The 57,671-nt window shown below is 45.0% G+C and carries 54 protein-coding genes, 1 tRNA gene and 1 rRNA gene (1 of these 56 running past the window's edge); 27 read left to right on the forward strand and 29 right to left on the reverse strand.

The features are described 5' to 3' along the window. The 8 genes from R7P35_RS16335 to R7P35_RS16370 form a co-directional block, all read right to left on the reverse strand. Window positions 1-66, reverse strand: a 16S ribosomal RNA gene (locus R7P35_RS16335); the annotation flags it as partial. A gap of 487 nt (window positions 67-553) precedes the next feature. Further along, window positions 554-1,807, reverse strand: coding sequence for an HD-GYP domain-containing protein (locus tag R7P35_RS16340; RefSeq protein ID WP_005381029.1), 1,254 nt, complete (start codon window positions 1,805-1,807; stop codon window positions 554-556). A 130-nt stretch (window positions 1,808-1,937) separates the two neighbouring features. Beyond that, window positions 1,938-2,936, reverse strand: coding sequence for a LacI family DNA-binding transcriptional regulator (locus R7P35_RS16345; protein ID WP_005381031.1), 999 nt, complete (start codon window positions 2,934-2,936; stop codon window positions 1,938-1,940). Between the two features lie 104 nt (window positions 2,937-3,040). Beyond that, window positions 3,041-3,796, reverse strand: a complete 756-nt coding sequence (gene chbG, locus R7P35_RS16350) for a chitin disaccharide deacetylase (RefSeq protein ID WP_025767647.1) — start codon at window positions 3,794-3,796, stop codon at window positions 3,041-3,043. A gap of 18 nt (window positions 3,797-3,814) precedes the next feature. Then, the gene (locus R7P35_RS16355; RefSeq protein ID WP_064354316.1) at window positions 3,815-5,137 is read right to left on the reverse strand and encodes a 6-phospho-beta-glucosidase; all 1,323 of its coding nucleotides are present in this window, start codon (window positions 5,135-5,137) and stop codon (window positions 3,815-3,817) included. Between the two features lie 12 nt (window positions 5,138-5,149). After that, the gene (locus tag R7P35_RS16360) at window positions 5,150-5,461 is read right to left on the reverse strand and encodes a PTS lactose/cellobiose transporter subunit IIA (RefSeq protein WP_031777269.1); all 312 of its coding nucleotides are present in this window, start codon (window positions 5,459-5,461) and stop codon (window positions 5,150-5,152) included. A 51-nt stretch (window positions 5,462-5,512) separates the two neighbouring features. Next, window positions 5,513-6,847 carry a PTS sugar transporter subunit IIC gene (locus R7P35_RS16365; RefSeq protein WP_005381064.1) on the reverse strand — a complete coding sequence of 445 codons (1,335 nt, stop codon included), beginning with the start codon at window positions 6,845-6,847 and terminating at the stop codon, window positions 5,513-5,515. A gap of 87 nt (window positions 6,848-6,934) precedes the next feature. Then, window positions 6,935-7,240 carry a PTS sugar transporter subunit IIB gene (locus R7P35_RS16370; RefSeq protein WP_025767645.1) on the reverse strand — a complete coding sequence of 102 codons (306 nt, stop codon included), beginning with the start codon at window positions 7,238-7,240 and terminating at the stop codon, window positions 6,935-6,937. A gap of 247 nt (window positions 7,241-7,487) precedes the next feature. Here R7P35_RS16370 and R7P35_RS16375 point away from each other — a divergent pair, with 247 nt between their 5' ends. After that, window positions 7,488-8,771, forward strand: a complete 1,284-nt coding sequence (locus tag R7P35_RS16375; RefSeq protein ID WP_005381066.1) for a carbohydrate-binding protein — start codon at window positions 7,488-7,490, stop codon at window positions 8,769-8,771. Window positions 8,772-9,015: 244 nt separating this feature from the next. Here the strand turns inward: R7P35_RS16375 and R7P35_RS16380 are convergent. Both R7P35_RS16380 and R7P35_RS16385 read right to left on the reverse strand, forming a co-directional pair. Continuing rightward, window positions 9,016-9,100 (reverse strand) — tRNA-Leu (locus R7P35_RS16380). A 190-nt stretch (window positions 9,101-9,290) separates the two neighbouring features. After that, a complete protein-coding gene (locus tag R7P35_RS16385; protein ID WP_213904993.1) occupies window positions 9,291-9,956 on the reverse strand; it encodes an SDR family NAD(P)-dependent oxidoreductase in 666 nt (221 codons plus the stop codon). A gap of 227 nt (window positions 9,957-10,183) precedes the next feature. On the opposite strand from R7P35_RS16385, the gene R7P35_RS16390 reads away from it, so the two are divergent. Together R7P35_RS16390 and R7P35_RS16395 are read left to right on the forward strand one after the other, a co-directional pair. Next, complete coding sequence (locus tag R7P35_RS16390; protein WP_053303445.1) at window positions 10,184-11,452, forward strand: DUF2254 domain-containing protein; 1,269 nt, start codon at window positions 10,184-10,186, stop codon at window positions 11,450-11,452. Window positions 11,453-11,636: 184 nt separating this feature from the next. After that, window positions 11,637-12,116: an RDD family protein gene (locus R7P35_RS16395; RefSeq protein WP_005381070.1), complete on the forward strand. Its 480-nt coding sequence runs from the start codon at window positions 11,637-11,639 to the stop codon at window positions 12,114-12,116. Window positions 12,117-12,203: 87 nt separating this feature from the next. On the opposite strand, the gene lptG is transcribed toward R7P35_RS16395, so the two are convergent. Next, on the reverse strand, window positions 12,204-13,274 hold the full coding sequence (lptG, locus tag R7P35_RS16400; RefSeq protein ID WP_005381071.1) for an LPS export ABC transporter permease LptG: 1,071 nt from the start codon (window positions 13,272-13,274) through the stop codon (window positions 12,204-12,206). 3 nt (window positions 13,275-13,277) lie between these two features. After that, window positions 13,278-14,378, reverse strand: coding sequence for an LPS export ABC transporter permease LptF (gene lptF, locus R7P35_RS16405; RefSeq protein WP_005381072.1), 1,101 nt, complete (start codon window positions 14,376-14,378; stop codon window positions 13,278-13,280). 200 nt (window positions 14,379-14,578) lie between these two features. On the opposite strand from lptF, the gene pepA reads away from it, so the two are divergent. The 5 genes from pepA (at window position 14,579) to R7P35_RS16430 (ending at window position 21,258) form a co-directional block, all read left to right on the forward strand. Continuing rightward, entirely contained in the window at window positions 14,579-16,087 is a 1,509-nt protein-coding gene (gene pepA, locus R7P35_RS16410; protein WP_005381073.1) for a leucyl aminopeptidase, read from the forward strand. A gap of 115 nt (window positions 16,088-16,202) precedes the next feature. Beyond that, complete coding sequence (locus tag R7P35_RS16415) at window positions 16,203-16,652, forward strand: DNA polymerase III subunit chi (RefSeq protein WP_031777270.1); 450 nt, start codon at window positions 16,203-16,205, stop codon at window positions 16,650-16,652. 96 nt (window positions 16,653-16,748) lie between these two features. Next, window positions 16,749-19,607 carry a valine--tRNA ligase gene (locus R7P35_RS16420; RefSeq protein WP_213904995.1) on the forward strand — a complete coding sequence of 953 codons (2,859 nt, stop codon included), beginning with the start codon at window positions 16,749-16,751 and terminating at the stop codon, window positions 19,605-19,607. Between the two features lie 225 nt (window positions 19,608-19,832). Further along, on the forward strand, window positions 19,833-20,237 hold the full coding sequence (locus R7P35_RS16425; RefSeq protein WP_005381078.1) for a DUF2061 domain-containing protein: 405 nt from the start codon (window positions 19,833-19,835) through the stop codon (window positions 20,235-20,237). 115 nt (window positions 20,238-20,352) lie between these two features. Beyond that, window positions 20,353-21,258: a bifunctional helix-turn-helix transcriptional regulator/GNAT family N-acetyltransferase gene (locus R7P35_RS16430; protein ID WP_136976377.1), complete on the forward strand. Its 906-nt coding sequence runs from the start codon at window positions 20,353-20,355 to the stop codon at window positions 21,256-21,258. 19 nt (window positions 21,259-21,277) lie between these two features. On the opposite strand, the gene R7P35_RS16435 is transcribed toward R7P35_RS16430, so the two are convergent. Beyond that, the gene (locus R7P35_RS16435) at window positions 21,278-22,078 is read right to left on the reverse strand and encodes a glycosyl hydrolase 2 galactose-binding domain-containing protein (protein ID WP_005381080.1); all 801 of its coding nucleotides are present in this window, start codon (window positions 22,076-22,078) and stop codon (window positions 21,278-21,280) included. Between the two features lie 154 nt (window positions 22,079-22,232). Beyond that, window positions 22,233-22,646: a ribonuclease E inhibitor RraB gene (gene rraB, locus R7P35_RS16440; protein ID WP_005381081.1), complete on the reverse strand. Its 414-nt coding sequence runs from the start codon at window positions 22,644-22,646 to the stop codon at window positions 22,233-22,235. A gap of 583 nt (window positions 22,647-23,229) precedes the next feature. Here rraB and arcA point away from each other — a divergent pair. The 5 genes from arcA to R7P35_RS16465 all read left to right on the forward strand — a co-directional run bounded on the left by arcA (window position 23,230) and on the right by R7P35_RS16465 (window position 27,819). Further along, complete coding sequence (gene arcA / locus R7P35_RS16445) at window positions 23,230-24,450, forward strand: arginine deiminase (protein ID WP_005381082.1); 1,221 nt, start codon at window positions 23,230-23,232, stop codon at window positions 24,448-24,450. Between the two features lie 156 nt (window positions 24,451-24,606). After that, complete coding sequence (locus R7P35_RS16450) at window positions 24,607-25,611, forward strand: ornithine carbamoyltransferase (RefSeq protein WP_318092360.1); 1,005 nt, start codon at window positions 24,607-24,609, stop codon at window positions 25,609-25,611. A gap of 281 nt (window positions 25,612-25,892) precedes the next feature. Then, window positions 25,893-26,822 (forward strand): aspartate carbamoyltransferase, encoded by a 930-nt coding sequence (gene pyrB, locus R7P35_RS16455; RefSeq protein WP_005381085.1) that lies wholly within the window; start codon window positions 25,893-25,895, stop codon window positions 26,820-26,822. 15 nt (window positions 26,823-26,837) lie between these two features. Next, window positions 26,838-27,299 carry an aspartate carbamoyltransferase regulatory subunit gene (gene pyrI, locus R7P35_RS16460; RefSeq protein WP_005381086.1) on the forward strand — a complete coding sequence of 154 codons (462 nt, stop codon included), beginning with the start codon at window positions 26,838-26,840 and terminating at the stop codon, window positions 27,297-27,299. A gap of 130 nt (window positions 27,300-27,429) precedes the next feature. Then, window positions 27,430-27,819, forward strand: coding sequence for a RidA family protein (locus tag R7P35_RS16465; protein WP_005381087.1), 390 nt, complete (start codon window positions 27,430-27,432; stop codon window positions 27,817-27,819). A gap of 85 nt (window positions 27,820-27,904) precedes the next feature. Here R7P35_RS16465 and R7P35_RS16470 read toward each other — a convergent pair whose 3' ends face one another. The 8 genes from R7P35_RS16470 to mlaF all read right to left on the reverse strand — a co-directional run bounded on the left by R7P35_RS16470 (window position 27,905) and on the right by mlaF (window position 33,346). Continuing rightward, window positions 27,905-28,630 (reverse strand): 1-acylglycerol-3-phosphate O-acyltransferase, encoded by a 726-nt coding sequence (locus R7P35_RS16470; RefSeq protein ID WP_005381088.1) that lies wholly within the window; start codon window positions 28,628-28,630, stop codon window positions 27,905-27,907. A 155-nt stretch (window positions 28,631-28,785) separates the two neighbouring features. Next, window positions 28,786-30,042, reverse strand: a complete 1,257-nt coding sequence (gene murA, locus R7P35_RS16475) for a UDP-N-acetylglucosamine 1-carboxyvinyltransferase (RefSeq protein ID WP_005388419.1) — start codon at window positions 30,040-30,042, stop codon at window positions 28,786-28,788. A gap of 9 nt (window positions 30,043-30,051) precedes the next feature. Next, window positions 30,052-30,306 (reverse strand): BolA family protein, encoded by a 255-nt coding sequence (gene ibaG / locus R7P35_RS16480; protein ID WP_213987826.1) that lies wholly within the window; start codon window positions 30,304-30,306, stop codon window positions 30,052-30,054. 3 nt (window positions 30,307-30,309) lie between these two features. Next, window positions 30,310-30,630 (reverse strand): lipid asymmetry maintenance protein MlaB, encoded by a 321-nt coding sequence (locus tag R7P35_RS16485; RefSeq protein ID WP_005381093.1) that lies wholly within the window; start codon window positions 30,628-30,630, stop codon window positions 30,310-30,312. Then, entirely contained in the window at window positions 30,630-31,268 is a 639-nt protein-coding gene (gene mlaC, locus R7P35_RS16490) for a phospholipid-binding protein MlaC (protein WP_005381098.1), read from the reverse strand. The genes R7P35_RS16485 and mlaC overlap by 1 nt, the downstream gene beginning before the upstream one ends. 2 nt (window positions 31,269-31,270) lie before the next feature. Continuing rightward, window positions 31,271-31,759, reverse strand: a complete 489-nt coding sequence (gene mlaD / locus R7P35_RS16495; protein ID WP_005381099.1) for an outer membrane lipid asymmetry maintenance protein MlaD — start codon at window positions 31,757-31,759, stop codon at window positions 31,271-31,273. A 2-nt stretch (window positions 31,760-31,761) separates the two neighbouring features. After that, window positions 31,762-32,553: a lipid asymmetry maintenance ABC transporter permease subunit MlaE gene (gene mlaE / locus R7P35_RS16500; protein WP_005381100.1), complete on the reverse strand. Its 792-nt coding sequence runs from the start codon at window positions 32,551-32,553 to the stop codon at window positions 31,762-31,764. Further along, window positions 32,543-33,346 carry a phospholipid ABC transporter ATP-binding protein MlaF gene (gene mlaF, locus R7P35_RS16505; protein WP_005388422.1) on the reverse strand — a complete coding sequence of 268 codons (804 nt, stop codon included), beginning with the start codon at window positions 33,344-33,346 and terminating at the stop codon, window positions 32,543-32,545. The genes mlaE and mlaF overlap by 11 nt, the downstream gene beginning before the upstream one ends. 374 nt (window positions 33,347-33,720) lie before the next feature. On the opposite strand from mlaF, the gene R7P35_RS16510 reads away from it, so the two are divergent. The 11 genes from R7P35_RS16510 (at window position 33,721) to mgtE (ending at window position 42,483) form a co-directional block, all read left to right on the forward strand. Beyond that, the gene (locus R7P35_RS16510; RefSeq protein ID WP_005381102.1) at window positions 33,721-34,686 is read left to right on the forward strand and encodes a calcium/sodium antiporter; all 966 of its coding nucleotides are present in this window, start codon (window positions 33,721-33,723) and stop codon (window positions 34,684-34,686) included. A 29-nt stretch (window positions 34,687-34,715) separates the two neighbouring features. Continuing rightward, window positions 34,716-35,687, forward strand: a complete 972-nt coding sequence (kdsD, locus tag R7P35_RS16515; RefSeq protein ID WP_005381104.1) for an arabinose-5-phosphate isomerase KdsD — start codon at window positions 34,716-34,718, stop codon at window positions 35,685-35,687. Between the two features lie 86 nt (window positions 35,688-35,773). Continuing rightward, window positions 35,774-36,337, forward strand: coding sequence for an LPS export ABC transporter periplasmic protein LptC (gene lptC / locus R7P35_RS16520; RefSeq protein WP_005381106.1), 564 nt, complete (start codon window positions 35,774-35,776; stop codon window positions 36,335-36,337). After that, window positions 36,318-36,812 (forward strand): lipopolysaccharide transport periplasmic protein LptA, encoded by a 495-nt coding sequence (gene lptA / locus R7P35_RS16525; protein ID WP_005381109.1) that lies wholly within the window; start codon window positions 36,318-36,320, stop codon window positions 36,810-36,812. Before lptC ends, lptA begins: the two co-directional genes overlap by 20 nt. 1 nt (window position 36,813) lies before the next feature. Next, on the forward strand, window positions 36,814-37,539 hold the full coding sequence (gene lptB / locus R7P35_RS16530; RefSeq protein WP_005381111.1) for an LPS export ABC transporter ATP-binding protein: 726 nt from the start codon (window positions 36,814-36,816) through the stop codon (window positions 37,537-37,539). Window positions 37,540-37,589: 50 nt separating this feature from the next. Continuing rightward, window positions 37,590-39,059, forward strand: coding sequence for an RNA polymerase factor sigma-54 (locus R7P35_RS16535; protein WP_005381112.1), 1,470 nt, complete (start codon window positions 37,590-37,592; stop codon window positions 39,057-39,059). A 24-nt stretch (window positions 39,060-39,083) separates the two neighbouring features. Beyond that, window positions 39,084-39,371 (forward strand): ribosome hibernation promoting factor, encoded by a 288-nt coding sequence (hpf, locus tag R7P35_RS16540; protein ID WP_005381114.1) that lies wholly within the window; start codon window positions 39,084-39,086, stop codon window positions 39,369-39,371. Window positions 39,372-39,373: 2 nt separating this feature from the next. Next, entirely contained in the window at window positions 39,374-39,820 is a 447-nt protein-coding gene (gene ptsN / locus R7P35_RS16545; protein ID WP_005381116.1) for a PTS IIA-like nitrogen regulatory protein PtsN, read from the forward strand. 14 nt (window positions 39,821-39,834) lie between these two features. Next, window positions 39,835-40,698 carry an RNase adapter RapZ gene (gene rapZ, locus R7P35_RS16550; RefSeq protein WP_149191738.1) on the forward strand — a complete coding sequence of 288 codons (864 nt, stop codon included), beginning with the start codon at window positions 39,835-39,837 and terminating at the stop codon, window positions 40,696-40,698. Between the two features lie 2 nt (window positions 40,699-40,700). After that, window positions 40,701-40,976 carry an HPr family phosphocarrier protein gene (locus R7P35_RS16555; protein ID WP_005381120.1) on the forward strand — a complete coding sequence of 92 codons (276 nt, stop codon included), beginning with the start codon at window positions 40,701-40,703 and terminating at the stop codon, window positions 40,974-40,976. Between the two features lie 148 nt (window positions 40,977-41,124). Beyond that, entirely contained in the window at window positions 41,125-42,483 is a 1,359-nt protein-coding gene (mgtE, locus tag R7P35_RS16560; protein ID WP_005381121.1) for a magnesium transporter, read from the forward strand. Between the two features lie 64 nt (window positions 42,484-42,547). Here mgtE and pmbA read toward each other — a convergent pair whose 3' ends face one another. After that, on the reverse strand, window positions 42,548-43,891 hold the full coding sequence (gene pmbA / locus R7P35_RS16565; RefSeq protein WP_005381122.1) for a metalloprotease PmbA: 1,344 nt from the start codon (window positions 43,889-43,891) through the stop codon (window positions 42,548-42,550). Between the two features lie 110 nt (window positions 43,892-44,001). Between pmbA and yjgA the strand changes: the two genes are divergently transcribed. Further along, window positions 44,002-44,529, forward strand: coding sequence for a ribosome biogenesis factor YjgA (gene yjgA, locus R7P35_RS16570; RefSeq protein ID WP_005381124.1), 528 nt, complete (start codon window positions 44,002-44,004; stop codon window positions 44,527-44,529). A gap of 89 nt (window positions 44,530-44,618) precedes the next feature. Here yjgA and R7P35_RS16575 read toward each other — a convergent pair whose 3' ends face one another. Beyond that, on the reverse strand, window positions 44,619-45,581 hold the full coding sequence (locus R7P35_RS16575; RefSeq protein WP_318092362.1) for a D-2-hydroxyacid dehydrogenase: 963 nt from the start codon (window positions 45,579-45,581) through the stop codon (window positions 44,619-44,621). Window positions 45,582-45,683: 102 nt separating this feature from the next. Continuing rightward, the gene (locus tag R7P35_RS16580; RefSeq protein WP_053303451.1) at window positions 45,684-46,436 is read right to left on the reverse strand and encodes a pseudouridine synthase; all 753 of its coding nucleotides are present in this window, start codon (window positions 46,434-46,436) and stop codon (window positions 45,684-45,686) included. A gap of 342 nt (window positions 46,437-46,778) precedes the next feature. Here R7P35_RS16580 and R7P35_RS16585 point away from each other — a divergent pair, with 342 nt between their 5' ends. Continuing rightward, entirely contained in the window at window positions 46,779-48,044 is a 1,266-nt protein-coding gene (locus tag R7P35_RS16585) for an NRAMP family divalent metal transporter (protein ID WP_064377045.1), read from the forward strand. Window positions 48,045-48,152: 108 nt separating this feature from the next. Here R7P35_RS16585 and rapA read toward each other — a convergent pair whose 3' ends face one another. Next, entirely contained in the window at window positions 48,153-51,062 is a 2,910-nt protein-coding gene (gene rapA / locus R7P35_RS16590; RefSeq protein WP_064377046.1) for an RNA polymerase-associated protein RapA, read from the reverse strand. Window positions 51,063-51,623: 561 nt separating this feature from the next. Between rapA and R7P35_RS16595 the strand changes: the two genes are divergently transcribed. Next, a complete protein-coding gene (locus tag R7P35_RS16595; protein WP_318092365.1) occupies window positions 51,624-53,000 on the forward strand; it encodes a PhoH family protein in 1,377 nt (458 codons plus the stop codon). A 67-nt stretch (window positions 53,001-53,067) separates the two neighbouring features. Here the strand turns inward: R7P35_RS16595 and tldD are convergent, their stop codons facing one another. The 3 genes in view from tldD to R7P35_RS16610 are tightly spaced (at most 33 nt apart) and all read right to left on the reverse strand, a layout consistent with a single transcriptional unit that may run on beyond the window. Beyond that, window positions 53,068-54,513 carry a metalloprotease TldD gene (gene tldD, locus R7P35_RS16600; RefSeq protein ID WP_006742345.1) on the reverse strand — a complete coding sequence of 482 codons (1,446 nt, stop codon included), beginning with the start codon at window positions 54,511-54,513 and terminating at the stop codon, window positions 53,068-53,070. A gap of 11 nt (window positions 54,514-54,524) precedes the next feature. Further along, window positions 54,525-55,346 carry a carbon-nitrogen hydrolase family protein gene (locus R7P35_RS16605; RefSeq protein WP_048626849.1) on the reverse strand — a complete coding sequence of 274 codons (822 nt, stop codon included), beginning with the start codon at window positions 55,344-55,346 and terminating at the stop codon, window positions 54,525-54,527. Window positions 55,347-55,379: 33 nt separating this feature from the next. Next, window positions 55,380-57,671, reverse strand: partial view of a YhdP family protein gene (locus tag R7P35_RS16610; protein ID WP_318092368.1) — the 3' portion only. 1,590 nt of this gene lie beyond the right edge of the window; the window shows 2,292 of its 3,882 coding nt (coding positions 1,591-3,882); its start codon lies off the right edge, out of view; its stop codon occupies window positions 55,380-55,382.

Here is a 57,671-nt window from a genome sequence, read left to right on the forward strand (position 1 = left end):
CTCGACTTGCATGTGTTAGGCCTGCCGCCAGCGTTCAATCTGAGCCATGATCAAACTCTTCAATTTAAGATTTTGTTCGGCTCAATGAATACTGAACATTACATAAAGTAATGTTTGAATTGACTGTGCTGAATCTTTCGATTCAATGGTCACTTCGTTTCATTGAAACCTAATTTGATACCGAAGTATCGAATTGGATCATCATCAACGAGTGCCCACACAGATTGATAGGTCTATATTGTTAAAGAGCTTGCTTTGCGAGAAGTTTTTCTCTCAAAGCGGAGGTGCATTCTAGCGATTTAGTCGTTAGTGTCAAACACTTTTTTAAACTAATTTTTTGTAGAAGCTTTTTACCTCTTCGACCCTGCTAAAGCCTTGTGGCGTCTGCCGTGTCGATGGATGCGCATTATAGGGAGAAGATTTTCTTTGGCAATACTAAAAATGCATTTTTTCTAAAAAAACATGCCAAATGGATACTTTCCATCCAACCCTAAAATTACCCAGAAATAACACTCAGGATTTATACAATTTACCCACAAAAAGCTGTGGATAACTACTCATCACTATCAAAGAAATAAGAAATACGCGAACGCGGATTTAGATACTCTTTTACTTTATCCGGTAATTTTGACGGATGAATCGCGTTAACTATCTTTATATCTTTTGAGGCAAGATCAATGATTGGCGCTTGCGTCCTTGGTACTGATGGATCGTAAACCAAGACATTCGGGAATAATAAATGCGATGCATTCACTGAGATAACCAGGCCGACCATATTATTAGAAAGCTGAACTACGGTACCCGGAGGAAACACGCCCATAAACTTAATTAGGATGTTCAGGTTCTCTTCTTTATATAGGTGTTTACAGTTCTTATATAAATGAGAGAGTGCGGTATAAGGAATCTTTTGATCTGAGACTATCGGTGTATGACACAAGTTATCAAACGCATTGGCTACAGCAATAATTTGAGCAAACTCGTTGATCTCATCTCCTTTCAGGCCTTTAGGATAACCAGACCCATCTCTTAGCTCATGGTGCTGCGCGATCACAATTCTCGCGACTTCGGGAAAAGCCTCGATTTGACTCGCAAGATCGACGCCATATTTAGTGTGCAACTTTAAGTAGTTGGTTTCTGGCTCTGTTAGAGGTAGTTGCTTTCTTAATATTGCAGTCGGGATTTTTATTTTCCCGATATCATGGAATAGTGCGGAGAAGGAAAGCTCTTTCAACTGTGCTGCTGAGTACCCTTTAGCACGGCCAATCATCATCGAGATAACAGCCACGTTCAATGAGTGGAAATAAATATCTTCAAACTCATTTTTTCCGTTCATCAGATGTAACGTAACATTATCATCGCACATTAACTTCTCGACGATATCTTCAATAAGAAGCTTTGCTTCATCAACTGCTGCTGTCGGACGGTTACGGATTTTAGTCATGACTGAACGCATACGTGCCAGAGAGCGCTCAAACTCTTTTTCACACTGAATCACGCGTCGACGGTATGCACTTAACTTTTCTATGCGGTTCTGTTTTTCTTGCCACATTTTTTGAGTTTCATGATCTAACGACGCTTCATTTGTTACTCTGTCAGCTTGTCTTTGATCAACAGGGAGTGGAACGGCATCGCTTTGCTCTGGATTAAAGTAAACGAACTTTACGCCGAGGTGGCGGATCATCTCGACTTGCTCTTGGTCTTTAATCTTAAAGCTATTGAGTAGAAAGGGGTGATCGTTCCACTTTAGCGGAAGACGGATATGTAATCCGGGTTGAATACGATCGACCGTTAGTTTAATGGCTGCCACTTATTCACTACTGATTTATATTTCTTAAGAGAGTTAGAATACTAGTAAATTTTGTGAATAAATTCATCAGTAACTATCAAAACATCAAACCGTTATTTCTAAGCGACTCACTTAATTAGATAGAAGTAAGCTACTTTAAGGAGCGATCTGCTTTGCGTATTTTAAGCTTGGCCTCGAACACTGGCTTGTCTATTACTTCTTGATCTTTGACTAGCCCCATTAACGTTTGTACCGCTACACGGGCCATGTCACTGATAGGAAAGTGCACTGCTGATACTGTAGGGTAAAGACTTTCACAAAGATCAACACTGTCAAAGCTAGTTAATGAGATTTGCTCTGGTACAGAAATACTGTGCTCGTGTAAGTACTGCATTGCGCCAACCGTCATTTCTTCACTGCACGAAAAGACAGCCGTCACATCAGGGTGTCGTTGTAAAATTGCAGCCATTGCATCATAACCACTTTGCCGACCATAATTCCCTTCTTCACACCAGCTTTCATCAATATCTATACCAGCATCCTTCATTGCATCAATATACCCAAGCTTTCTCAATACACTGTTATGACGTTGGGATGGACCGGCAATACAAGCAATCTTTCGATGACCACCAGCTAAAAGGTGCTCAACGGCAATACGGCTTGCATGATGATGGTTAAAGGTAACACAACGCTCTTCTATTCCTTCCACGTAGCGATCCAGAAGAACGAAAGGTGTTGGCTGTTTAGCTAATTCACGTAAGTCATCATCTGACAAATAACGACTATGAAGTACATAGCCGTCACAACGTAAATCATTAAAACGCTGAATTGCCTCTTTTTCACCTTGTGCAGAATGATGGCCTTGAGCTGTAATCAAAAACTTCTTATGAATATCCAGCTCGGTCTGAACCTGCTCCATCATCTCGCCAAAGAAGCCCCCCGTATAGTAAGTCACCAATAACCCAACCATATTACTGGATGAGGTTGCGAGTGAACGAGCAATTGCACTAGGACGATAATTCAATTGCGCCATAGCTTGCTCTACTTTTTTTCGAGTTTCCTCGCGAAATTTCCCCTCTCCATTAATAATTCGAGAAACGGTAGAGCGATTTACACCGGCGAGTTCGGCTACATCTTTAATCCTTGCCATAATGCTATTGGGTCCAACTGCAATTGTTATTAAATATTCGTTTGTGTAGAACGGCTGCCAGCAATTCGTAAGGTGCTATAGGGGGCGAAGCTGGCAGCCTTTAATCATACACCGACCATTTGATTGGTAGAAACAAGCTCAGAGTAATCCGTAACAGTTATACCATGATGAGCTAACTGTTCTTTTAAAATGGGAGAGGTAAGAACTTGTAACTCTAGCTCTCGCTGAAGCGCATAGCCACTCTTTAAGATAAGCGCCTGATCGGCCTCTGCCGGGTGGCACATCACCTCAACCAAGTCATAGTCAGCTTTTAAGCTCAATAGATGTGCCATTAAGCCATCCAAGCTCACTTTTTGATCATAAAACTCATCAGTAAAGATATACCTGATTGTCATCGATTCTTGACACAAGCCACTGCCCCGCAGTGGCACTCGGTATTCATTCGCTACTTCTTTAATAACGGGCAAAATTTGAGGGTGAGTATGCGCGTGATGATGGCTATCTAAGTGGCTTAGCTCCAACCCAAGCGATAGAAAATGTTCCACCTGAGCTTTTGCTTCATCATAAACGACCTGAGTTTCGAAGTCCTGCTTACTCCAAAGTTCGTCATAATTGATAAAGTGCGCTCGGCCGTTGGTCAAGTTAGGATGCTTCGTTATAGGCACACCTGCTGTAAACCTAAGATGAACGCCAATTTTCAAGTCTGGATTATGGCGAGCTAGTTCTAAGGCATGTTGCTCAGCATCCATACCCACCATCATGGTGGTTGAATGAACCACACCTTGCTGATGAGCTTTAACGATGCCGCTATTTACACCTCTCGTTAAACCAAAATCATCAGCATTAAAAATGACTTTCATCGGCGCCCTTCCTTAGTCTTACAACGTCGTTAGTTTAAATTGAGGTAAATACGGAGCGTTCACCGCCAGAATATCATCCAGGATTGACTTGGCGCGGCCAATGTCAGGCACCAATGGGTTATTGGTTAATGCCATAAGCGCCTTGTCATAATTACCTTCGACAGCAGCTTCTATTGTTAGCTGCTCATACGCTTTAACTTGATGGAGTAATCCTTTGATATTGTTTGACAACTCGCCAACCGCAAGAGGTTTCGCCCCCCAGCTACCAATCACGGCACTACATTCAATCACAGCATCGTCAGGTAGGCCGTTGATCGCTCCATTATTTAAAACGTTAACAACATGAATACTATTACGATTGTTATAAATTGAATCAACTAGGTTCAGTGATGCATCAGAATAATAAGCACCACCCCGCTCCTCTAACTCTTTCGGCTTATGATCGAGGGTAGGATCTTGATAGAGCTTAAATAGCGCATTTTCTGTTTCCATTACCTGCTCAGCACGAGTGCCTTTTTCATCGGCACTTTGTTTCTCTTCAGCAAGCATGGCATCAGTTTGGTAGAAGTAACGATGATAAGGACATGGTATCGCCCCCAGTGCTTTTAGAAATGCCGGATCCCACGGCTCTTCCCAGATATTCTTCATACTGAAGTTGGCACCATCACCGACTTTCTCTAATACCGTTTGAGTAATATCTTCCCCATTGAACCATGCTTTGTGTACCCACACGAGATGGTTTAACCCAGCAAACTCAAGTTGCAGCTCTTTTGGCTCGCACTCCATCATTTCTGCAATCATCATTTCCATTGAAACGGGCACATTGCATAAACCAATACTCTTTACTTTGGTGTACTTACTGACCGCTTCGGAAACTAAACCCGCTGGGTTGGTGAAATTGAGCATCCATGCGTTTGGAGCCAACTCTTCAATGTCTTTACAGATATCAAGAATGACCGGAATGGTTCGCAGTGCTTTAGCAAAACCACCAGGGCCCGTTGTTTCTTGGCCGATGACGTCGTACTTGATTGGGATTCGCTCATCGTTAGCGCGTGCAGCAAGGCCACCAACACGAAACTGCGTCATCACAAAATCCGCATCTTTTATCGCAGCACGGCGATCGAAACCGGCTTTTATCTCAATTTTTGCTCCGGCTTTATCGACCATTCGCTGAGCCAATCCTTTGATGATCTCAAGCTTCTCAGCTCCTGACTCAATGTCCACAAAATGAATCTTCTTAACGGGTAAATATTCTAAGCGCTTAATAACCCCTTCAACCAATTCCGGGGTATAGCTACTACCACCGCCAATAATAGCAAGTTTGATCGCCTCTCTAGACATTTTCATCCCCCTTTATTTGTTCGAGATTTTTTTGTTCAGTGCGACGATTTCTACAGCCATCTCTTGAGCCAAAATCGTAGTCATTAGGTGATCTTGAGCATGCACCATCACTAACGTCATCGGGACTTTCCCTTCTCCCTGATCTTCTTCAATAAGCTGAGTCTGTATTAAGTGGGCTTTATTAATGCACTCTCTTGCTTGAGAGAGCTTCTCATCAGCCGCTTCAAAATCTTGTTCTCGAGATAAACGCAATGCCTCGTAGCTTAAACTTCTGGCTTCACCAGCATTGCAAATGATCTCCATTACAACCAATTCTTGTTCCATCATTTTCTCTCCGAAAATCGGGCCGCGGTAATTGCGGCCCATTAAGCACAGTTAAGCAGTAACGCCTTCGCCTGACGGCTGCGTGTCACCTTTAGTTTCCTTCGTCGTTGGTAGTTCTTGCTCCAACATTTGCTTCTCAAACATTTTGAAGAATGGGAAGTAGATGATTAGATCAAGAATTAATAAACCAATGACGAGCAATACTGGCGCAAAGGTCCAACCGCTACCCCACGAAGCACCTATCAGTGCCGGTGTTGTCCAAGGTGTTGTAGCGACACCCATACCCACAAAGCCGACATGCACAGCAAAGTACGCAATCGTAGCATTGATGACTGGAGCGAAGACGAACGGGATAAACAAGGTCGGGTTCATCACAACTGGGCTACCGAAGATCACAGGTTCGTTGATTTGGAAAAAGCCAGGCACCGCACTCATTCGACCAATGCTCTTAAGGTGAACAGAACGGCTAAACGACATCAGCATAACAAGAGCAAGTGTTGCACCAGAGCCGCCAATAAAGATGTAAAAATCCCAGAACGGTTGAGTAAATACGTTTGGAATCGGTTCACCTGCAACAAAGGCTTCAATGTTGGCACCAATGTTGGTCAAAAAGATTGGAGAAAGCAGTCCAACAACAATTGCAGCACCATGAATACCCGCAAACCAAAGTAGCTGGCAAAGCAATAAAGCGCCAATAATGGCAGGCAATGAGTTAGACGCACTAATTAGCGGTTTAAAGATAGCCATAACAGCGTCTGGAATCAGCATGTCGTACTGGGTTTGTACGAAAAGGCTAAGTGGATATAAGGTAATGAATATCGCTAAGACTGGTAGCAATACTTCAAATGATCGCGCAATCGCCGGTGGCACCTGCTCTGGCATGCGAATCGTAATATTGTGCTTTTTCATAAAACGGTAGAGCTCCACCGAGAAAAATGCACACATCACTGCGGTGAAGATCCCGGTTCCGCCCATGTGAGACATAGACAACGCGCCATCTTTAGCTGGGGCCGCAATGAGTAAAAAAGACATTAGTGACAATACAGCACTCGTGATCCCATCCATCTTGTAAGCCTTCGCTAAACTATAAGCAACGCCCAGCGAAACAAAAATGGTCATGATCCCCATCGACATGTTGTAGGGCATCATTATGGTATCAAAATGTGTAGTGGCGAAATCGAGCCAAATTCGACCAAAAGTAAAGGTTGTATCTTCGGCAAATGGGGGGAATGCAAAAATCAAAATGAAACTACCGACAATAATAAACGGCATTGCGACAATAAAACCGTCTCTCATTGCGCGAACATGGGGCTGATTCCCCACTTTAGCTGCTATAGGGGCTATATGCTTTTCGACTGCGCCTATAATTGCGTCATAAAGCTTCATAGAGTCCATCCTTATTTTAGGCAAAAGAATCCCGCATCAAATATTTATATTTGATGTACAGTTATCTTTTTAATTTAAAACTATATTTTAGTTAATTAATTCTAATGCTTGCTCTAGTACTTCTTCTCCCTTCATCATTCCATAATGCTGAGGAGAAATAGCATCAATGTTTTTACCATGCTCTTGCGCCGTTTTTCTTAGTTCTTCTAGCTGAAAACGTACTTGAGGCCCGAGAAGACAAACATCGTACTCTTTAATTGCATCTTCAAACGCATTCACTGACATTGCATCAATTTTGCACTCAATTCCTTTATTTTCAGCAGCTTGCTCCATTTTCTTAACAAGCATACTGGTGGACATCCCTGCGCTACAGCATAAAAGGATCTTTTTCATAGCCTTACTCCCGTTGTGTAAATTTCAACCTGTAAAAACTGTAGCAAAAATAACCAAGACAAAAAAGCGCAACCGGTTGCATTATTCGTGAACACAATCCCAATTTAGAAAATACCACCTATTTTTTTGTAATTATTTAGGTCTAGGATAAAAGTCATAAAATAATTTAAGACATCACATTAAGTTTCAAATTATCAATATTTTACTACTGACAACGTCGTTATTAATTTCTTAAAAGGAATAGAGAATGAAATTTAATAAATTGGCTATTGCAACGCTTGTAAGTGCCGCACTATCACAACACTCATTTGCTCAAACCGACTCTAAAGGCACAATTTATCTAACGTTTGATGATGGACCAATCAATGCATCTATTGACGTTATTCAAGTACTTAACCAGGAAGATATCAAAGCGACGTTTTACTTTAATGCTTGGCATTTAGATGGAATTGGTGATGAGAATGAAGACCGTTCCCTAGAAGCCTTAAAGCTCGCATTAGACACTGGTCATATTGTTGCGAACCACAGTTACGATCACATGGTGCACAACTGCGTGGATGAATTTGGACCGAACAGTGCTGCGGAGTGTAATGCGACCGGGGACCACCAGCTAAACTCGTATCAAGACCCTGTTTACGATGCCTCAATGTTTACGGAAAACTTATCTGTGTTAGCAAAGTATTTGCCGAACATTACAAGCTACCCGAACTACAAGGCAACAGAGTTTGCTAGACTGCCCTACACCAACGGTTGGCGAGTGACGAAAGACTTCAAAGCAGATGGGTTATGTGCCACGTCTGATGACCTGAAACCTTGGGAACCAGGATATGTATGCGATACATCCAACCCATCCAACAGTGTAAAAGCAGCTATCGAGGTTCAAAATATCCTAGCGAATAACGGCTATCAAACTCACGGTTGGGATGTGGACTGGGCACCTGAAAATTGGGGCATTGAAATGCCAGCAAACAGCCTTACAGAAGCAGAAGCATTTCTTGGATATGTGGATTCCGCGTTAAACACTTGTGCACCAACAACGATTAACCCGATCAACTCCAAAGCTCAAGAGTTCCCATGTGGTACACCTTTACACGCCGATAAAGTTATCGTATTAACTCACGAGTTCCTATTTGAAGATGGTAAGCGTGGCATGGGTGCAACGCAAAACCTACCTAAGCTCGCTAAGTTTATACAGTTAGCAAAACAAGCGGGTTATGACTTCGACACAATGGATAACTACACACCGAACTGGCAAGTTGGTCATAACTACGACGCTGGCGATTACGTCTTACACCTAGGTACTGTATACCAGGCTGTAACAAACCATACTGCGCAACAAGATTGGGCACCGTCTCCAACCTCTAGCCTTTGGACAAATGCAGACCCAGCCACTAACTGGACTCAGAATGTTTCCTATAAACAAGGTGATGTGGTGACTTATCAAGGTTTGCGTTATCTAGTTGATGTACCGCACGTGTCCCAAGCAGACTGGACTCCGAACACTCAGAATACCTTGTTCACAGCTCTATAGGCTGTTCCTACTATCACCATGTAGTAGTTTGCGCGAGGCATACCCCTCGCGCTTTTTTTTGAAGATCCAGATACAACAAAGCCCCGACTTTCATCGAGGCTCTGTCTTAAAATATGGTACCGGTGGACGGAGTTGATTGGACTGGCATTCCTGCCGCCACCGCGAAGGCAACGCTAACTTCCTTTTGATATTTACGAGCACCTAAAACGACGAAAGGCCGCTATAAAAGCGACCTTTCTATGTATGGTACCGGTGGGCGGACTTGAACCGCCACGCCCGAAGGCAACGGATTTTGAATCCGTCGTGTATACCAATTTCACCACACCGGCATCTTTGGGCTATTGCCCTTTGATGGTTGGCATTATACGTAAGCTTTTGACCTGCGCAAGCAGAAATACCTTAAATAACTATCGTTTGCTGATAATTTCGCCACAAAGTGTGACAAAGCTGTACTCATAAGAAACGTACGCTCCATTTTCTACTACTCTTCCAGATGAAAATGAGTATACGAAACTCTTTTTAAATTCTATTCACTGTAATATCAGAAACATAACCATTCCCAATGCTCGACAACGCATTATAGAGCATCTCTGCGGCATCTTCTGCTTGCATGAAGTGACTCGTGTCCATCGTATTGCCGCTTGTTTTCCAGAATTCCGTATCCATTCCACCAGGATAAACCGCGATAATTTTCATAGGTTTTCCTTTTAGCTCCAAACGAACCGACTCAATTAATCCTTTGATGGCCCATTTCACTGCACAATACGTAGACTCTTGCGCTTTAGGTTGTTGCGCGGCTGTGGACATGATCATGACCACTTTTATTGGATGAACTTTGTAACGCTTTACTAACTCTCTTAGCACATGAATCGCAGAATTCAGGTTGTTATCAATCAACTTTTGAATCTCTTCCGGCTCCTGCTCTTCCAGTAAGCCAAAATAACCACTTCCCGCACTATGAATGACCATTTCAGGGGACTGTTTCACCCCATCAAAGAGCTGTTTCACATTTTGGTGCAATGAGAGGTTGCAAGCTTGATAACCAACGTTATGAGAGAGTTGTTTTGCTAGTGCGGATAGTTTTTCTGTATTTCTTCCTATTACATACGTCTCTTTGCCTTCCGCATCATAACGCTTTGCTAGTTCCGCCCCTAAGCCGCTACTTGCACCTGTAATTACAATCATGCGCTACCTCTTTTCAATCACATACTTTTAATTCATCTATCAATTAAGGTAACAGAATCGTGGTAATTCACACCTCAAGAGCACCATTCTTTGAAGCAAGCAGCTTTCTTACTTTCGTGATGCATGAAATATCAAGCAGAACGACGGGCATTTAACCTATGCTTAAGCAAGAATAACTTTCTGAATTTTCTATCGACTTTCTAGTGAGAACTGAATAGGAGCAAAGAATGACTGGGTCAAAATGGCAGTGGTTACTGAAACAGATGACACGAAAACTGTGGGTCCGGACGTCACTCTACGCATTACTAGCTGTTGCTACCGCCTTAATGTCGATTGTTTTAAACCAGTTCATTACTCTGCCCCCTGCCATCAACGTCAGCAAGGATTTGTTGAACAACATATTAAATATCCTCGCAACCTCCATGCTTGCAGTGACTACATTCTCTCTCAATATTATGGTCTCAGCGTACAGTGCCGCTAGTGCAGGGGTAACGCCGCGAGCGACAAAACTGTTGATGGAAGACAGCACAACACAAAATGCCTTAGCAACCTTTCTTGGCTCTTTTCTATTTAGTTTGGTAGGAATTATCGCGCTAGGTATTGGGGCCTATCATCAACAAGCACAAATTTATCTATTCATCGTGACTATCGCCGTAATCGTGATGATCATACTCACTCTGCTACGTTGGATTCAGCACCTTTCCGTACTAGGAAGGGTCAGTGAAACCACTTCATACGTAGAGCAAGCCTTGTTAGATGCGATAAGAAAACGGGGCAAAGAGCGCTGGCTAGGTGCTCACCCATGGAGCCACCCAGAGCATAAGCCCAGAGGAAGTAAACCTATTTTGAGCCAAGAAATTGGCTACTTACAGCATGTTGATATGCATCACCTCGATAGTATTGCTGAAGCAAACCAATGCACCATCTACCTTGAGCGACAACCGGGAAGTTTTGTGTACGTAGGTCAACCATTGGCTTGGGTTTGTGGAGAATTGCCAGACGAAAGCGAAGTAACGGCAGCCTTCACGATTCGAACGGAGCGTTCATATGATCAGGACCCTCGCTTTGGTTTAGTCGTTATGGCGGAAATCGCCTCACGAGCACTATCTCCGGCTGTAAATGATAATGGCACCGCGATTGACGTTCTTGGGCGTTCTGTACGAGCACTTTCATTATGGGGAGACCTACTCAGTGAGCCGCCAGCCAAAACTCGATATCCTAGACTATTTGTGCCCGCATTGAGCTACCAGGATTTGTTTGATGATGTCTTTTTGCCGATAGCACACGATGGTGCAGCGCAACTCCAAATACAGATTCGCCTACAAAAGGCCTTGCTAGCTCTCTCTAGTATGCACCCTAAGTTATTTTTGTCACCAGCAATCAAGCTGTCAGAAAAAGCTTTAGAGCTTTCATTAAGCCAACATTATACAGAAGATGAGAAACACCAACTCTCTCAGCTATCTAATCTGGTCACAGACCAAAAAGCCAATGGTTAAGAGAGTCGAATTCAGTCGAAACATATTGCTGCACGGCCTCGTGTATCATGACATGTGCTGATAACGTAGGGCAGAAAAGTCTCTTCGTTTATACACAATTAAAGACTCTGTGCGTTAGGTCTCTTTTCTCTTGGTGAGGGAATCTATATTCTGACGCACAATTTTTAAGGTAAGTGATGGAATAATGACAACGTCTACAACTCTTCCACCTGCTGGTCTCTTTCGTCGACTTGCAGCGTTGATTTACGACACATTGATTATTATCGCAATTGAAATGATGGCCGCTGGTATTGTTATGGCCGTTGTGTTTGCACTAAATGCAGCAGGATTGTTGAGCTATGGCGAGTACGCTGATGCCGCAGATATGCTCGGAAAGCACCCTGTATTGAGCCCTCTATTTACACTTTATCTTGCGGGTGTGTGGATATATTTCTTTGTGTTCTTCTGGACGCGAGCAGGACAAACTCTTGGGATGCGCGCTTGGAAGCTTCGAGTTCGCAATGCCAAAGACGGAGCACCAATTACGGTAACTCAAGCTCTGATTCGTATTTCGACATCTGGCTTTGGCTTGGCAAATTTGACTGTACCGATTGATCCGAAGAAACGTGGTTTCCACGACATTTGGGCCAAAACAGAGGTTGTTGTGTTGCCTAAGGCAAACTAACTTATCCGGGAACACAAAAAAGGAAGGCGTAATGCCTTCCTTTTACATTTGGTTCGGTAAAACTTGGTTTATTCGATGATGCTTCAGTTATAGCTTTCTTCGTAGCAGTGCAATCGCAATAGCTAAGAACACCAAACTCGGGGCCAAAGCACCAAACACTGGGGATATGCCATATACCAAGCTTAATGGACCAAAGAACTCACTGGATATGTAAAAAGTAAACCCGGCAACCACGCCCGACAATACCCTTGCCCCCATGGTCACGCTTCTGAGTGGACCGAAAACAAAAGATAGCGCCATTAACATCATCACAGCAATTGAAAGCGGCTGAGTCAACTTACGCCAAAACGCCAACTCATAGCGAGATGCGTCTTGTTCCGATGCTTTTAGGTAAGTCACATAATCATACAAACCGCTCAGTGACAGTTCTTCTGGCTTCACGGTCACCACAGCTAGCTTATCCGGTGCCAAAGAGGTGTGCCACTCCATCTGTTCGATGTCTTGCTTTGAAATTACGTTTTCATTTTCCATGTCCGTAATTTGTACGTAGCGCATCAGCCAGTTGTTATCTTGTTGGTAGTCGACTTCTTCGGCGAAAATAACTTTTTGTAGATTCTTATCATCATCAAAACGCCACATATTTAAAGCATAAAGTTTGTCGTCTTCGACTTTACCTATAAAGATAAAGTCGTTTGCGTCACGAGCCCACACACCTGAGCGCACAGACACAATGCTACCACCTGATATCGCAAACGCACGTAAGTCACGGGCCATCTTCTGGGCCTCAGGAGCGCCCCATTGACCTAACGCCATAACGACAATCATGAGCGGGACGGCCGTTTTGAGTACCGATAACCCGATATCCAGCTTAGAGAAACCAGCAGCTTGCATCACCACCAGCTCAGAGCTTGAAGCCAACATACCTAAGCCGATCAGGGCACCGAGTAATGCCGCCATTGGAAAGAACATTTCGATATCACGCGGCACACTGAGTAACACAAAGTACAACGCATGAGTGAGGTCGTACACACCTCGCCCTACTTTACGTAGCTGTTCTACATATTTGATGATGCCCGATAAGCCAACAAACGTCGCTAAAACCAAGGCAGTGGTAGAGATGATGGTTCTACCGATGTAAAGGTCTAAGATTTTGAACACAGCTTACGCGAGCCTCTTCTTGCGGAATTTGTCTTTTATTCGTCTAGCAGCAACGCTGTCCATCATATTCGCCATGATAGCAACAATCAGCAACATCGCATTGATTGGCCACATACCAATAGCAGCCGGGATGTCACCATCTTCTAATGCAGATTTGGTTGCACTGATCGCCAAGAAATACGCTAGGTAGATCAGAATCGCAGGCCCCATTTTGGCAAACCGTCCCTGACGCGGATTCACCGCAGACAAAGGAATAACGAGCATTGTTAAGAGTGGAATACACACAAATAACGAAATTCGCCATTGTAGCTCCGCTTGCGCCTCTGGATCTGGGTGACCTATCAAGTCAACCGTTGGGTATGCTTCCCAGTCTCGCCCTTTCTTTTTGACCTCACGTTGGCCGATAACACCTTCGTATTCATCGAATTTCGTGATCATATATTCAACGCGAGTAGGCACACCTTCATAACGCGTACCTTCTTTCATAGTGATGATCTGACGACCGTCCGAAAGCTCTTTTACTTCACCAGAAGATGAGAACATCACACTCGGTAACACTGAATCTCGAGGGCGCATCTGCGCAACAAAAACGTTGCTCAAGGTATTGTCTTTAATGTCATCGATGAACACAACCGATGAACCGTCTGGTGTACCTTGGAACTGACCTTTTTTAAGTAGGTCAACGCTGTTTTCTGACGCTACCTGCTCATAAAGCTGCTCAACGCGGTCTTGAGACCACGGCGATAGCCACAACGCATTGAAAGCCGCCACCGCTGAAGTAATCAACGCTAGGTATAAGGCCGCTTGAACCAAGAATTTATTACCAATACCTGTCGCGTTCATTACGACAATTTCGCTCTCTGCATACAGACGACCAAATGTGATCAATATGCCGATATACAGACTTAAAGGCAGCATTAACAGACCCATTGCTGGCATGTTCAAACCAACAATCGAGAAAATCAATCCAGCAGGAATATCCCCATCAGAAGCATCAGCAAGAACACTTATGAATTTCTGGCTTACAAACACCAAAAAAAGTACGAAAAAAATCGCAAATTGGCTCTTGAGTGTTTCGCGGATCAAATATCTAACAATAATCACGCTGAAATTACCTATACAAAACTTGTTTTTTTGGTCGAATCACTATAGTTTCCCGTTGAACCATTTATTTTTTTAAAAATTATAAACTAGATGTTAGTCGCTTAATCAGCTCTGCATGTAAGCCTGGAGCTAAAATTCAACAAGTAAGCGATCATTATCTAACATTTAGAGCAATTTGTCTTCAGGATGTAGGAGTACGCATGGAGTTCAGTGTAAAAAGTGGCAGTCCAGAGAAACAACGTAGCGCATGTATCGTTGTTGGTGTGTTTGAACCACGTCGCCTTTCTCCAGTAGCCGAACAACTTGATAAAATCAGTGACGGTTACATCAGTTCACTACTTCGCCGTGGTGATCTAGAGGGTAAACCTGGTCAGATGCTGCTACTGCATCAAGTACCAGGTGTTTTGTCAGAGCGCGTTTTACTTGTCGGTTGCGGCAAAGAGCGTGAACTTGGCGAGCGCCAGTACAAGGAAATCATTCAAAAGACGATCAGCACACTTAACGAGACAGGCTCAATGGAAGCGGTATGTTTCCTAACTGAACTGCATGTTAAGGGTCGTGATACATACTGGAAAGTGCGCCAGGCTGTAGAAGCGACTAAAGATGGTCTATACACATTTAATCAATTCAAGAGCGTGAAACCTGAGACTCGCCGCCCACTGCGCAAGCTTGTTTTCAACGTACCAACGCGTCGTGAATTGAACTTGGGTGAAAAAGCAATCACTCATGGTCTTGCTATCGCATCAGGTGTCAAAGCCTCAAAAGACCTTGGCAACATGCCGCCAAACGTAGCTAATCCAGCTTACCTTGCTTCTCAAGCTCGTCGTCTAGCGGACGATTACGAAACCGTAACCACCAAAATTATTGGTGAGCAAGAGATGGAAAAACTGGGTATGACCTCTTACCTAGCAGTAGGCCGTGGTTCTAAAAACGAATCTATGATGTCTATCATCGAGTACAAAGGTAACCCTGACTCAGATGCAAAACCGATTGTGCTCGTAGGTAAAGGTCTAACCTTCGACTCAGGCGGTATCTCTCTAAAGCCGGGCGAAGGTATGGATGAGATGAAGTACGACATGTGTGGTGCGGCATCGGTATTCGGTACAATGAAAGCGCTAGCGAAGCTAAACCTACCAATCAACGTTATTGGTGTTCTAGCGGGCTGTGAAAACATGCCTGGCAGCAACGCTTACCGTCCAGGTGACATCCTAACGACCATGTCTGGTCAAACTGTAGAAGTTCTGAACACGGATGCTGAAGGCCGTCTTGTTCTTTGTGACGCACTGACTTACGTAGAGCGTTTCGAACCAGACTGCGTGGTTGACGTTGCAACGCTAACTGGTGCTTGTGTTATCGCACTAGGCCACCATATCAGCGGCGTAATCTCTAACCACAACCCTCTTTCTCATGAGCTAGTAAACGCTTCTGAGCAAGCGAGTGACCGTGCATGGCGTCTACCAATGGCAGACGAGTACCACGAACAGTTGAAAAGCCCGTTTGCGGATATGGCAAACATTGGTGGTCGCCCTGGTGGCACAATTACTGCGGGTTGCTTCTTATCTAAGTTCGCGAAGAAGTACAACTGGGCACACGTCGATATCGCAGGTACCGCGTGGAAATCAGGCGCAGCGAAAGGCTCAACGGGCCGTCCTGTCTCAATGCTTGTCCAATTCCTTTTGAACCGCAGCGGCCAAGAGACAGAAGAGTAATTTCTGAACAACATCTAAAAGGGCCGCAAGGCCCTTTTTTATTATCCTAATTTTCTAAAATGAAAGTGGGACTTAAGATGGTCTTAGGAAGAGACCCAAGGCAAGTGAGAGAATGATGCAAACTGCAACCTTCTACATCATTAACGAAGAGAGCCCGCAAGCAACGGTGGCTGGCTTTGAAGAATACATCGTGTTTTTGGCTCAGCACTTTGCTCGCCAAGGCGCTAAAGTGTATTTAAACTGCCAAGACAAACCACACGCCGAGCAGCTCGCTGAAGCCTTTTGGCAAGTTGATGCAGACAAGTTCATGGCACATAACCTCGTAGGCGAGGGACCGAAATACGCCACCAACATTGAAATCGGCCATGAAGGTGTAAAACCTAATTGGAACCGTCAGCTGGTAATTAATTTGGCGGAAAATGAGACAACCTTTGCGAACAAGTTTGCTCAAGTGGTAGACTTCGTGCCCTGCGAAGAAAAAGCTAAACAACTCGCAAGAGAAAGATATAAAATTTACCGTCAAGCAGGTTACCAGCTGCAAACGATCGAAATTCAATATCCTTAACGGTCAATCCTTATAGTTAAGGCGATCTTGTTAAGATCCCTCACTTATAAAGATTGACTAAGATTCAACCATCAACGTATCCATTAAAAGAGCGCTATGGAAAAGACATACAACCCAACTTCAATCGAACAAGCTCTGTATCAGACTTGGGAAGAGAAAGGCTACTTTAAGCCACACGGTGACACTACTAAAGAATCATACAGCATCATGATCCCGCCACCGAACGTCACTGGTAGCCTACACATGGGCCACGCGTTCCAAGATACGATCATGGATACGCTTATCCGTTGTGAACGTATGAAGGGTAAAAACACCCTTTGGCAAGTAGGTACTGACCACGCTGGTATCGCAACTCAGATGGTTGTTGAGCGTAAGATCGCTGCAGAAGAAGGCAAAACAAAACACGATTACGGTCGTGAAGCTTTCATCGACAAAATCTGGGAATGGAAAGGCGAATCTGGCGGCACTATCACTAAGCAGCTTCGTCGTCTTGGCGCATCTGTAGACTGGGATCGTGAACGCTTCACGATGGACGATGGTCTATCTAACGCCGTTCAAGAAGTGTTCGTACGTCTATACGAAGACGATCTAATCTACCGCGGTAAGCGTCTAGTTAACTGGGATCCAAAGCTACACACCGCGATTTCAGATCTAGAAGTAGAGAACAAAGACACTAAAGGCAACATGTGGCACTTCCGCTACCCACTAGCAGATGGCGCAAAAACAGCGGATGGCAAAGACTACATCGTTGTTGCAACGACTCGTCCAGAGACCGTGCTAGGCGATACAGGTGTTGCAGTTAACCCAGAAGATCCACGTTACAAAGATCTTATCGGTAAAGAAATCATCCTTCCTATCGTTGATCGTCGCATCCCAATCGTGGGCGATGAGCACGCAGATATGGAAAAAGGTACTGGCTGTGTGAAAATCACACCTGCGCACGACTTCAACGACTACGAAGTAGGTAAGCGCCACCAGCTACCAATGATCAACATTCTGACTTTCGACGCGAACATCCGCGACTCAGCAGAAGTATTCAACACTAACGGCGAAGCAAGCGAAGCTTACAGCACTGAACTACCAGCTAAATACCACGGTATGGAGCGTTTTGCCGCTCGTAAAGCTATCGTTGCTGAATTCGACGAGCTAGGTCTACTTGAAGAAGTGAAAGATCACGATCTACAAGTTCCTTACGGCGACCGTGGTGGCGTGGTTATCGAACCAATGCTAACTGACCAATGGTACGTGCGTACTGCGCCTCTAGCGAAAACTGCAGTTGAAGCAGTAGAAAACGGCGACATCCAATTCGTTCCTAAGCAATACGAAAACATGTACTTCTCTTGGATGCGTGACGTTCAAGACTGGTGTATCTCTCGTCAGCTATGGTGGGGTCACCGCATCCCAGCTTGGTACGACAACCAAGGTAATGTTTACGTAGGTCGCACTGAAGAAGAAGTTCGTAAGAACAACAACCTAGGGTCAGTCATTGAACTGCACCAAGACGAAGACGTACTGGATACATGGTTCTCTTCTGCACTATGGACGTTCGGTACTCAAGGTTGGCCAGAGCAAACTGACGATCTGAAAGTATTCCACCCTTCAGACGTACTAGTAACTGGTTTCGACATTATCTTCTTCTGGGTTGCGCGCATGATCATGATGACCATGCACTTCGTGAAAGACGAAAACGGCAAACCACAAGTACCATTTAAGACAGTTTACGTTACTGGTCTAATCCGTGACGAAAACGGCGACAAGATGTCTAAGTCGAAAGGTAACGTACTTGACCCAATCGACATGATCGATGGTATCGACCTAGAGTCTCTAGTAGAGAAGCGTTGTGGCAACATGATGCAGCCTCAGCTAGCGAAGAAGATCGAGAAGAACACTCGTAAGACGTTTGAAAACGGTATCGAAGCATACGGTACAGACGCACTACGTTTCACTCTTGCAGCAATGGCATCAACAGGTCGCGATATCAACTGGGATATGAAGCGTCTTGAGGGTTACCGTAACTTCTGTAACAAACTATGGAACGCAAGCCGTTACGTAATGATGAACACAGAAGAGCAAGATTGTGGCTTCAACGGTGGTGAGATTGAATACTCACTAGCGGACAAGTGGATCGAGTCTCAGTTTGAACTTGCAGCGAAAGCGTTCAACAACCATATCGACAACTTCCGTCTAGATATGGCGTCTAACACGCTTTACGAATTCATCTGGAACCAATTCTGTGACTGGTACCTAGAGCTAACTAAACCAGTTCTATGGAAAGGTACTGAAGCGCAACAGCGTGGTACTCGCCGTACACTAATCACGGTTCTTGAGAAGACTCTACGTCTAGCTCACCCAGTGATTCCTTACATCACTGAAACTATCTGGCAAAGCATCAAGCCACTAGTTGAAGGTGTAGAAGGCGAGACAATCATGCTTCAAGCACTGCCTCAATTCGACGAAGCAAACTTCAACCAAGAAGCGCTAGACGATATTGAATGGGTGAAAGCGTTCATTACCAGCATCCGTAACCTACGTGCTGAATACGACATCAACCCAGGTAAGCCACTTGACGTTATGCTGAAAGCTGCAAACGCAGAAGACGCAGCGCGTCTAGAAGCAAACAAACAAGTACTGATGTCTCTAGCGAAACTAGAATCTGTACGCGTACTTGCTGCTGACGAAGAAACGCCAGCGTGTGCAACAGCATTGGTTGCTAAGTCTGAGCTGATGATCCCAATGGCGGGTCTGATCGACAAAGACGCTGAGCTTGCTCGTCTAGATGGCGAAATCAAGAAAACTCACGGCGAAATCAAGCGTATCGAAGGCAAACTAGGTAACGAAGGCTTCGTAGCGAAAGCTCCTGAAGCAGTTGTTGCTAAAGAGCGTGAGAAACTTGAAGGCTACAAAGAGACGCTAGCTAAGCTAGAAGAGCAGAAGACAACGATCGCTGCACTTTAATCGCTAAAGGCTAGAGTAAAAGAATCAAAGGGTTGGTGTGAAAGCATCAACCCTTTTTGCATTTATCACTCGGAAAGCTTTCAAAGATATTCGCTCTTCTCTCCTACTTCCACTCCTATTTAATAGTTTTTACCTATCAAACTAATCTTAACTGCCCATTAGATTTAATGATAATAATTCTCAATAATAGACCTATCGAAACAACACAACGATTGAGTAATTATCATGAAAAAGACACTAACCTTTGCAGCACTCCATTTTACTATCGCGTTTAGTGTCGCTTACGTGCTTACTGGCGACATTCTAATTGGTAGTTTAATTGCCATGATTGAGCCTTCAGTGAACACCGTAGCCTTCTACTTTCATGAAAAGGCATGGGCAAAAGTCCCAGCACTTAAAGCTCGTCAGTGGATGACCAAATTAAAAACCGCAAGCTTTGCGACCGTGCACTTCAGCGTCGCTTTTACCGTGGTTTACTTACTAACAGGTGATGCATTTGTCGGCGGCGTAATGGCGATGCTAGAGCCGAGTTTGAACACGGTGGCTTACTACTTCCACGAGAAAGTATGGATGCGTAAATCATCAGAAAAAGCTCCAGCACCGCAGTTTTGTTTACATCACCACGCTTAAACATGGAGGCTCACTACGTCTCCTAACAAGAAAAATGACATTTACCATTGACAAGGTTGCGTACCGCACTTAATTTAATTGCGGTGCGCAACTTTATTTTTAGAGGTAAGTGATAATGAACGCTCGTCAACTTCGACACTACTCCCGTCAAGCCGTCCGATTGCTTGGTATGCTTGATAAACAATGCGGCGATGTCGCTCTCACTCCAGTGCAAGCACACGCATTGGGTGAAATCCAATTGCAGCCATTGACCATCAATCAGCTGGCACAGCAGCTTAATGTCGACAAGTCCAACGCGAGCCGAACCGTTACTGGTTTGATTAAATTAGGTTTGGTCGAGAGCATCGAAAACCCAAAAGACAAACGTAGTCAACTCGTAGCGATTACAGAGCAAGGCCAACAGGCGTTATCACAACTGGACCAACAGCAAAACCACTTCTTTGAACAACTGCTTACCCAACTCGATGACAGCGAGCAAGAGCAACTCAAACTTGGTCTAGAGACTTACCTAAAAGGGCTAACAAAAGTGTGTCAGTCTGAGGAATACGTTCTTCGACCTCTTACTAAAGCAGACAACCCGCAAGTCGCAGATGTGATTCGTAAAGTCTCTGCAGAATACGGCTTAACCGCAGACAAAGGTTATGGTGTGGCCGATCCAACGCTTGATGATATGTATTCGGTTTACAATCAATGCGGGGCCGCCTATTGGGTCATTGAACATCGCGGAGAGATCGTTGGTGGCGGTGGCTTTGCCCCTTTAGCTGGCGAGCCAAATGTGTGTGAACTACAAAAGATGTACTTCTTACCTCAAACACGAGGGCACGGTTTAGCCAAACGCATCGTCGCATTGAGCTTACAATTGGCGAAACAATTTGGGTATCAGCAGTGCTATTTAGAGACAACTGAATGTCTGAGAGAAGCGGTAAGCTTGTATGAAAAGCTAGGCTTTGAGCATCTCGATGCCCCGCTTGGACAAACAGGGCATGATGCATGTGAAGTCGTAATGCTTAAAACACTGTAATAAAGAGCATTACTAAGAGTTAAAGCACAACATGGGTAACACAAAGCTCCTGGCTCAAGGCAACAGTGAAGTTTTGGTGCTGCCCATCCAACTCAACAGACAACTGGTAGAGATCACTTGGATCAGGATCAGTAAGATCGGCATACTTTGGCGCTTCGATCTGGAATAAAGCGCTCGCATGCTCCGCTCGGACATCAATAGGAATATGGTAAGTCATACCATTAAACTTAACCGATGCAGAGACCAGGCCCGGCGAAAAAGTTTGATAGTACAAGTCTACTTTAAACTCACAACCACCACCGTGGTGCCAAATCTGTTCGGTAGCCACGCGGTCTAAACGCACATTGCGAATGAACTGCAGATACGGTTCTTGCCATACCCCTAAGCGCTCATCACTTTTTTTATATTCATGATCGGACAGAGAGCACAGCTCAGGTTTATCTTCATCAAACAGAAGATCCTCTTCTTCCTCTAAGAACAAGATTTCAAAGCGGTTACGCCCCATTTGCATGAACGGACGAATGTCTTTCTTGTAGACATTTTGAGAACCGTCACAGTCGAACAATGCTACTCCGTTCAAACGCACTTCTGCATGGTAATCCACACCACCCAACACCATTTCTACCGCTGGGAATGCCATCATGGATTCGTCCACTTCAATGTCATGCATCAGGTGCCACTCTTGCTGACGAATTGCTTCTTCTGTCATTTCAGCTGGCAATACCTGACTCAAAGGAGCAGGGAAAGTAATGTCATCCTGTGGGATAGAAAGGTCCGTCAGTGGAGAGACTTGCCATAAACCGGCGAGTGAGAGTTGCATATACACCTTGAGCTAGATCAATTTTCACGCATTATAGGGAGAAATCCCCTATAAACTCAATGTGAATTATTTATCGCCTCCACATTCGTCAGTTTTTCAAGGTATAAAAAAACCAGCGTTAAACGCTGGTTTTTCCAAAAGTAGTGAGCTTTGATTACTCGTCGTCTTCATCTTCTTCAGGGTAAAGCGCATCTTCGCCTTCGTAGTACGTACCCCAACCGTCATAGATGATGTCGTATTTTTCTGCCAAGTGAATCAATTTTTCAACTTGCGCATCAATCGCTTCTGCGTCAAGTGCGGACTCCATAGTCGCATCACAGCAAAGCAACTTGTTACCATCTTCATCTTCAGTTTCTTCTGCTTCAAGAACTTCAAAGCCCATCTTGAATGCTTCAACTACCGCTTTTTCTAGCGTGTCAAAATCTTCTGCAAACAGGTGGTGCTCAATTTCGTATAGCGAATCTGGATCGCTGCCATCTTCTAGCAATGCTGCAATGATATCGCGAGTCTCTTCCTTTTGAATCTCAATTAATTCTTCTACTGATAGATATTCATCTTCGTGAGACATGTTTTGGCTCCAGATTAGTTACTTGATGGAAACACAATACCCGATACTGAGTATGCTGATCCGGTGAAATATGGCATGGATTGCGATGAAAAGCCACAAACAAACATCATACCACTGCGATTCTTATCGGTTATTTGAATCTAAATATTAAACCGACCACACAAAGAAACAAAAAATTAACAAAGAATGGCATTTTTTAATATTCAGAACATCCTAATTGACACTTAATGTGGTTATTTTCTCTTTCTATGCGTGTTTATGATGCTTTCTTGAATACACTCACGTGTAAAACGAAGAAGCATAACGAATAAATTCACTTCAATAATGCATAATTTAGAATAAAAATGCACATTTTATGCACTGTGCATGTATTCTTTCTCAACGGGAAAATTAGAATAAAAACGCACGCACTCTAATTTTAGTAAAATAGCATTTACATCTAATAATAAATTTAATAAAAATAAAAATAAAAATAAAAAACTCTCAAATTCATAAACACCAGAATATAAACAAAGCTTGATGACTTGCATCTTTCTAGGAAGCTTGTCATAACTAATGGCTGGAAAATTTGTAAGGATACAAAATGAGCAAGCTGTACGTTGGATCAGAAGTTGGTCAACTTCGACGAGTTCTATTAAATCGCCCTGAACGCGCCCTAACCCACTTAACTCCGTCAAACTGTCATGAGTTGCTATTTGATGACGTTCTTGCTGTAGAAGCGGCAGGTGAAGAGCACGATGCATTCGCACGTACGCTGCGCGAGCAAGACGTTGAAGTGCTTCTCCTCCACGATTTACTGGTCGAAACCCTCGCCGTTCCAGAAGCAAAACAATGGCTGCTGAACACTCAGATTTCTGACTTTCGCTACGGGCCAACATTTGCGCGAGACCTACGCCAATACTTTTCAGAAATGGATGATGAACATCTTGCCTGCATCTTTTTAGGTGGCTTAGCTTACTCAGAGCTACCGATCTCCTCATCTTCTATGCTGCCAAAAATGAAGCGTCCTCTCGACTTTGTTATTGAGCCACTGCCTAATCACCTATTCACTCGTGATACCTCGTGTTGGGTTTATGGCGGCGTTTCTCTTAACCCGATGATGATGCCTGCACGTCAACGTGAAACAAACCACCTACGTGCGATTTATCGTTGGCACCCAATTTTTGCTGGCCAAGATTTTATCAAATACTTCGGTGACGATGATCTGCATTATGATAACGCGAATGTCGAAGGCGGTGATGTGTTGGTTATTGGTAAAGGTGCAGTTCTTATCGGTATGTCTGAGCGTACGACTGCGCAAGGTGTAGAGAACCTTGCAGCGAGCCTATTTAAAGCAGGCCAAGCTACCGAGGTGATTGCAATTGATCTGCCTAAACACCGCTCATGTATGCATTTAGACACTGTGATGACCCATATGGATGTAGATACTTTCTCTGTCTACCCAGAGATCATGCGCAAAGATCTCGACACATGGCGCTTAACACCAAAAGGCAACGGTGAAATGCATGTTGAAGCCTCACATAACTATCTGCACGCGATTGAGTCCGCTCTTGGCTTAGATCAGCTGAAAATCATCACCACTGGTGGCGATAGCTATGAAGCGGAACGCGAACAATGGAATGACGCCAATAACGTTCTAACTGTAAAACCGGGCGTAGTAATTGGTTACGAACGCAATGTATACACCAACGAAAAATACGATAAAGCTGGCATCAAAGTACTGACAGTACCTGGTAACGAGCTTGGTCGTGGTCGCGGTGGCGCTCGCTGTATGAGCTGTCCAATAGAACGAGACGATATATAACTTACTCGTCCCTTTACATTAGGTGAATCAAAACTAAGGTTGATGTGAATACATCAACCTTTTTTAGCTTTAATTAAAAATAATTATTCACAATAAAAGCATTTATATGTTTTAATGAATTCTATTAATCTAATCACATGTACTAAGGGACGAGCTATGGCTTTCAATTTACGTAACCGCAACTTTTTGAAGCTATTGGACTTCTCAACCAAAGAAATCCACTTTTTGCTCGAACTGTCTGCAGAGCTAAAAAAAGCTAAATATGCAGGAACAGAGCAGAAGAAACTTCAAGGTAAAAACATCGCACTAATCTTTGAGAAATCTTCGACTCGTACCCGATGTGCGTTTGAAGTCGCTGCCTTTGACCAAGGTGCTCAAGTCTCTTACATCGGCCCTTCTGGCTCGCAAATCGGTCATAAGGAATCGATGAAAGACACCGCTCGCGTCCTTGGTCGTATGTATGACGGGATTGAATACCGAGGCTTTGGCCAATCCATTGTTGAAGAGCTTGGTACTTATGCTGGTGTTCCAGTGTGGAATGGTTTAACGGATGAGTTCCACCCAACCCAGATCCTTGCTGACTTCCTGACCATGCAAGAGCACGGCCGTGGTAAACAGCTACATGAAGTAACCTTCGCTTACCTAGGTGATGCGCGCAACAACATGGGTAACTCACTTATGGTGGGCGCAGCGAAAATGGGCATGGATATTCGCCTTGTCGCGCCAAAAGCGTTCTGGCCTGAAGAAGATCTCGTGGCAACTTGTCAAACTATCGCGCAACAAACCGGTGCAAAAATCACGTTAACAGAAAGCGTTGAGGAAGGTGTGAAAGGTTGTGACTTCCTATACACCGACGTTTGGGTGTCTATGGGTGAGTCTGCCGAGGCATGGGATGAACGTGTAGCGTTAATGACACCTTATCAAATCAATATGGACGTGATTAAGCAAACGGGTAATCCACATGTGAAATTCATGCACTGCCTTCCAGCTTTCCACAATGATGAAACCACCGTCGGCAAAGAAGTCGCTGAAAAATACGGTATGAAAGGCCTTGAAGTAACAGAAGAGGTATTTGAATCGGAATACTCCATCGTATTCGACGAAGCTGAAAACCGTATGCATACCATCAAAGCCGTGATGGTTGCGACGCTAGGAAGCTAAACCAGCGCGCAAAAACAGCCGATAAAAACCATGATGTAATCGCTTGCGCTCACGAAAGTTAAGCGTATAATGCTCGGCAATTTGTCTGAGGATTAAGAAATGACCACGCTGATTGCTGACGTAAAAACGCGATTTGCTCTCGCTAAGCGACTACGCTTACGTGGTGTTATTTTCGTTAATTCTATTGAATTTTAAAACCTCCCCATTGGGGAGGTTTTTTTATGTCCAAAATTCCTTTCGGTTATTTGGATGTAGTCATCAATGTTATAGGGAAGAAGATCATGGCGAACTCGCTTTACCAGAAGCACATCATCTCTATTCCAGAGCTTTCACGCGAAGAACTGGAACTTATCGTAGAAACAGCAGGTAGCCTTAAAAAAGCACCTCGACCAGAACTGATTAAAAACAAAGTCGTTGCAAGTTGTTTCTTTGAACCATCAACACGTACACGTTTATCGTTTGAAACAGCGATTCAGCGCATTGGTGGTGACGTGATTGGCTTTGATAATGATGGTAATACCTCTCTGGCGAAGAAAGGCGAAACACTCGCAGATTCAGTACAAGTCATCTCTTCTTACGTCGATGCCTTTGTGATGCGTCATCCACAAGAAGGCGCCGCTCGCTTGGCATCTGAATTTTCAAATGGCGTGCCAGTGATCAACGCGGGCGACGGTGCAAACCAACACCCAACTCAAACGCTACTCGACCTATACACCATCGCGGAAACACAAGGGCGTCTAGACAACCTGAACGTCGCATTCGTAGGTGACCTAAAATATGGCCGCACAGTGCACTCACTGACTCAAGCCTTAGCAAAGTTTAACAACATCCGCTTCTTCTTTGTTGCACCAGATGCGCTGGCAATGCCAGATTACATCTGCGAAGAACTAGACGAAGCTGGCATTCAATATAGCCTACACACAGACATGGAAAGTGTGATTCCTGAACTGGATATTCTGTACATGACACGCGTACAGAAAGAACGTTTTGACGAATCGGAATACGCACATATTAAGTCGGCTTACATCCTAACAGCGGCACTACTAGAAGGCGCGCGTGAGAACTTGAAAGTGCTGCACCCACTACCACGTGTGGATGAAATCACAACTGATGTTGATAAAACGCCTCATGCTTACTTCTTCCAGCAAGCTCAAAATGGCGTGTATGCTCGCCAAGCACTGCTGGCGCTTGTTCTAAACGAAACACTGTAATCGAGGGGAAAAATCATGGCTAAAGAAACTCAATTGCAGGTAGAAGCAATCAAAAATGGTACGGTCATCGACCACATCCCTGCGCAAATCGGCATCAAAGTATTAAGACTGTTCGATATGCACAATTCATCACAACGCGTAACGATTGGACTGAACTTGCCATCATCAGCACTCGGTCATAAAGATCTACTCAAAATCGAAAATGTGTTTATCAATGAAGAGCAAGCGAGCAAGCTAGCGTTGTATGCTCCTCACGCGACCGTGAATCAAATCGAGAACTATGAAGTGGTGAAAAAGCTCGCGTTAGAGCTTCCTGAGCGCATCAATGATGTATTTGAATGCCCGAATTCAAACTGTATTTCTCATAATGAACCAGTAGAAAGCAGCTTTAGCGTGTTCGAGAAGAAACAAGAAATCCGCCTAAAGTGTAAATACTGCGAGAAAGTGTTCTCACGCGAGATCGTAACCGAGCGATAAACACGCCGCACGACTAGGCTGTGATACGTTTAAAATACCCTGCAATGTCAGGGTATTTTGCTCTTTACCTACCGAGGGTTTAGAGGCAAACTGAGAATCTTTATTCCCTACAACTGATGGAAAAAATCAAATGACGAAAGTACTTCACACTGAGTCTGCACCAGCAGCAATCGGTCCTTACGTTCAAGGCGTAGATCTAGGTAACATGGTTCTTACTTCAGGCCAAATCCCAGTAAACCCAGCGACAGGTGAAGTGTCTGCTGATATCGCAGAACAAGCTCGTCAGTCTCTAGAAAACGTAAAGGCTGTAGTTGAATCTTCAGGTCTTAAAGTATCTGATATTGTAAAGCTAACGGTTTTTGTTAAAGACCTAAATGACTTTGGCACAGTGAACGAAGTTTACGGCAAGTTCTTTGATGAGCACGGTGTAGCAAACTACCCTGCACGCTCTTGTGTAGAAGTGGCTCGCCTACCAAAAGATGTTGGCATCGAGATTGAAGCAATCGCTGTTCGCAAATAATTGCACTTGCTGACAAACATAAAAAAACGGGTAGCTCAGGCTACCCGTTTTTTATTGTCTTTTCGTGATGATATCGCAGTAAAACTTAAGCAGCGTTGCGCTGTTTGACTTCTTCATCTAACGATTCAAGCTTCTCTTTCATCTGTTCACGACAGATATTCGCTAACTCGCGAATGCCCTCTTTACCATAGCCTTCAGTGCTGATTGGAGGTAGCATTTCAACAATCACATGACCATTGTTCCAACGGTTCAGCTTAATTTTATTCGTCGAGCTACATACGATAGGAATGATTGGCACACCTGCACCAATTGCCGCATGAAAAGCACCTGTTTTGAATGGCAGCAAACCACGTCCACGAGAACGCGTGCCTTCTGGGAACATCCACACCGAAACATCACTTTCTTTCATGCTGCTCACGACCTGATCGATAGTACCTTTTGCTTTAGAACGATTCGCTCGGTCAATCAGAATGTTACCCGTAAGCCAGTAAAGCTGACCAAACAGTGGCATCCAAGCCAAGCTCTTTTTACCTACTGTCACAACTTTCGGAGTCACAGCCGCAGAAACAGTAAACATGTCCCAGTTGTTCTGGTGGTTAGCAATGTAAACATGTTGGCCGCGTGAATACGCATCTTCAGGGATACGCAACTCTAACTTAATCCCAAACACACGAGACATCTTGGCAAACAAACGGCCAAAAGTGAAAACGTGCTTAGGGTTTCTAGGGCTTAATAGGCAGTAACCACAACCACCAATAAACATAACAATCGCAAAGATAGCGACAGCAAATACACGTAACAGTGCAATCATTCTTGTTCTCCAGGAACCGGCTTTTGCCAGATACAGCTATTAATATCTCTCTTTCCATAAAGGGAAAATATGGTCATGAGAGTGATATAAAAAAGCCGAAACTCAGGTTTCGGCTCTCTTGATATCCAAGTTACCTGCGGTGCAGTTTAACTTGCCTAGCTCACTCGCTCAATATTTGCGCCAAGTGCAGCCAGTTTATTTTCGATTTTGTCGTAACCACGGTCGATATGGTAAATACGATCAACGACGGTTTCGCCTTTAGCAATGCAACCTGCAATAACCAAACTAGCCGAAGCTCGTAGATCGGTTGCCATCACTTGCGCACCGCTAAGTGACTCAACATCACCACAGATAACCGTATTGCCTTCGATCTCAGCTTTAGCGCCCATACGCATGAGTTCTGGTACGTGCATAAAGCGGTTTTCAAAGATAGTCTCAGTGATTACGCCGCCACCTTTCGCCATCATGTTCAGTAGCGTAAATTGAGCTTGCATATCCGTCGGGAAACCAGGATGTGGCGCAGTACGTACACTTACCGCTTTTAGCTCGCGGTCGGTCATATCAACGGAGATCCAATCTTCACCCGTTTCGACAAGCGCGCCAGCTTCTTCCAGCTTGGCGAGAACCGCTTCAAGCAAATGAGCATTAGTGTTGCGACATACCACTTTACCGCCAGATACTGCTGCTGCGACAAGGAATGTTCCCGTCTCAATACGGTCAGCAACCACGTTGTGTTTACAACCGCCTAAGCGCTCAACACCTTCAATCGTAATGGTATCTGTGCCAGCGCCAGAGATTTTTGCGCCAAGCTTATTTAGGAAATCAGCGGTATCGACGATTTCAGGCTCACGCGCAGCGTTATCTAGTGTTGTTGTGCCTTCCGCCAGCGCTGCGGCACACATGATGGTGATCGTCGCGCCTACGCTGACTTTATCCATCACGATGTGCGCGCCTTTTAGACGACCATCCACTTCTGCTTTCACATAACCATCTTCTAATGTAATGGTTGCGCCAAGCTGCTCTAAACCAGAAATATGCAGATCCACAGGACGGGCACCGATGGCACAACCGCCTGGTAAAGAAACCTGACCTTGACCAAAGCGCGCCACCAAAGGACCTAAAGCCCAAATAGAAGCACGCATGGTTTTCACTAAATCATAAGGCGCGCAGTATTCTGTAATACTGCTTGGATCAACATGAACAGAGCCATTGCGGCTTACTTTCGCGCCTAAACGCTTAAGCAATTCCATAGTTGTGTCGATATCACGAAGGTGTGGTACGTTTGCCACTTCTACTGGCTCTTCCGCCAAGATAGACGCAAATAAAATCGGCAGTGCTGCGTTTTTTGCACCTGAAATGGTCACTTCACCAACTAGTGGTTTATCTGACCCAATAACTCGAAACTTTTCCATCAATAAACCTTAAAGCGACATCAATTTCTTATCACGAGCCCACTCTTCTGGTGTGAACGCTTTGATTGATAATGCGTGAATGTCGTTACGCTGGATGTATCCCATCAGAGGAGCATAAATTAGCTGCTGCTTCTTAACGCGGCTCATTCCATCGAAACAAGCATCAACAGCAACCACTTCATAGTGGCTACCTTCACCTTTCACATGCACTTCTTGAAGGTTTAGTGCTTCTTCTAATAACTGTTGTACTTTTGCGCTATCCACAATTTACCCCTGATAATTCTGTATGTGTTTGGCCACTAAAGATTCAACATTGCTCAGTTGAAACAAAGTGCGCAGTTGCGCCGGCACGAAACTGAGCATTATATGACAGTTTTGCTTTTTTGCATGCTCTAATAAGTGGATTAACATCACCATTCCTGCAGAGTCGACGCGCTCTATCTCTTTTAGCGAGCATTCCAGCTCCGATTGAGCAGGTTGCCATTGCTGTGCATACGCCCACAATGAAGGCACTGTATCTCTATCAAGTGCCCCTGTTAGCTTAAGAATGTTTTGATCCAATTGCCACTGAGCGGGAGTCTGGGCCATTATTTCTTCGCCTCGAAGCGGATCGGTTCTGCGGCCAATTTTTCTAGGTCTTTAGCAACAGATAGAATACCTTCTTGACGAATTTTACTGTTCCATTCGGATTGTTTACTAGAAAGCAAACTAATGCCCTCTGCAATCATATCGAATGCTTCCCACTCACCAGACTGGTTGTCTTTACGCAGTTTAAACTCAAGTTTGATGTTTGGACGCGGAGTATCGATGATATCAACTTTAATGCTTGTAATACGCTTAGAGTCATCAATGCTAGGCTCAGGACCAAACTCAATTTTTTGGTCAGAGTATTGCGTCAACACTTGTGCATAAGACGCAATCAGGTAAGCACGAAATGCATCGATAAACTCAAGTACATCTTCACGCTTAGCACCTTTTAAGTTTGGACCAAGAAGTTTTAACCCTGCATAGCGGTAGTTGACGTAAGGCATTAGCTCTTCTTCAACGATCACTTTAAGTAAATTTGGATCTTGTTTGATTTTCGGCTGTTCGGCTTTCAATCTTTCGAACGTGACTTCAGCTACCTGCTTCATCATCTTATAAGGTTCAGTTTTATCCACCTCTGCTGCTGTTGCTCCAAAGACGCTAAACACAGCACAAACTGAAAGTAGTAATCTCGCTAACATAGTTATTCCTTACTTGAGTCGTCTGAACCACCTACGCTGTATAGTACTTGACCAATTAAGTCTTCAAGCACAAGCGCCGATTTGGTGTCTTCGATGGTATCACCATCCACCAGCATGACTTCATCATCAAAAACGAAGCCAGGTACTAAACCAATGTATTGCTCACCAATCAGGCCAGATGTCAAAATTTGTACGCTCGACGTTTCTGGGAACTGATTGTATTTGCTATTGATAGATAGTGTTACAACTGGCAATAAGTTGTCTGGGTTAAGCGAAATACTACTTACTCGACCAATCACAACGCCCCCCACTTTTACGGGAGAACGAACTTTTAAACTGCCAATATTATCGAACTCGGCTTTGAGGGTATAAGTATCACCAGAGCCAATGCTTTTTACGTCAGCAACTTGAAAAATCATCACAAGAATCGCGCAAATTCCCGCTAATACAAAGCTGCCAACCCATAATTCAGTTTTACGTGTTTGTTGCATGATTAATTCCCAAACATCAATGCGGTCAGTACAAAGTCTAATCCTAGTACTGCTAAAGAAGAATGCACAACAGTGCGCGTAGTTGCTCGGCTGATCCCTTCCGATGTTGGAATAGCATCATAACCGTTAAATAGAGCGACCCAAGTAACCGTAATTGCAAACGCAAAACATTTGATCATACTGTTACCAATGTCTTGCCCTAGCTCAACAGAGGACTGCATCGCTGACCAAAAACTGCCGTGATCAACGCCTTTCCAGTCAACACCAACAAGCTGAGCGCCCCAAATTCCCACAGCCATGAAAATCATAGCCAGTAAAGGCATTGAGATAACCCCAGCCCAAAACCGTGGTGCAATCACTCGTTTCAATGGGTCTACCGCCATCATTTCAAGGCTAGACAGTTGTTCCGTTGCTTTCATTAGACCTATCTCTGCGGTTAACGCAGAACCGGCACGACCAGCAAACAAAAGTGCAGTAACAACGGGTCCTAATTCACGGAGTAACGAAAGCGCTACCATTTGCCCCAAACTGCCTTCTGCGCCGTAATCCACCAACACAACATAGCCTTGTAGACTCAAAACCATTCCAATGAACAGACCAGATACGACGATGATCGCTAGCGACTGAACACCAACAGAATAAAGTTGCTTAACAAGCAGAGGAAAGCTTCTGATCGGTTGTGGCTTAGAAAATAGCGCCCCAATCAACATGAAAGTCGCACGACCAAATGCTCCGCAAATAGAAAGCGTGCGTCGACCCAGCGAGGCGACAAAGTGAATGAAGTTATCGACCATCAAATAAGTCCTTTTCGATACTTTGAGAAGGGAAACGAAACGGTACAGGACCGTCGGCATCACCTTGTAAGAACTGCTGGACACGAGGATCAGAGTTTTGAGTCAGCTCTTCTGGCGTACCATAGGCGATGATTTTTCCATCGGCCATCAGGTATACCCAGTCAGCAATACTCATGACTTCAGGTACGTCGTGAGAAACCACAATAGAGGTCAAACCTAACGCTTGGTTTAGATTGCTAATTAGCTCAACCAAAACGCCCATAGTGATTGGGTCTTGCCCCACAAACGGCTCATCGTACATGATCAGGTCAGGGTCAAGTGCGATTGCACGAGCCAAAGCAGCGCGTCTTGCCATACCACCTGAAAGCTCACTCGGCATTAATTGCGCCGCGCCGCGTAGACCGACAGCTTCGAGCTTGAGTAACACCATGGTGCGAATCAAATCTTCCGATAAATCGGTATGCTCTCTCAATGGAAAGGCGACATTATCAAAAACATTCAAATCAGTGAATAAAGCCCCTGACTGGAACAACATGCTCATTTTCTTTCGAGCATGGTAGAGTTTTTTACGCGAGAGAGAGGGAATATTGTCTCCATCAAACCAGATCTCTCCTTGCTCGGGATACAACTGACCACCAATCAAACGCAGCAGTGTTGTTTTACCAATTCCCGATGGTCCCATAATGGCCGTCACTTTGCCCTCAGGAACATGCAGATCAATATCATCAAAGATCATGCGTTCTCCCCGTGAAAAAGTGAGGTTGTTCACGGTGACTAAATCGTTGTTCGACATATCATCTCTTCTACTGTAGGAGCGTTGCAACTCACGGAATCATCAAGCAGATACTCATCGGAGTTGAATTCTACGTTTAATAAAGTAACGTCGGTACATTTATTAGGCTGCAATCATAAGCACATTGGCGTTGAATTTAAAGCACTGTTCAATTAAATAAAGTCGACTATATCCCTGCAATTTCTCATGGTTTATGACCTAATTAGCACGAAGTGTTTAAATCCTAGACCAGAATTGCTCATTTAAATGAGTGAGATTTACATACATTTTCGTTACTAACCTTTAATTTATTCTTCGTTTATCTTCCATTTTAGGCCGCAAAAGGTCAAAATTAGCGGTTATTCATTTTACTTATTTAATACTTAGGAATTCTCATGCTCGAAGCCGTTGCGTTGCTTATAGTCGGTCTTGTTTTGCTTGTTTGGAGTGCAGATAAACTTGTTTTTGGCTCTGCAGCGATAGCCCGCAACGTCGGTATTTCCCCGCTTGTCATCGGCATGACAATCCTTGCGATGGGCTCATCTGCCCCTGAGATGATGGTATCTGCAACCGCCGCTTGGGATGGCAAAACAGATACAGCTGTGGGTAACGTATTAGGCTCAAACATAGCGAACATTGCGTTAATCCTAGGTATTACAGCGCTGATCAAGCCTTTGTCGATTAGCTCCGCCGTCATACGCCGAGAACTTCCACTCATGATAGCCGTAACCGTACTCGCTGGTATTCTGCTTTGGAATAGCCATCTCGGTTTTTATGAGGGTGTCTTATTGTTTGTACTCTTTGGGGCATTTTTATTTGCTATGTTGCAAATCAGCCGCAAAGAGCAAAAATCAGGTGATGTTTTTCTTGATGACCAAGAGTCAGAGATCCCAGAAGGCGTCAGCAACCCTAAAGCAATCATGTGGGTGGTTATTGGCTTGATACTGCTTCCTTTGGCAGCCAGCATGCTGGTTGATAACGCGGTAATCATTGCTAAACACTTTGGTATGAGCGACCTTGTTATCGGCCTAACTATTATCGCCATTGGCACTAGCCTGCCAGAACTAGCCGCATCACTTGCGGGAGTTTTAAAGGGTGAAGACGACATGGCTGTCGGTAACATTATCGGTTCGAATGTGTTTAACATTCTGGCGGTCATGGGGATTCCTGGCATCATTAATCCATCGGTGCTCAGTGAGTACGCGATGGGACGTGACTTCTGGGTCATGTTAGGCGTTTCATTGTTACTTGTCGCGATGTGTTTGGGTAAATCACGCAGTATTAACCGTATTGAAGGTGCCATCTTGTTTGTGTGCTTCTTAGGTTACCAAGTGTACTTATTCGCAAACATGACCGCTTAATTACCACGATCAATAAGTAGAGATCTGATATGTCCAATCAATTTGATTTTCGCGCTGCTGCTAAACAAGTTCTTGATATCGAAGTTGCTGCTCTGCAAGAGCTAGATACCTACTTTGATGATCAATTTGAAAAAGCGTGTGAACTTATCCTTTCCAACAACGGCAAGGTTGTCGTTATGGGTATTGGCAAGTCAGGCCATATTGGTAACAAGATTGCCGCCACTCTGGCAAGCACTGGGACTTCGGCGTTTTTCGTTCATCCAGGCGAAGCCGCACATGGTGACTTGGGTATGATCAGCCCTGGTGACATCGTGCTGGCAATTTCTAACTCTGGTGAATCAAACGAAATTCTGTCTCTATTTCCAGTATTAAAGCGCCTGAATATTAAGATCATCAGCATGACAGGTAAGCCAGAATCAAATATGGCCAAGCTGTCTGACTTACACCTGCAAATCACGGTACCTCAAGAAGCTTGTCCGTTAGGCTTGGCGCCAACTAGCAGTACGACTGCCACATTAGTGATGGGAGATGCATTAGCCGTAGCTCTGCTTCAAGCTCGTGGTTTTTCTGCCGAAGATTTTGCCCTATCTCACCCAGGTGGTGCACTGGGGAGAAAACTGCTACTTAAGTTGTCTGATATTATGCACTTTGGAGAAGCGTTACCTAAAGTTTCTCCTGACGCATTAATTCGCGATGCCCTGCTTGAAATTTCAGAAAAGGGGTTAGGCATGACAGCCATCGTCGATGAGCACGATGCTATGCTTGGTATATTCACCGATGGTGATTTACGTCGTACCTTAGACAAGCGTATCGATATTCATACGACGGCAATTGGCGAGGTCATGACGACAAACCCAACCACAGCACACCCTGATATGCTGGCGGTTGAAGGTTTGAACTTGATGCAGAATAAAAACATTAACGCTCTGATTTTATGTAAAGACGAAAAAATTGTGGGTGCACTGAACATGCACGATTTACTAAAAGCTGGCGTGATGTAATATCAGCACAAACATTTAAATCATTTATTAGACGAATAAAGGCAATGGTCAGGGAAGTACTGAGCTAAACGATAGGCCTTCATTATATGAGTTTTACTCGCCTTATTTATTTGCTCTTGATCTTCGTTGTAGCGTGGTGCGGTTATTACCTACTAACCCCTAAAGGCAACGACGCAATTCAAGTAGCACCAGATTCTGAACTGCCCATGTTCAGTGGTTCTGGATTAGAAAACATCACCTACGGTGAAGATGGTGTCCGCAGTTACATCATTCGCTCCACTAACTTAGACCATTATGCTAAGAGTGGAGATACTATTTTTAATAACCCGACTTTGATGGTTTACCGTGAAGGTAGCGTCATTGAATGGAAGGTGACTGCCACAAGAGCAGTGTTAGATGAAGACCAAGTTTTGACTTTATATGACAAAGTCTTAATGCAAAATCTTCTGCCTGGTGCGAGTTTTGATACCATGGCAACAGACAAATTGGTCATTAATCTAACCAATCGTGATTTTAAAGCTGACCAACAAGTGATGTTGGTTGGACCACAATTTGAAACTACTGGAGGCGCAATGCAAGGCAACTTAAAACAGCATACTGCGACTCTGACAGATGAAGTTCAAGGTCGATATGAAACCGTTACACCTTAGCCTACTGGCACTGGTATTGGCGGCGCCTCAAGCGCTGGCACTCAAGTCGGATACTCAACAGCCGGTTTACATAAACTCTGACACCCAACAGGTGGATATGAAGAGTAACCAGGTTGTTTTTGAAGGCGATGTATCTCTTAAGCAAGGGAGCATCAATATCGATGCTGATAGAATCGTGGTAACTCGCGATCCTAAAACCGAAGCAATTAAACAGATTCAAGCATTTGGTAAACCTGCGAAGTTTTCTCAGCTGATGGACGATGGTAAAACACTTAGTGGTCAAGCTACGGAGTTGGATTACCGTATTTCTACAGACGAACTGACCATGAAAGGTCAAGCGCAGCTGGCACAAGACAACAACACCATCAAAGGTTCTTCGATTCGTTACCAAATTGGTAAACAAAAGCTAGTCGCAGATAGCTCTAAGGAAGAGCGCGTTACGACCATTTTGCAACCCAATCAGATAGAGAACTAATATGGCAGTACTGAGTGCGAAAAACTTGGCGAAAAGCTACAAAAAACGCAAAGTCGTCACTGATGTTAGCTTAGAAGTTGAATCTGGTCAGATTGTTGGGCTACTCGGTCCAAACGGTGCGGGTAAAACCACCTCGTTTTACATGATTGTCGGCTTAGTACCTCGTGATGAGGGCACCATTACCATTGACGACAATGACATCAGTATTTTACCGATGCATAGCCGTTCACGCCTTGGCATTGGCTATCTTCCGCAAGAAGCGTCGATTTTCCGTAAGCTTTCAGTAGAAGATAACATCATGGCCGTACTTGAAACTCGTCAAGAAATGACGAGGGAAGAGCGCCAAGATAAACTGGAAGATTTGTTGGAAGAATTCCACATCCAGCACATCAGAACCAGTGCTGGTATGGCACTATCAGGGGGTGAACGACGCAGGGTGGAAATCGCTCGAGCTTTAGCGGCCAACCCTCAGTTCATTTTATTGGATGAACCTTTCGCTGGTGTTGACCCAATTTCGGTTAATGACATCAAGAAAATCATTGAGCATCTGCGCGATCGTGGTCTCGGAGTGTTAATCACTGACCATAATGTACGTGAAACACTGGACGTATGTGAAAAAGCCTATATCGTGAGCCAAGGGCACCTAATTGCATCGGGAACTCCGGCAGAAGTTCTCAATAATGAACAGGTGAAACAAGTTTATCTCGGCGAACAATTCCGTCTATGATTATATTAGGAACGGTAAGATTCTGAGCATTACAAGGTAAGTAACACTGAATGAAACCTTCATTACAACTCAAGCTAGGTCAGCAGTTAGCCATGACGCCACAGTTGCAGCAAGCGATTCGCTTATTGCAATTGTCGACACTCGATCTTCAACAAGAAATCCAAGAAGCGTTGGACTCAAACCCATTATTGGAAGTTGAAGAAGGCCAAGACGAGCCTCTAGCAAACGGTGAAGATAAGTCAGCGGTCGAGGCTGCTGATAGCAACAGTGCTAGCGAACCAACAGAAATTGACGTTCCAGATAGCTCCGATGTGATAGAGAAATCAGAAATTAGCTCTGAACTTGAAATCGACACGACTTGGGATGACGTCTACAGCGCGAATACTGGTAGCACTGGCTTAGCTCTTGATGATGATATGCCCGTCTACCAAGGCGAAACCACTGAATCATTACATGATTACCTCATGTGGCAGCTTGACCTAACACCATTCAGTGAAACCGACCGCACGATTGCATTAGCGATTATTGACGCTGTTGACGACTACGGCTATTTAACTTTGTCGCCTGAAGAGATTCATGAGAGCTTCGATAATGAAGAGATAGAGTTAGACGAAGTAGAAGCTGTTCGTAAACGCATTCAACAATTCGATCCTCTTGGCGTTGCATCGCGTAACTTACAAGAATGTTTGTTACTGCAACTGACGACCTTCCCAGAAGACACGCCGTGGCTTGCTGAAGCCAAAATGATACTTGCGGATCATATTGATCACCTAGGCAACCGAGACTACAAGCTCGTCATCAAAGAGACTAAGCTGAAAGAAGCCGATCTTCGTGAAGTCTTAAAGCTTATCCAACAGTTAGATCCTCGTCCAGGTAGTCGCATCACTCCTGATGATACCGAGTACGTAATTCCAGACGTATCCGTTTTTAAAGACAATGGCAAATGGACCGTTTCTATAAACCCGGATAGCGTGCCAAAATTAAAAGTAAATCAACAATATGCTCAATTAGGCAAAGGTAATAGCGCGGATAGCCAGTACATCCGCAGCAATTTGCAAGAGGCAAAATGGTTAATTAAGAGCTTAGAGAGTAGAAACGAGACGCTACTCAAAGTTGCAAGATGTATTGTTGAACATCAACAAGATTTCTTCGAGTATGGTGAGGAAGCCATGAAGCCAATGGTACTCAATGATGTCGCTTTGGCTGTGGACATGCATGAATCCACGATTTCTCGTGTAACAACGCAAAAGTTTATGCATACACCACGTGGTATTTTTGAATTGAAGTACTTCTTCTCTAGCCATGTTAGTACTGACAACGGCGGAGAATGTTCATCAACAGCAATTCGTGCACTCATTAAAAAACTGGTCGCAGCAGAGAATACTGCCAAACCACTGAGTGATAGCAAGATTGCTGCTCTTCTGGCTGACCAAGGGATTCAGGTCGCAAGACGTACGATAGCCAAATATCGCGAATCCTTGGGAATTGCCCCTTCAAGTCAGCGTAAACGCCTATTATAAGGCACTAACTGAAAAGGAAAGTCTATGCAAATCAATATTCAAGGCCATCACGTTGATCTTACCGATTCAATGCAAGACTATGTAAATTCTAAGTTTCAGAAGCTCGAAAGGTTCTTCGACCATATCAATCAAGTGCATGTTGTACTAAAAGTTGAAAAAATTACTCAAATCGCGGAAGCTACGCTTCACATAAATCAAGGCGAAATCCACGCATCAGCCGATGACGAAAATATGTATGCCGCGATCGATTCGCTGGTAGATAAATTGGTTCGCCAACTTAATAAGCACAAAGAAAAACTAAACAGTCATTAATCATGCAACTGAGCGAAATACTGTCATTGGACTGCACCAAAAGTGCGGTCCACTGCACGAGTAAAAAACGCGCCCTTGAAATGATCAGCCGTATCGTGGCTGATCAAACGGGCCAAGATTCTACCGAGCTGTTCGAATGCATGCTCAATAGAGAAAAAATGGGCAGTACCGGTATCGGAAACGGTATTGCGATCCCTCACGCGAGAATGCAATCAAGCGACAAGGCCATTGCTGTCTTACTGCAATGTGATGAAGCAATCGAATTTGATGCGATTGACAATCGACCTGTCGATCTTCTTTTTGCGCTCCTTGTACCAGAAGAACAGTGCAAAGAGCACCTCAAGACTCTATCCTCTATGGCAGAACGTCTGAGCGATAAGCAAGTATTAAAACTACTGCGTAATGCTCAGAGTGATGAAGAACTTTACGACATCATGATTCACCAATAAGCAGGACTAACTCCATGCGACTAATCGTTGTTAGCGGGCACTCAGGTGCCGGTAAAAGTATTGCGCTTCGTGTACTGGAAGACTTAGGTTACTACTGTGTTGATAACCTGCCAGTTAACTTGCTGGACGCATTTGTTCATTCTGTTGCTGACAGCAAACAGAATGTTGCAGTCAGCATTGATATTCGTAATATTCCTAAAAAGCTAAAAGAACTGACGAGTACACTAGAACAGTTAAAAACTGAGCTTGATGTGACCGTGCTTTTCTTGGACGCTAATAAAGAAACGCTACTCAAACGCTACAGCGAAACACGCCGAATTCACCCGTTATCTTTAGGTGGCACCTCCCTCTCGCTCGATCAAGCCATCGAGCGTGAGAAGCAAATTTTGACGCCACTCAAAGCGCATGCAGATCTGGTCCTAAATAGTAGTGGGCAGTCTTTGCATGAATTGAGTGAAACCGTGCGTATGCGCGTTGAAGGCAGAGATCGCAAAGGGCTCGTTATGGTATTTGAGTCTTTTGGTTTTAAATACGGCCTGCCTTCCGATGCCGATTACGTATTTGACGTTCGCTTCTTACCTAACCCACATTGGGAACCAGCACTACGCCCGCTTACAGGTCTGGATACTCCTATCGCCGCATTTTTAGAGCAACACCAATCGGTGTTAAGTTTGAAATATCAAATTGAAAGCTTTATAGAGAATTGGTTACCTCTGCTTGAGAAAAACAACCGCAGCTACCTGACCGTTGCAATAGGTTGTACTGGTGGTAAGCACCGCTCGGTGTACTTAACTCAGCAAATCGGTGAATACTTCGCCAACAAAGGACACCAAGTACAAATTCGCCATACCTCACTAGAGAAAAACGCTAAGGAGTAGCCGTGGAGTTAAGTCGTAAAGTATTGATTCAAAACCGCCTTGGCTTACATGCTCGTGCAGCAGTCAAACTGGTCGAACTGGCACAGAGCTTTGAAGCGGTCATCACCATCGACAATGAAGAAGACAAAACCGCCACAGCAGACAGCGTAATGGGCCTGTTAATGCTAGAGTCCGCTCAAGGACAATACGTCACGATCCACGCAACGGGTGGGCAAGCGGAAGAAGCACTGGATGCCGTTTGCCACTTGATCGAAGATAAATTTGATGAAGGCGAGTAGTTTACTCGCTTTTTTCTTACCTCCCATTATCTTTCTCTTCCCTGACCTAATAAATAAATTTGCTTAGTATCATAAGTTGTTATTAAAAGGCGCCTAGAATTAAGTTATTATTCAACGCATTGTAAATATCAGGAATTGGGAGGAATGAATGGCAGAGCAAATTGAATTCGACCAAGCTCACCAAGCCCTCCAAGAAGTCACAGAAGCGCTAGAAAATGGTCGCTTCGTCCATGTTCGTCGTCAATTACAGGACATGGAACCTGAGGATATCGCTCACCTTTTAGAAGCCTCCCCACGGAAGAGCCGTGAAGTTCTTTGGCAACTCACCGACCCTGAAGATTATGGTGAAATCCTTGACGAGCTGAACGAAGACGTCAAAGACAGCCTCGTATCCAAAATGGCACCAGAAGCGCTTGCAGAAGCGACAGAAGGCATGGATACCGATGACGTGGCTTACGTACTGCGTAGCTTGCCTGACAACCTGTCACGCGAAGTCCTGTCGCAAATGGACTCCTCTGACCGTCTACGGGTCGAAACCGCCCTATCCTACCCAGAAGACACTGCGGGTGGACTGATGAACACCGACGTCATCACAATTCGTGGTGACGTCGATGTGGACGTAGTTTTGCGTTATCTACGTATGAAAGGCGAGCTTCCAGAAGCTACGGATGCCCTGTATGTGATCGATGAAGAGAGTAAGCTCATCGGTGAACTGCCGATCACGACGCTTATTACCACTCAGCCAGACGTAAAAATCATTGATGTAATGGAAGACGCGGACGAGGCCATCACCGTCGATACTAGCGACTCAGATGTTGCGAGTCTGTTCGAACGCCGTAATTGGGTATCTGCACCTGTTGTTGATGAAAACTTGCATTTGGTCGGTCGTATCACCATCGATGACGTGGTTGACGTTATTCGTGAAGACGCGGAACACTCGATGATGAGTATGGCGGGTATGGACGATGACGAAGATACTTTCGCGCCTGTTGTAAAATCAGCTCGCAAACGCAGTATCTGGCTTGGCGCTAACGTATTAGCCGCCCTTGCTGCTGCTTCCGTTTCTAATATGTTTGAGGCCACATTAGATCAAATGGCGGCCATTGCAGTATTGATGACGATTGTTCCGTCCATGGGTGGTGTCGCTGGTAACCAAACCGTCGCACTAGTGATTCGTGGTCTTGCTCTTGGTCATATCGGTGACTCAAACAAACGCGAACTGTTAATGAAAGAAGCTTCGATCGGCTTACTCAACGGTATCATGTGGGCGCTGATTATTGGTGGTATTGTTGTTGCTTGGAAAGGTAACTGGATGCTCGGAGGAATCATTTCCGCCGCCATGCTGACCAACTTATTGGTCGCAGGTATTGCAGGAGTAACGATTCCAATCCTATTGAAAAAAATGAACATCGATCCTGCTTTAGCTGGTGGTATGGCATTAACAACGGTGACGGATGTGATTGGTTTATCTGTCTTCTTAGGGCTTGCCACAATACTGATTACCTAACAGAAAAAACGAAAAAGCCTGATGAACACATCAGGCTTTTTTGATTCTGAATTGCTAGAAAAGCTTATTCACCCGCCACTTTCATGGTATCCAGTAGGATAGAGCCCGTTTGGATTTGTGAGCGCGTTTCAATATCACTACCAACCGCCACAATCTTGGTGAACATGTCTTTTAGATTACCTGCGATGGTAATTTCTGATACTGGGTATTGGATTTCGCCATTCTCAACCCAGAAGCCTGCGGCACCGCGAGAGTAATCCCCCGTTACCACGTTCACACCTTGTCCCATGACTTCTGTCACTAGAAGACCAGTACCGAGCTCTTTAAGCATTTGTTCGAAGTTTTGGCCTGTCGACTTCACGTACCAGTTATGAATCCCACCAGCGTGACCTGTCGGCGTCATCTTCATTTTACGTGCGGCATAACTGGTTAACAGATAAGTTGCTAGCACACCGTCGGTAATGATCTCACGGTCTTGAGTGTACACACCTTCACTATCGAATGGACTTGATGCCAAACCACGCAATACATGCGGACGTTCTGAGATATTGAACCATTCAGGAAGCACTTGTTTGCCTAGATGGTCAAGTAAGAAAGAAGATTTTCGGTACAGGTTACCACCGCTGATCGCCATAACGAGATGGCCAATCAAGCCTGTCGCAACATCAGCCGCAAACATGATTGGGTATTGACCTGTTTTTAGACGCTGCGCATCTAAGCGGTTAACCGTATTCTCTGCCGCCTTACGACCCACCGTTTCTGGGGTCCATAAGTCATCACGATGACGTGCCACGGTGTAGCTGTAATCACGTTCCATCTCGCCGTTTTGACCAACGCCAATTACACAACAGCTAGTACTATGGCGGCTAGACGCATAACTAGCTAATAAGCCATGGCTATTGCCATACACTTTCACGCCGTAATGACTATCATAACTCGCGCCATCACTTTGTTTGATTGCACTGTTATAACTTAGCGCCTCTTTTTCTGCTGCAATCGCCACATTGGCAGCATAGTCTGGATCGGGTGCGTCAGGGTGGAAAAGATCAAGCTCAGGGATATCTTGCACCATGTATTCTTTTGCTGCAGGGCCTGCAAATGGGTCTTCAGATGTGTAATGTGCAATATCTAGCGCCGCTATAACGGTTTGCTCGATTGCCGCTTCACTTAAATCAGACGTGGAAGCACTGCCTTTGCGTTGACCTCGGTAAACGGTAATGCCCAGCGCACCATCGCTGTTGAACTCGACATTCTCTACTTCACCCATACGAGTTGAAACACTTAAACCAGTGCTTTTAGTAATTGCGACTTCGGCGGCGTCAGATTTTGCCGATGCAAGCTTTAAGGCTCTTGCGACGGCTTGCTCTAGCTCGGTACGTTGCTCAGCAACCTGCTGTTTAATATCCATTGTCTTTCACATCTTGTCTTTGATGAACAATAGGATAACAAGAATTTCGCTTTCTCCCCATGATTCTTGTTAAAATAGTCATAATATTAATCAAAACACAGGCAACTGAAATGGCACGTAAGAATCAAAAAGCGCCATGGGAACCAGAAGAAGAGATCATCTGGGTAAGTAAATCCGAGATGAAGCGAGACATGGAAGAACTGCAAAAGCTAGGTGAGGAGCTTGTCGGCCTCAAACCTTCAGTTCTAGAAAAGTTTCCATTGAGCGAAGATTTGCGAGAAGCAATTGCTGACGCGCAACGCTTTAAAAATGAAGCGCGTCGTCGCCAATTACAACGTATTGGTAAATTGATGCGTTACGAAGATCCAGAGCCAATCCAAGCCGCACTGGATAAAATTCGTAATAAGCACTCTCAATTAACGGCTGTATTCCACAAACTTGAAGCGTTGCGTGATCGCGTAGTGGAAGAAGGTGACAAAGCCATTGATGACGTAATGGAAATGTACCCAGAAGCGGATCGTCAGCGTCTACGCCAACTTGCTCGCCAAGCAGCGAAAGAGAAAAAAGCTGGGAAACCAGCAAAAGCGTACCGCGAAATCTTTCAGATCCTTAAAGGTCTAAACGAAGAAGAGTTTTAATTCGAGGGCTCACGCAATGAGCATTCGATTTAAACGCAAAAAGCAGACGTCAATGTCTGCTTTTTTTATCTTTGGTTTTACAGTCAGCGTTACACTAAGCGATTCACGCGGTCTCCGCGCTCGAAAGCGTTAATGTTCTCAATCAAGATTTCCGCTAAACGTTGAATAGATGAGTCGCTGCCCCATGCAACATGCGGTGTCAGTAACAAATTAGGTAAACTCATATTGGCAATCAGCGGATTGCTCTCATCAGCCGGTTCTTGTGTAAAAACATCAAAACCAGCCGCTGCAATTTCTTGCTGTTTTAAGGCATCCACCAGTGCGCTCTCATCCACCAAACCTCCACGCCCTGTATTAATCAAAATGGAGTTGGACTTCATTTGTTGCAACTCTGCTTGACCAATTAAATTCTGAGTATGATCGTTGAGCGGGCAATGCAAGGTCAGCGCATCGGAGCGTTTTAATACTTCCTCAAACGGCACATAACCAGGCCGACATTCTGCCGCCCCTTTACGCTCAGAAAACAACACGGTCATTCCTAACGCTTGAGCCAGATTCGCCGTCGCTTGCCCTAGCGCCCCGCTACCAACAACACCTAACGTGCTACCACCAATATCCCCGATTGGGTGCGTAAAAAAACAAAACTGCTGGTTACGCTGCCACTCACCTGCGGCAATATCTTGGTGGTACCCAAATAAACTCCGTCTTAAAGCGAATAACATTGCCATCACATGCTCGGGCACCGAACGCGTCGCGTAACCACGTACATTAGCAACCGCAATATCATGATTAGCACAGTAGTTCACATCGACGTTGTTAAAACCAGTTGCGGCAACCGCGATCATCCGTAATTTTGGTAGTTGCTCTAATACATGTTGGTCAAGCAGGACTTTATTGCTAATCACGATATCGGCATCGGCTAACCTTTCTATTACCTGCCCAGGCGCAGTTAGGTCGTACTCACGCCAGTGGTGCGGAAAGCTAGGTCGTGGGATCTCAATATGTTCTGGGATGGTCGCTCGATCTAAAAATACGATGCTTGGCAAAGACATAACAACTCCTTGTTCACGGCTGAAAGACAGGATACATCAACCACAGTAACGAAATAGCCAAAAATAGCGAACTAGAAAGAACCGCTGTTAGTGCAATTGGCATTAAGGGTGTGGCAACGTTTTATAATCAGGCAATGTACGCTCTGGCGAAAAATAGTTAAAGATCATCGCCTCGGCTTCAGAATAAAAGTCACAGGGTACAAAAATACTGCTCAGCTGATCCGTAGCTGGATGATAAAAACTTAGCTCCGCAGCGTGCAACTCTAAACGTTCTGAAAACTGATACGCCTCTTCGCTTGCATAAAACTCATCACCCACAATCGCATGACCAATCGCCATCAAATGCACGCGTAACTGATGCGATCGACCAGTAATGGGGAGTAACCGCACAACGGTCGTATGGGTGCCATCAGGGTGCACTTCACGCTTCACTACTTGGAATAAAGTTTGAGATGGTTTGCCGTCGTCAAAACATACTTTTTGTCGTGGACGATTTGGCCAATCACAATTTAATGGAAGATCAATATTCCCTTCTTGCGACTCAACATGCCCCCAAACACGTGCGTAATACACCTTGTGAGTGAGGCGATATTGGAACTGCTTTTTTAATGCTCGCTCCGCGGGTTTGTTTTTCGCCAGCAACATCAACCCTGATGTCGACATATCCAAGCGATGCACAACTTGAATTTCTGGATGCAACTCTTTGAGGCGGCTCCACATGCTGTCGTAATGCTCTGCAAGGCGACCAGGGACAGACAGCAGCCCTGATGGCTTATTCACTGCCAGAATGTCGTCATCCTCAAAAACGATATCAACCCAAGGGTCGGTGGGAGGGGTATATTCAAGCATTGCCATGGGAGATCTCTACAAAATAAAAACGCCGCGATTATATACCCAAATAGCACCCAGATGCAGGATTCTGAAGAAAAGTTCAACCCAATAAAACAAAGTCAATCCTTTAGCATAAAAACTAAAAATAGCACGTTGTAAATTTAGTTTGACAACAAGACGCATAACTGAATAGAGTGCTAGATGCACACAGCATGATATTCGCAAAGAATACTTAAAATAAATACATCAAAACACAGCATTTAAAAGACATTACCGTTGCGCAGTATAGGGCGATCGCTCAGCTTGTCATGTACTGCGGTATGTATCTCTTTAGAAAGATACATAAGATAAAAAGGACAATAAGCAATGGACTCCGCCGTTATAGATAAACCCCAATCCAAACTTTCCTTATTTTTTCGTTCGCTAGGCCCCGGCATATTAATGGCATCTGCTGCGGTCGGTGGCTCTCACCTCGTGGCATCAACCAAGGCTGGTGCGATTTATGGTTGGCAATTGGCTGCACTGATTCTGCTCGTAAACCTGTTTAAATACCCTTTTTTCCGAGCGGGCGTACAGTACACCATGGGGACAGGGCTGACCTTGGTTGAGGGCTACGCGAAATTAGGTCGGCCTTATCTATGGCTATTTCTATTTCTGAGCGTGGTATCGGCCGTCATCAATACCGCCGCTTTGTTGATGTTTAGCGCTAGCTTGCTGGGCTACTTCATTCCGTTTTCACTATCAATGGCATCACTCAGTATCATTGTGATTGTTACCTGCCTGCTCATATTATTTGCTGGCCATTACAAAGCGCTCGATACGCTATCTAAAGTGATCATGTCGGTGTTAACCATCGCGACTTTACTCGCTGTTTCTATCGCCTTTGGTAACCCTGTTGAACAAGTGGCCAACTTCGAGCCACCGTCACCTTGGTCTATTGCGGCTATTGGTTTTATCGTTGTGACAATGGGGTGGATGCCTGCACCGATAGAGATCTCCTGTTTAACCTCAGCATGGCTAAAACGCCAATCAAGCCAGCAAGAAGTAACATACCGCTCTGCTCTATTTGACTTTAATGTCGGTTATATTGGCACGGCGTTTCTTGCCATTATCTTTGTATCGCTAGGCTCTTTGATGCTTTATGGATCTGGCGTTGCGCTTGAAAGCTCTGGTGTTGGCTTCTCCCACCAATTGGTTGGCTTATATGCGGCAACGATTGGCGAATGGTCTCGTTACTTGATCGCGGTAATTGCGTTTTTCTGTATCTTTGGCAGCACGATTACCGTTATTGATGGCTATTCTCGCGTTATTTCGGATTCTCAACGCCTACTGCGCTCACAACCAGACACTAACCCTAAAACCACTTCAGCGATCATGCTGGTAGTCTCCTTACTTGCATTGGGTATTGTGGTTTTCTGGGCTTCTGCGTTATTGCCTATGCTGAACTTTGCGATGATCCTCGCCTTTATGACCACGCCATTCTTTGCTCTGCTAAATTACACATTAGTGAGCAAAACTGAGTTACCTGAGCCTTTGGCTGTTGGACCTAAACTAAAGTGGTTGTCGATTGCAGGCCTGATTTACTTGTTTGGCTTCTTGGCTGTATTTATCTGGTGGAAGTGGTTGATGTAAATGAGATAGCTATCAGTGATTAATGCATTCCGCTTAAAGAAACTAAACCGTAAATAAAGAAAAAGGTCTTCAACTGAAGACCTTTTTTAATGAGCAATAAATACTTACTTAGTTGTGGCTCACCACAATCAAACGCAGCGAGTCGAGCTGAACCTGAGCTTGGTTGATGTAACCAGTGAGCTCTTTAATTTGTGCGTCGATAGCTTCAATTTCTTCGTCACGAATATTTGGGTTCACCGCTTTCAGTGCTTGCAAACGCTCAAGCTCTGCATTCAAACTGTGCTGCATATCTTGATGAGCTTGTTTGCGTACTTCTTCGACCTTCTCTTCAATAAGAACATCACCGGCTTCAATTAAGCGGTGTACGTCTTTCTGTACCGACGTAACCAACTTGCTACCTAAGTGACGGTTTACAGGGCTGAGCTGGCGGTTAAAGCTTTCAAACTCCACTTGAGCAGACAAATCATTACCACGCGAGTCCATCATTAAACGGATTGGCGTTTTCGGTAAGAAGCGCGCGATACCACTGCGTTTTGGCGCTTGCGCATCTACCGCGTAAATCAACTCAAGAAGAATAGTCCCGACTGGTAACGCTTTGTTTTTCAATAGAGATACCGCAGACGTCCCCACCCCTTCACTCATAAGAAGATCGATACCACCCTGGATCATTGGGTGTTCCCAACTGATAAAGTGCATATCTTCACGAGATAAAGCCGTATCACGATCAAACGTGATCGTCGCTCCTTCGTATGGCAGACCTGGGTAGCTTGGCACCATCATGTGCTCAGATGGGGTCACAATCAGGGCGTTTTCACCTTTATCGTCTTGATTCAAGCCAATCGTGTCAAAAAGAGAAAGTGCGAAGGTGACCAGATTGGTATCGCCGTCAGTTGATTCAATTTTCTCAACGATTTGTTGTGCTTTTTCCCCGCCATTTGAATGCATTTCTAATAGGCGATCACGGCCTTGCTCCAATTGGGATTTCAGCTCTTTATTCATTTTTGCTGACGCTTCAATGATCTCATCTAGCGTGCTGGTATCACCAGAGGCAAGAATTTCAATCAGATCATCGGAGTACTTATCGTAAACAGCACGGCCTGTTGGGCAGGTTTCCGCAAAAGCGCTCAGGCCTTCATCGAACCAACGTGCTAGGATCGCTTGCGATGTGCCTTTCAGGTAAGGAACATGAATGTCGATATCGCGATTTTGACCGATACGGTCCAAACGACCAATACGTTGCTCAAGCAAGTCTGGGTTAAATGGCAAGTCGAACATGACAAGTTGGTTGGCAAACTGGAAGTTACGACCTTCAGAGCCGATTTCGCTACAGATAAGAACTTGTGCTCCACCTTCTTCTTGCGCAAAGTAAGCCGCCGCTTTGTCACGTTCAAGAATCGACATACCTTCGTGGAAAACGGTGGCGCGGATACCTTCACGCTCACGCAGTGCTTGCTCCAATTGCAGTGCGGTACTCGCACGAGAAGCAATCACGAGGATTTTCTCGCTGCGCTTCTCTTTTACTTTTTCAAGCAACCAATTCACACGCGAGTCAAACTGCCACCAGCTCGCGTCATCGCCTTCAAATTCTTGGAAAATTTCTTCCGGGTAAAGGTTCTTCATCGCACGTGCTTCAGAACTCATCTTACCGCCAATCATTCCAGCAACACGCATTGATGTAGTGTATTGCGGTGGAATATCCATTGGCATCAGATGCACGTTACGCGTAGGGAAGCCTTTGATGGCCGCGCGCGTGTTACGGAACAAAACACGCCCTGTACCATGACGATCCATCAAGTTATCGATCAGCTCTTGGCGTGCCGACGCTTTAGCTTCTTCGTCCGCTTCACTTTCAATAATACGGAAAAGTGGTTCTACGTCTTGCTCAGAAAGCAGTTCAGTAATTTGGTTTTTTGCTTCATTAGGTAGCTTTTCACCGGAAAAGAGTGAAGTAATCGCATCTGCTACGGGCGCGTATTGCTCTTCTTCCTCAACGAATGCTTCGTAAGCATAGAAGCGGTCTGGATCCAACAAACGCAGACGAGCAAAGTGACTCTCACGACCAAGCTGCTCTGGCGTTGCAGTCAGTAGCAACACACCTGGAGTACGTTCAGCCAAGCCTTCTACCACTTGGTATTCACGGCTCGGTTTATCTTGGCTCCATTCAAGGTGATGCGCTTCATCGACAACCAGTAGGTCCCATTCACCTTCCAGTGCTTGTTCAAAACGCTTGCGGCTCTTGCGTAGGAAATCCAAAGAACACAGCACATATTGCTGAGTATCAAATGGGTTTTCTGCATCCGCAAACGCTTCGATACAGCGCTCTTCGTCAAAGATAGAGAAATGCAGATTGAAACGACGCATCATCTCAACCAGCCATTGATGCTGCAGTGTTTCAGGCACCACAATCAAAATGCGTTCGGCACGACCAGACAGAACTTGTTGGTGGATGATCATGCCCGCTTCGATGGTTTTACCCAAACCTACCTCATCCGCCAATAAGACGCGTGGCGCGTGACGACGGCCAACTTCGTGCGCGATGTAAAGCTGATGAGGGATCAAACCTGCACGCATACCACATAGGCCACGCATTGGGCTCTTATGCTGCTCAAACTGGTTGGTTAGCGCACGGTAACGCAGAACAAAGTTGTCCATACGGTCGATTTGACCGGCGTACAACTTATCTTGAGGTTTGTTAAAACGAATTTGGTTGCTAAGGAAAATCTCACGCAGAACAACAGCGGTTTCTTGCGTGTCTTCACGAGTACCGAAATAGGTGTAAAGACCTTCATCTTCCAGTACTTCTTCTACTTTTAGAGACCAACCTTCTTGGCAATCGATGACATCCCCAACATTAAAGGTGACTCGGGTAACAGGTGCATCGTTACGTGCGTAAACTCGGTTTTCCTCTGACGCTGCAAACATCAATGTCACAGTACGAGCATCCATTGCTACAACGGTACCTAAACCTAAATCGCTTTCCGTATCGCTAATCCAGCGCTGCCCCAAAGCAAATGTCATGAATTGACTACCTCGTTATTAGTTCTTGATTCGTATTTCTTGTTGGTCTACTCATGCCCGTGGGCATGGATAATAGTTTAGATCTGATTCTGGCTTCTGCTATGCCGATAGCATTCGTCATTTCAGTATGAACTGAGTATTTTTTAAGCCAGCTCAACATGATAAATCGGACGTAGCCTATACGCAGAAAAAGGTCGCTAATCTTACTTGAAGCTGTGATTTAGGTCACGCCGAAACCGCACCAAGCAGAAACTTTTTTTCCCAAACTCTAAATGCAATCAAATTGTAAAATACTCATGCCAATTATTAAGTTGTAGAACGTAAATATTACGTATACTTCTAATGAGGGGCGTTTAAAACCATTGCATATGATTTAAGCGCGTTAGTACACGATTAGGATCAACACGGGTTTGCAGTAAGTTGTCTTGCTACTCGGTTGCACACTAGCCGACATCAGCCCGACAACCTCTATTGCAAGCAATCAGAGTTAGGTCACTTCACACCTATTTGGAAACGACCTAACAACTCGCATGCAGAGCCGTACTACGGCAAGGAGACGCTATGGGCGATACCGATCGGAAACTGTTTGTACTCGATACCAACATTCTTCTTCATGAACCCTTTGCCATCTTCTCTTTCCAAGAACACGATGTCGTTATCCCCATGACCGTGTTGGAAGAACTCGACCGAATCAAAGACAGTAAGCGCGACGTTGCAAGAGATGCGCGCGTGGCTATTCGCACCTTGGAAGATTTGTTTAAAGAAGCAACGCCAGATGAAATCTCTGAAGGCATTCCTGTTTCTAAAGACAACCCCGACCAAGGTACTATTTCCATTTTGGCGGATTTTGAACTGCAGGAAACCGTCAAAGCCTTCGCCGACAAAGCCGGTGACAACCGTATTCTCAACGCGGTGCTTTATCTGCAAAATAAACGTGCACCACGCGAAGTGGTACTGATCACGAAAGACATTAACATGCGTCTGCGCGCCAAAGGCGCTGGCGTACGCTTTGTTGAAGACTACCGAACCGATCAACTGATTGACGACATTCAATACCTCACCAAAGGTTTTCAACTGCGTGAGGGGGACTTCTGGAGTGATATTGAGGAAGTGGAAAGTTATGCGCTGGGCGGAAAAACCTATCACAAGCTCAGTCGTGAACCTTTTGAACCAACCTTTATTAACCAATATGTGATTGATGAAGACAGCGACTTTGCTGGCCGCGTGGAAACCATCAATGAAGACAAATTAACGCTACTCGACCTGAGCCGAGAACGCATGATGCACCGTAAGGCTTGGGACATCACACCAAAAAACATCTACCAAGGAATGGCGTTGGATGCCTTACTTGACCCGGATATTGACCTGGTGATTTTAACCGGTGCCGCTGGTAGTGGTAAAACGCTATTAGCCATGGCAGCAGCACTGGAGCAAACCATTGAAAAAGGCATGTTCGATAAAATTATCGTGACGCGTAACACGCCAGACATCGGTGAATCCATCGGCTTCCTACCCGGCTCAGAAGAGGAGAAAATGATGCCGTGGTTAGCGGCAGTGACCGATACCTTGGAAGCGCTACATAAACACGATCACTGCACTGAAGGCTCATTGAAGTACATCTGCGATAAAGCCAATATTCAGTTTAAATCGATCAACTTTATGCGTGGCCGTTCTATTCAAAATGCGTTTGTGCTGCTTGATGAGTGTCAAAACCTCACCGCTTCACAAATCAAAACCATCATCACCCGCTGCGGCGAAGGAACCAAAATCGTCTGCTCCGGTAACTTGGCGCAGATTGACTCCCATTACCTCACCCCTGTGACCTCTGGTTTGACCTACATGGTTGAACGCTTCAAGAACTTTGAAGGCAGCGCGAATATTCACCTTAACGGCGTGGTTCGTAGCCGCTTGGCAGAGTTTGCCGAAGAGAACCTGTAGTCGACATCGACTCACAAAAACAAAAGAGCGCTCTAATGAGCGCTCTTGTTATAACGATTCGAATGAGTTACTCAGTGCCACCCACCGTCAGTGAGTCTAACTTCAAGGTCGGCTGACCAACACCAACTGGCACACTTTGACCTGCTTTACCACATACGCCAACGCCCTTGTCGATACTTAGGTCGTTGCCGACCATCGATACTTGCTGCATAGCTTCAATACCAGAGCCAATCAACGTCGCACCTTTAACAGGGCGCGTAATTTTGCCGTTTTCAATTAAGTACGCTTCCGATGCGGAGAACACAAACTTACCCGAAGTAATGTCGACCTGACCGCCACCAAAGTTTGGCGCATACAACCCTTTTTCTACCGTCGAGATGATTTCTTCTGGCGTATGTTCACCTGGAAGCATGTAGGTGTTGGTCATACGCGGCATCGGCAAATGTGCATACGACTCACGACGACCGTTACCTGTTGGGTTCACACCCATTAACCGCGCGTTTAGCTTGTCTTGCATGTAACCTTTCAGCACACCATTTTCGATAAGCGTGTTGTACTGGCCATTCACCCCTTCATCATCCACATTCAGTGAACCACGAAGGTCTTTTAATGTACCGTCATCAACAATGGTACACAGTGAAGACGTCACTTGTTGACCCATTTTGCCAGAGAAAACCGAAGATTCCTTACGGTTAAAGTCACCTTCTAAGCCATGACCTACCGCCTCATGTAGCAATACGCCTGGCCAACCTGAGCCCAATACCACTGGCATCATGCCTGCTGGTGCGGCTTCTGCTTCAAGGTTTACCAGCGCCATGCGAATCGCTTCGTCTGCATAATGGAAAGCTTGTTTCACACCATTGCTTTCCGTTAAAAAGAAATCGTAACCAAAACGGCCACCGCCACCAGCACTACCTCGTTCACGTCGTTCACCTTTCTGAGCGAGCACGCTAATAGACAAACGCACCAAAGGACGAATATCGCCTGCATAAGTACCGTCTGTTGCCGCAACAAGCATCTGCTCATGCACACCGCTGATGCTGATCGAGACTTCTTTAATCAATGGTTCTTTAGTGCGGATGTAAGCATCTAGAGATTTGAGCAATTCTGTTTTTTGCTGCTTTTCCCATTCAGCTAGTGGATTCACAGCCGCGTAATACGCTTGGTTTTCGGTGCGTTTAAACGCTTGGACTTTGCCATTCTGCCCTTGTTGAGCAATACCGCGCGCCGCCATTGCACTCTGCTTCAGACCTTCAGGCTGAATTTGATCAGAGTAGGCAAAGCCGGTTTTTTCACCAGTTACCGCACGAACACCAACACCACAATCAATGTTAAAAGAGCCATCTTTGATGATGCTGTCTTCTAGAACCAGAGACTCGTGCCAGCTGGACTGAAAGTAAATGTCCGCATAATCGATCTGGCGTGTCGCAATGCTGGCAAGCGTGTCAGCAATGTCTTGCTCTGTCAGACCATTTGGGGCAAGGAGTGCCTGTTCTATTTGGTTTGTGCTCATAGTTAGCTCTTTTATTTCCGTCTCAATTCATTTTGAAAGCGACTGTGTTGAGTCAGCGGCATATTCTGCCTTACTTGTTGGCTCTGTGACAAATCTATCTCTGTCACCAATAAGCCTACTTCATCCTGAAGCTGTTTATGAATACGTCCCCAAGGGTCAACGACCATTGAGTGTCCCCATGTTTTTCGTCCACATGGATGCGTTCCAGTTTGTCCGCTCGCCAAAATCCAACATTGTGTCTCAACCGCTCTAGCTCGCAATAGTACTTCCCAGTGAGCTTGCCCCGTCACAGCGGTAAACGCAGCAGGCACCACAATGATATCCGCGCCTTCTTGGCGTAATACTTTATAAAGCTCAGGGAAACGAAGATCGTAACAGATGCTCAATCCAACGCTGCCGATATCGGTTTCCGCCACGACTATTTGATTACCCGCCATAAACGTGTCCGACTCACGATAACTACCATAACCATCGGCTACGTCGACATCAAACATATGCAGTTTGTCATAGTGAGCAATGCATTTACCGTGCGGCGGCAATACAAGCGTTGTGGTCGTGACACCTTTTGCGGTTTGAATGGGCATGCTTCCGACAATCAGTGTTAACTGGTTCTTTCTTGCGATTTCAGAGAGCCGCTGTTGAATCATGCCACTCCCAAGTGGCTCTGCATGTTGATGGTACGCTTCGCGGTTGGCAAACAGCACCGTATTTTCAGGGGTAAGGACAAGCTTGGCACCTTGCTTACTCGCCAAAGCACACTGTTTTTCAATAAAGTCCAGATTCGCAGTGATATCTGGACCCGATGTCATTTGAATAATGCCAACACGTTCCATGTGTTTCCTCCCTATTCCATTTTAGTCGGTGAGTTATTTCGCCTGTTCACGCAGCTTTTCTGGCAGTTTGTATTCACCTTTACTTCGAGAAATTTCTTTTACCGTTGGTGAGTCTAGTGGGCCTTTCACTTCATAATTGACTTGAGTGAAGACCTCAACCACCGGAGAAATCACTGTTGAGATGGCTAAAACATACAACGCGGTTTGTGGCGCTACTGCAAACGCGGTCAGCATTGGTAGGCCTGATGTGATGTCTGGGGTGAACTTCACTTCCGCATCGACCATTCTGCTGTTCATATTGGCGATGCCGCGGATCTGCATTTCCCCTGCTAACGCATCCATCACGATATCGTTGGTGATAAATACGCCATCTTGGATTTTGCCCGTGCCTGTGATCGAGTTAAACGCCATGCCTTTGTCGAATACGTCGGTAAAGTCGAGCTGCATCTTACGGATGATAGAATCCAAACTGAACAAGCCTAACAAGCGTGCCGCACCACTGACTTCACTGATCACGCCTTTACCAAATTCCGTTGAGACATTCCCTTGCAAGGTTTGTGTCTTCATCGACCAAGGCGCGCCGTCCCATTCCATATTGGCGTTGATCTCAAATGGTGCCTGCTGAATACCCGATGTGATACCAAAGCGCTCCATAAGATCAGTGTTGTTATCACCTTTCATTTTCATGGTTAAGTTGGAATGGCTACTCTCTTTTGTCAGGTCCCACCAACCACTCATATCAATGCGGTTTTTGCCGCTGCTAAAGGTGATATTTTTCCACTCCAAACGGTTCTCGCGACGCTGCAAATCAACATTCACCTTCCCCACTTTGTAACCTTGCAACCAAAAATCATCGATGTTCAAAGTTAAGTTTGGCATCTCAGCGTGAAACTGGCGGTCAAAATTGGTAATCAAAGGCGCGTTTTGATCCTCACTGGCAAAGAGCGAACTGCGCTCTTTGGTCATCTCTTCAAACCCTGGAATATACAGGTGCAAGTGCTCCAAAGAGACCGATAAGTCATAAGGTTTCAGATAGTTAGCCTTACCTTTAACCTCTTGACTGTCCACATCGAGTTGCCAGCTCAAATTCTTTTTGCTTGCGGAAAAGTCCACATCATGAAACTCAATCCCACCAAGCTGCAAGTTTGGCGTTTCAACATCAATCCGTGTAGGCAATGGAATACTCGGCGTCTTCATGCTTGCCAGAACAGATGAGGATTGCTTACCTTCCGAGCCCTGAACCAGCTCTGCCCATTCGTCTAAATTAAGCTCAGCGACACGCACTGATGCATCGTGTCCGACAATAGGGCTGATCCTGAAACCACCTTTGCCGACCATTAAATGAGTCGCCGTCAGAACAGGTACGTCGCCAGTTATATCTATCTCGGTTTGATACTTAGCATTTGGTATCTGTAGTCTTGCTGAAATACTTTCTTGGTTGCCGGATGCCTGTAGTTTTGCTTGCCCGGACTCGCCAACTTGTTTCGCTAGCGGATAGGGATATTGACTCGCTAAACGATTTAGCTGCGCCAACACATCAAGTTGATAGGTGAAGCCTACATCATTAAGTTGTAAGTCAATGTCCATTTGCCACGGCGCATGCCCAGAAACAAGCTTTAACCAACGCTCACCAACATAAGGTTTGAGAGGCTCAACGTCCCAATCCCCTAATGTATTAATCGTCACATTGTAGCCCTGTTCCGCACTCTCACCACGAAAATCGAGGGAGATAGGCTGGGTAAGCAACTCTGCAGACAAACCCGATGTGGTGACCACATCATTATCGAAGTGGATACGCCCTGTGGCTTTCTCCAGCGTCATTGGCGGCGCTTCAATATCGACACGGTTTTCTGTTAAATCGGCATAACCCCAAGCACGGGACTCTTTTTCAAAATCAAACGGAATGTTGAGCTGGAACTCAGAGTAAACCGGACCACTCACTTGCAGCGCCGTCAACGCTGCCCCGACCGAGTCCACCAATGGCGTCGCCATCATGTAGTCACGAACTTCATTGCCCGGCGCGCTCGCTTTAGCTTCAATCTCAATGTGTCCACCTTCCGCCAACTCAGGGATTCGCCCAGTAATACGCTTGGCATGGACACCATTTAGCGTAGCGGACTTTGAATCCAAATACATGGCATCATTTTCAAACAGCAAGTCCAGCTGCAGATCAGTGATGGTTGGCCACGCCGTATCAAAGCTAAATTTCGCGTCTTTTAAACCGACCCACGCCTGAAACATGCCATTATGATCTTTGTAAGGAAAATCCCCTAACTCGCCATACCACAGCAGCTTAGCCGTATTCACTTTACCGCCTTGAATCGC

The sequence above is a fragment of the Vibrio sp. Vb0304 genome (genome assembly GCF_033338995.1).
Classification (GTDB): Bacteria; Pseudomonadota; Gammaproteobacteria; order Enterobacterales; family Vibrionaceae; genus Vibrio; species Vibrio alginolyticus.

Excerpts from the sequence above, each read along its gene's own strand:
- R7P35_RS16345 (WP_005381031.1), bottom strand. The coding sequence starts at position 2,936 with ATGGCAAGGATTAAAGATGTAGCCGAACTCGCCGGTGTAAATCGCTCT.
- chbG (WP_025767647.1), bottom strand. The coding sequence starts at position 3,796 with ATGAAAGTCATTTTTAATGCTGATGATTTTGGTTTAACGAGAGGTGTA.
- R7P35_RS16355 (WP_064354316.1), bottom strand. The coding sequence starts at position 5,137 with ATGTCTAGAGAGGCGATCAAACTTGCTATTATTGGCGGTGGTAGTAGC.
- R7P35_RS16360 (WP_031777269.1), bottom strand. The coding sequence starts at position 5,461 with ATGGAACAAGAATTGGTTGTAATGGAGATCATTTGCAATGCTGGTGAA.
- R7P35_RS16365 (WP_005381064.1), bottom strand. The coding sequence starts at position 6,847 with ATGAAGCTTTATGACGCAATTATAGGCGCAGTCGAAAAGCATATAGCC.
- R7P35_RS16370 (WP_025767645.1), bottom strand. The coding sequence starts at position 7,240 with ATGAAAAAGATCCTTTTATGCTGTAGCGCAGGGATGTCCACCAGTATG.
- R7P35_RS16375 (WP_005381066.1), top strand. The coding sequence starts at position 7,488 with ATGAAATTTAATAAATTGGCTATTGCAACGCTTGTAAGTGCCGCACTA.
- R7P35_RS16385 (WP_213904993.1), bottom strand. The coding sequence starts at position 9,956 with ATGATTGTAATTACAGGTGCAAGTAGCGGCTTAGGGGCGGAACTAGCA.
- R7P35_RS16390 (WP_053303445.1), top strand. The coding sequence starts at position 10,184 with ATGACTGGGTCAAAATGGCAGTGGTTACTGAAACAGATGACACGAAAA.
- R7P35_RS16395 (WP_005381070.1), top strand. The coding sequence starts at position 11,637 with ATGACAACGTCTACAACTCTTCCACCTGCTGGTCTCTTTCGTCGACTT.
- pepA (WP_005381073.1), top strand. The coding sequence starts at position 14,579 with ATGGAGTTCAGTGTAAAAAGTGGCAGTCCAGAGAAACAACGTAGCGCA.
- R7P35_RS16415 (WP_031777270.1), top strand. The coding sequence starts at position 16,203 with ATGCAAACTGCAACCTTCTACATCATTAACGAAGAGAGCCCGCAAGCA.
- R7P35_RS16420 (WP_213904995.1), top strand. The coding sequence starts at position 16,749 with ATGGAAAAGACATACAACCCAACTTCAATCGAACAAGCTCTGTATCAG.
- R7P35_RS16425 (WP_005381078.1), top strand. The coding sequence starts at position 19,833 with ATGAAAAAGACACTAACCTTTGCAGCACTCCATTTTACTATCGCGTTT.
- R7P35_RS16430 (WP_136976377.1), top strand. The coding sequence starts at position 20,353 with ATGAACGCTCGTCAACTTCGACACTACTCCCGTCAAGCCGTCCGATTG.
- R7P35_RS16435 (WP_005381080.1), bottom strand. The coding sequence starts at position 22,078 with ATGCAACTCTCACTCGCCGGTTTATGGCAAGTCTCTCCACTGACGGAC.
- rraB (WP_005381081.1), bottom strand. The coding sequence starts at position 22,646 with ATGTCTCACGAAGATGAATATCTATCAGTAGAAGAATTAATTGAGATT.
- arcA (WP_005381082.1), top strand. The coding sequence starts at position 23,230 with ATGAGCAAGCTGTACGTTGGATCAGAAGTTGGTCAACTTCGACGAGTT.
- R7P35_RS16450 (WP_318092360.1), top strand. The coding sequence starts at position 24,607 with ATGGCTTTCAATTTACGTAACCGCAACTTTTTGAAGCTATTGGACTTC.
- pyrB (WP_005381085.1), top strand. The coding sequence starts at position 25,893 with ATGGCGAACTCGCTTTACCAGAAGCACATCATCTCTATTCCAGAGCTT.
- pyrI (WP_005381086.1), top strand. The coding sequence starts at position 26,838 with ATGGCTAAAGAAACTCAATTGCAGGTAGAAGCAATCAAAAATGGTACG.
- R7P35_RS16465 (WP_005381087.1), top strand. The coding sequence starts at position 27,430 with ATGACGAAAGTACTTCACACTGAGTCTGCACCAGCAGCAATCGGTCCT.
- R7P35_RS16470 (WP_005381088.1), bottom strand. The coding sequence starts at position 28,630 with ATGATTGCACTGTTACGTGTATTTGCTGTCGCTATCTTTGCGATTGTT.
- murA (WP_005388419.1), bottom strand. The coding sequence starts at position 30,042 with ATGGAAAAGTTTCGAGTTATTGGGTCAGATAAACCACTAGTTGGTGAA.
- R7P35_RS16485 (WP_005381093.1), bottom strand. The coding sequence starts at position 30,630 with ATGGCCCAGACTCCCGCTCAGTGGCAATTGGATCAAAACATTCTTAAG.
- mlaC (WP_005381098.1), bottom strand. The coding sequence starts at position 31,268 with ATGTTAGCGAGATTACTACTTTCAGTTTGTGCTGTGTTTAGCGTCTTT.
- mlaD (WP_005381099.1), bottom strand. The coding sequence starts at position 31,759 with ATGCAACAAACACGTAAAACTGAATTATGGGTTGGCAGCTTTGTATTA.
- mlaE (WP_005381100.1), bottom strand. The coding sequence starts at position 32,553 with ATGGTCGATAACTTCATTCACTTTGTCGCCTCGCTGGGTCGACGCACG.
- mlaF (WP_005388422.1), bottom strand. The coding sequence starts at position 33,346 with ATGTCGAACAACGATTTAGTCACCGTGAACAACCTCACTTTTTCACGG.
- R7P35_RS16510 (WP_005381102.1), top strand. The coding sequence starts at position 33,721 with ATGCTCGAAGCCGTTGCGTTGCTTATAGTCGGTCTTGTTTTGCTTGTT.
- kdsD (WP_005381104.1), top strand. The coding sequence starts at position 34,716 with ATGTCCAATCAATTTGATTTTCGCGCTGCTGCTAAACAAGTTCTTGAT.
- lptC (WP_005381106.1), top strand. The coding sequence starts at position 35,774 with ATGAGTTTTACTCGCCTTATTTATTTGCTCTTGATCTTCGTTGTAGCG.
- lptA (WP_005381109.1), top strand. The coding sequence starts at position 36,318 with ATGAAACCGTTACACCTTAGCCTACTGGCACTGGTATTGGCGGCGCCT.
- lptB (WP_005381111.1), top strand. The coding sequence starts at position 36,814 with ATGGCAGTACTGAGTGCGAAAAACTTGGCGAAAAGCTACAAAAAACGC.
- R7P35_RS16535 (WP_005381112.1), top strand. The coding sequence starts at position 37,590 with ATGAAACCTTCATTACAACTCAAGCTAGGTCAGCAGTTAGCCATGACG.
- hpf (WP_005381114.1), top strand. The coding sequence starts at position 39,084 with ATGCAAATCAATATTCAAGGCCATCACGTTGATCTTACCGATTCAATG.
- ptsN (WP_005381116.1), top strand. The coding sequence starts at position 39,374 with ATGCAACTGAGCGAAATACTGTCATTGGACTGCACCAAAAGTGCGGTC.
- rapZ (WP_149191738.1), top strand. The coding sequence starts at position 39,835 with ATGCGACTAATCGTTGTTAGCGGGCACTCAGGTGCCGGTAAAAGTATT.
- mgtE (WP_005381121.1), top strand. The coding sequence starts at position 41,125 with ATGGCAGAGCAAATTGAATTCGACCAAGCTCACCAAGCCCTCCAAGAA.
- pmbA (WP_005381122.1), bottom strand. The coding sequence starts at position 43,891 with ATGGATATTAAACAGCAGGTTGCTGAGCAACGTACCGAGCTAGAGCAA.
- yjgA (WP_005381124.1), top strand. The coding sequence starts at position 44,002 with ATGGCACGTAAGAATCAAAAAGCGCCATGGGAACCAGAAGAAGAGATC.
- R7P35_RS16575 (WP_318092362.1), bottom strand. The coding sequence starts at position 45,581 with ATGTCTTTGCCAAGCATCGTATTTTTAGATCGAGCGACCATCCCAGAA.
- R7P35_RS16580 (WP_053303451.1), bottom strand. The coding sequence starts at position 46,436 with ATGGCAATGCTTGAATATACCCCTCCCACCGACCCTTGGGTTGATATC.
- R7P35_RS16585 (WP_064377045.1), top strand. The coding sequence starts at position 46,779 with ATGGACTCCGCCGTTATAGATAAACCCCAATCCAAACTTTCCTTATTT.
- rapA (WP_064377046.1), bottom strand. The coding sequence starts at position 51,062 with ATGACATTTGCTTTGGGGCAGCGCTGGATTAGCGATACGGAAAGCGAT.
- R7P35_RS16595 (WP_318092365.1), top strand. The coding sequence starts at position 51,624 with ATGGGCGATACCGATCGGAAACTGTTTGTACTCGATACCAACATTCTT.
- tldD (WP_006742345.1), bottom strand. The coding sequence starts at position 54,513 with ATGAGCACAAACCAAATAGAACAGGCACTCCTTGCCCCAAATGGTCTG.
- R7P35_RS16605 (WP_048626849.1), bottom strand. The coding sequence starts at position 55,346 with ATGGAACGTGTTGGCATTATTCAAATGACATCGGGTCCAGATATCACT.